This window comes from Pseudomonas sp. RW409, from assembly GCF_003184125.1.
Lineage (GTDB): Bacteria > Pseudomonadota > Gammaproteobacteria > Pseudomonadales > Pseudomonadaceae > Aquipseudomonas > Aquipseudomonas chlororaphis_I.
On record NZ_QHHP01000041.1, the window covers coordinates 998,680 to 1,056,032 of the forward strand.

Annotated in this window: 48 protein-coding genes; 20 read left to right on the plus strand and 28 right to left on the minus strand. The window is 64.0% G+C overall.

Annotation, left to right across the window (positions count from 1 at the left end):
• The coding region (locus tag DK261_RS33405) for a hypothetical protein (protein WP_218278187.1) at nucleotides 1-1,004 on the minus strand (1,004 nt) is incomplete at its 3' end.
• Between DK261_RS33405 and DK261_RS25080 the strand changes: the two genes are divergently transcribed.
• Entirely contained in the window at nucleotides 964-1,869 is a 906-nt protein-coding gene (locus DK261_RS25080; RefSeq protein ID WP_110176707.1) for a LysR family transcriptional regulator, read from the plus strand. The two genes, DK261_RS33405 and DK261_RS25080, sit on opposite strands and share 41 nt — an antisense overlap.
• A 64-nt stretch (nucleotides 1,870-1,933) precedes the next feature.
• Here the strand turns inward: DK261_RS25080 and DK261_RS25085 are convergent, their stop codons facing one another.
• From DK261_RS25085 to tssA, 17 genes are all read right to left on the minus strand, one after another.
• On the minus strand, nucleotides 1,934-3,193 hold the full coding sequence (locus DK261_RS25085; protein ID WP_110176709.1) for a TIGR02270 family protein: 1,260 nt from the start codon (nucleotides 3,191-3,193) through the stop codon (nucleotides 1,934-1,936).
• A 3-nt stretch (nucleotides 3,194-3,196) separates the two neighbouring features.
• Nucleotides 3,197-4,111, minus strand: coding sequence for a hypothetical protein (locus tag DK261_RS25090; RefSeq protein WP_110176711.1), 915 nt, complete (start codon nucleotides 4,109-4,111; stop codon nucleotides 3,197-3,199).
• Nucleotides 4,112-4,121: 10 nt separating this feature from the next.
• Nucleotides 4,122-5,069: a DUF4150 domain-containing protein gene (locus DK261_RS25095; RefSeq protein WP_009049577.1), complete on the minus strand. Its 948-nt coding sequence runs from the start codon at nucleotides 5,067-5,069 to the stop codon at nucleotides 4,122-4,124.
• The gene (locus DK261_RS25100) at nucleotides 5,070-6,104 is read right to left on the minus strand and encodes a 3-oxoacyl-ACP synthase (RefSeq protein WP_053269337.1); all 1,035 of its coding nucleotides are present in this window, start codon (nucleotides 6,102-6,104) and stop codon (nucleotides 5,070-5,072) included.
• Complete coding sequence (locus DK261_RS25105; protein ID WP_110176713.1) at nucleotides 6,104-7,216, minus strand: DUF2169 domain-containing protein; 1,113 nt, start codon at nucleotides 7,214-7,216, stop codon at nucleotides 6,104-6,106. The genes DK261_RS25100 and DK261_RS25105 overlap by 1 nt, the downstream gene beginning before the upstream one ends.
• A gap of 15 nt (nucleotides 7,217-7,231) precedes the next feature.
• Nucleotides 7,232-7,678, minus strand: coding sequence for a DUF6484 domain-containing protein (locus DK261_RS25110; RefSeq protein ID WP_110176715.1), 447 nt, complete (start codon nucleotides 7,676-7,678; stop codon nucleotides 7,232-7,234).
• Between the two features lie 94 nt (nucleotides 7,679-7,772).
• A complete protein-coding gene (locus tag DK261_RS25115) occupies nucleotides 7,773-9,998 on the minus strand; it encodes a type VI secretion system Vgr family protein (RefSeq protein ID WP_110176717.1) in 2,226 nt (741 codons plus the stop codon).
• Nucleotides 9,999-10,028: 30 nt separating this feature from the next.
• On the minus strand, nucleotides 10,029-12,737 hold the full coding sequence (gene tssH / locus DK261_RS25120) for a type VI secretion system ATPase TssH (protein ID WP_110176719.1): 2,709 nt from the start codon (nucleotides 12,735-12,737) through the stop codon (nucleotides 10,029-10,031).
• Nucleotides 12,730-13,764 (minus strand): type VI secretion system baseplate subunit TssG, encoded by a 1,035-nt coding sequence (tssG, locus tag DK261_RS25125; protein ID WP_110176721.1) that lies wholly within the window; start codon nucleotides 13,762-13,764, stop codon nucleotides 12,730-12,732. Before tssG ends, tssH begins: the two co-directional genes overlap by 8 nt.
• Complete coding sequence (gene tssF, locus DK261_RS25130) at nucleotides 13,746-15,605, minus strand: type VI secretion system baseplate subunit TssF (RefSeq protein WP_009049570.1); 1,860 nt, start codon at nucleotides 15,603-15,605, stop codon at nucleotides 13,746-13,748. Before tssF ends, tssG begins: the two co-directional genes overlap by 19 nt.
• Nucleotides 15,602-16,117, minus strand: a complete 516-nt coding sequence (tssE, locus tag DK261_RS25135) for a type VI secretion system baseplate subunit TssE (protein WP_009044342.1) — start codon at nucleotides 16,115-16,117, stop codon at nucleotides 15,602-15,604. The genes tssF and tssE overlap by 4 nt, the downstream gene beginning before the upstream one ends.
• A gap of 150 nt (nucleotides 16,118-16,267) precedes the next feature.
• Complete coding sequence (locus DK261_RS25140) at nucleotides 16,268-16,711, minus strand: hypothetical protein (protein WP_053269330.1); 444 nt, start codon at nucleotides 16,709-16,711, stop codon at nucleotides 16,268-16,270.
• A complete protein-coding gene (locus DK261_RS25145) occupies nucleotides 16,708-17,139 on the minus strand; it encodes a type VI secretion system amidase effector protein Tae4 (RefSeq protein ID WP_028682143.1) in 432 nt (143 codons plus the stop codon). The genes DK261_RS25140 and DK261_RS25145 overlap by 4 nt, the downstream gene beginning before the upstream one ends.
• A gap of 75 nt (nucleotides 17,140-17,214) precedes the next feature.
• The gene (locus tag DK261_RS25150; RefSeq protein WP_009044340.1) at nucleotides 17,215-17,703 is read right to left on the minus strand and encodes a type VI secretion system tube protein Hcp; all 489 of its coding nucleotides are present in this window, start codon (nucleotides 17,701-17,703) and stop codon (nucleotides 17,215-17,217) included.
• A 97-nt stretch (nucleotides 17,704-17,800) separates the two neighbouring features.
• A complete protein-coding gene (gene tssC / locus DK261_RS25155) occupies nucleotides 17,801-19,297 on the minus strand; it encodes a type VI secretion system contractile sheath large subunit (RefSeq protein WP_009049567.1) in 1,497 nt (498 codons plus the stop codon).
• Nucleotides 19,298-19,312: 15 nt separating this feature from the next.
• Complete coding sequence (gene tssB, locus DK261_RS25160; RefSeq protein WP_009049566.1) at nucleotides 19,313-19,828, minus strand: type VI secretion system contractile sheath small subunit; 516 nt, start codon at nucleotides 19,826-19,828, stop codon at nucleotides 19,313-19,315.
• Nucleotides 19,829-19,883: 55 nt separating this feature from the next.
• On the minus strand, nucleotides 19,884-20,912 hold the full coding sequence (gene tssA, locus DK261_RS25165; RefSeq protein WP_037005791.1) for a type VI secretion system protein TssA: 1,029 nt from the start codon (nucleotides 20,910-20,912) through the stop codon (nucleotides 19,884-19,886).
• 382 nt (nucleotides 20,913-21,294) lie between these two features.
• On the opposite strand from tssA, the gene tagH reads away from it, so the two are divergent.
• The 12 genes from tagH to tagQ all read left to right on the plus strand — a co-directional run bounded on the left by tagH (nucleotide 21,295) and on the right by tagQ (nucleotide 38,807).
• Nucleotides 21,295-22,692 carry a type VI secretion system-associated FHA domain protein TagH gene (gene tagH, locus DK261_RS25170; protein ID WP_110176723.1) on the plus strand — a complete coding sequence of 466 codons (1,398 nt, stop codon included), beginning with the start codon at nucleotides 21,295-21,297 and terminating at the stop codon, nucleotides 22,690-22,692.
• A gap of 110 nt (nucleotides 22,693-22,802) precedes the next feature.
• Nucleotides 22,803-23,273: a type VI secretion system lipoprotein TssJ gene (gene tssJ / locus DK261_RS25175; protein WP_110176725.1), complete on the plus strand. Its 471-nt coding sequence runs from the start codon at nucleotides 22,803-22,805 to the stop codon at nucleotides 23,271-23,273.
• Nucleotides 23,274-23,294: 21 nt separating this feature from the next.
• Entirely contained in the window at nucleotides 23,295-24,629 is a 1,335-nt protein-coding gene (tssK, locus tag DK261_RS25180) for a type VI secretion system baseplate subunit TssK (RefSeq protein ID WP_110176727.1), read from the plus strand.
• Nucleotides 24,630-24,635: 6 nt separating this feature from the next.
• Nucleotides 24,636-26,003 (plus strand): DotU family type VI secretion system protein, encoded by a 1,368-nt coding sequence (locus DK261_RS25185; protein WP_110176729.1) that lies wholly within the window; start codon nucleotides 24,636-24,638, stop codon nucleotides 26,001-26,003.
• On the plus strand, nucleotides 26,000-29,512 hold the full coding sequence (gene tssM / locus DK261_RS25190) for a type VI secretion system membrane subunit TssM (protein ID WP_110176731.1): 3,513 nt from the start codon (nucleotides 26,000-26,002) through the stop codon (nucleotides 29,510-29,512). Before DK261_RS25185 ends, tssM begins: the two co-directional genes overlap by 4 nt.
• Nucleotides 29,509-30,201, plus strand: coding sequence for a type VI secretion system-associated protein TagF (tagF, locus tag DK261_RS25195; RefSeq protein WP_110176733.1), 693 nt, complete (start codon nucleotides 29,509-29,511; stop codon nucleotides 30,199-30,201). Before tssM ends, tagF begins: the two co-directional genes overlap by 4 nt.
• A gap of 47 nt (nucleotides 30,202-30,248) precedes the next feature.
• Complete coding sequence (locus tag DK261_RS25200) at nucleotides 30,249-30,974, plus strand: PP2C family serine/threonine-protein phosphatase (protein WP_110176735.1); 726 nt, start codon at nucleotides 30,249-30,251, stop codon at nucleotides 30,972-30,974.
• A gap of 34 nt (nucleotides 30,975-31,008) precedes the next feature.
• Nucleotides 31,009-34,083, plus strand: a complete 3,075-nt coding sequence (locus tag DK261_RS25205) for a serine/threonine-protein kinase (RefSeq protein WP_177411735.1) — start codon at nucleotides 31,009-31,011, stop codon at nucleotides 34,081-34,083.
• Nucleotides 34,083-34,799 carry an ABC transporter ATP-binding protein gene (locus DK261_RS25210; RefSeq protein ID WP_009049556.1) on the plus strand — a complete coding sequence of 239 codons (717 nt, stop codon included), beginning with the start codon at nucleotides 34,083-34,085 and terminating at the stop codon, nucleotides 34,797-34,799. The genes DK261_RS25205 and DK261_RS25210 overlap by 1 nt, the downstream gene beginning before the upstream one ends.
• Entirely contained in the window at nucleotides 34,799-35,986 is a 1,188-nt protein-coding gene (locus DK261_RS25215; protein WP_110176736.1) for an ABC transporter permease, read from the plus strand. The genes DK261_RS25210 and DK261_RS25215 overlap by 1 nt, the downstream gene beginning before the upstream one ends.
• Nucleotides 35,979-37,724, plus strand: a complete 1,746-nt coding sequence (locus DK261_RS25220) for an SUMF1/EgtB/PvdO family nonheme iron enzyme (RefSeq protein WP_110176737.1) — start codon at nucleotides 35,979-35,981, stop codon at nucleotides 37,722-37,724. The genes DK261_RS25215 and DK261_RS25220 overlap by 8 nt, the downstream gene beginning before the upstream one ends.
• Nucleotides 37,725-37,868: 144 nt before the next feature.
• Nucleotides 37,869-38,807 (plus strand): type VI secretion system-associated lipoprotein TagQ, encoded by a 939-nt coding sequence (gene tagQ, locus DK261_RS25225; protein ID WP_110176987.1) that lies wholly within the window; start codon nucleotides 37,869-37,871, stop codon nucleotides 38,805-38,807.
• A 385-nt stretch (nucleotides 38,808-39,192) separates the two neighbouring features.
• Here tagQ and DK261_RS25230 read toward each other — a convergent pair whose 3' ends face one another.
• Entirely contained in the window at nucleotides 39,193-40,092 is a 900-nt protein-coding gene (locus DK261_RS25230) for a GntR family transcriptional regulator (protein ID WP_038633317.1), read from the minus strand.
• A 194-nt stretch (nucleotides 40,093-40,286) separates the two neighbouring features.
• Here DK261_RS25230 and DK261_RS25240 point away from each other — a divergent pair, with 194 nt between their 5' ends.
• A complete protein-coding gene (locus tag DK261_RS25240) occupies nucleotides 40,287-41,036 on the plus strand; it encodes a hydroxypyruvate isomerase family protein (protein ID WP_038633315.1) in 750 nt (249 codons plus the stop codon).
• Between the two features lie 112 nt (nucleotides 41,037-41,148).
• Here DK261_RS25240 and DK261_RS25245 read toward each other — a convergent pair whose 3' ends face one another.
• Nucleotides 41,149-41,619, minus strand: a complete 471-nt coding sequence (locus tag DK261_RS25245; RefSeq protein WP_016703041.1) for a tautomerase — start codon at nucleotides 41,617-41,619, stop codon at nucleotides 41,149-41,151.
• Between the two features lie 94 nt (nucleotides 41,620-41,713).
• Between DK261_RS25245 and DK261_RS25250 the strand changes: the two genes are divergently transcribed.
• A complete protein-coding gene (locus DK261_RS25250; RefSeq protein ID WP_016703040.1) occupies nucleotides 41,714-42,673 on the plus strand; it encodes a GlxA family transcriptional regulator in 960 nt (319 codons plus the stop codon).
• Between the two features lie 161 nt (nucleotides 42,674-42,834).
• On the opposite strand, the gene DK261_RS25255 is transcribed toward DK261_RS25250, so the two are convergent.
• Nucleotides 42,835-44,268: a PLP-dependent aminotransferase family protein gene (locus tag DK261_RS25255; protein ID WP_053269321.1), complete on the minus strand. Its 1,434-nt coding sequence runs from the start codon at nucleotides 44,266-44,268 to the stop codon at nucleotides 42,835-42,837.
• Between the two features lie 160 nt (nucleotides 44,269-44,428).
• Here DK261_RS25255 and DK261_RS25260 point away from each other — a divergent pair, with 160 nt between their 5' ends.
• A complete protein-coding gene (locus DK261_RS25260; protein WP_086009346.1) occupies nucleotides 44,429-45,322 on the plus strand; it encodes a DMT family transporter in 894 nt (297 codons plus the stop codon).
• A gap of 101 nt (nucleotides 45,323-45,423) precedes the next feature.
• Here DK261_RS25260 and DK261_RS25265 read toward each other — a convergent pair whose 3' ends face one another.
• The 7 genes from DK261_RS25265 to DK261_RS25295 form a co-directional block, all read right to left on the minus strand.
• Complete coding sequence (locus tag DK261_RS25265; protein ID WP_053269319.1) at nucleotides 45,424-45,615, minus strand: tautomerase family protein; 192 nt, start codon at nucleotides 45,613-45,615, stop codon at nucleotides 45,424-45,426.
• A gap of 74 nt (nucleotides 45,616-45,689) precedes the next feature.
• The gene (locus DK261_RS25270) at nucleotides 45,690-46,514 is read right to left on the minus strand and encodes a transporter substrate-binding domain-containing protein (RefSeq protein WP_009049545.1); all 825 of its coding nucleotides are present in this window, start codon (nucleotides 46,512-46,514) and stop codon (nucleotides 45,690-45,692) included.
• Nucleotides 46,515-46,600: 86 nt separating this feature from the next.
• On the minus strand, nucleotides 46,601-47,608 hold the full coding sequence (gene lhpH, locus DK261_RS25275) for a trans-3-hydroxy-L-proline dehydratase (RefSeq protein ID WP_110176738.1): 1,008 nt from the start codon (nucleotides 47,606-47,608) through the stop codon (nucleotides 46,601-46,603).
• Nucleotides 47,609-47,709: 101 nt separating this feature from the next.
• A complete protein-coding gene (lhpI, locus tag DK261_RS25280; protein ID WP_110176739.1) occupies nucleotides 47,710-48,663 on the minus strand; it encodes a bifunctional Delta(1)-pyrroline-2-carboxylate/Delta(1)-piperideine-2-carboxylate reductase in 954 nt (317 codons plus the stop codon).
• Between the two features lie 27 nt (nucleotides 48,664-48,690).
• Complete coding sequence (locus DK261_RS25285; RefSeq protein ID WP_110176740.1) at nucleotides 48,691-49,476, minus strand: amino acid ABC transporter ATP-binding protein; 786 nt, start codon at nucleotides 49,474-49,476, stop codon at nucleotides 48,691-48,693.
• A complete protein-coding gene (locus DK261_RS25290) occupies nucleotides 49,473-50,207 on the minus strand; it encodes an amino acid ABC transporter permease (RefSeq protein WP_110176741.1) in 735 nt (244 codons plus the stop codon). Before DK261_RS25290 ends, DK261_RS25285 begins: the two co-directional genes overlap by 4 nt.
• Before the next feature lie 2 nt (nucleotides 50,208-50,209).
• Nucleotides 50,210-50,884, minus strand: coding sequence for an amino acid ABC transporter permease (locus DK261_RS25295; RefSeq protein WP_009049540.1), 675 nt, complete (start codon nucleotides 50,882-50,884; stop codon nucleotides 50,210-50,212).
• Between the two features lie 396 nt (nucleotides 50,885-51,280).
• On the opposite strand from DK261_RS25295, the gene DK261_RS25300 reads away from it, so the two are divergent.
• The 4 genes from DK261_RS25300 (at nucleotide 51,281) to DK261_RS25315 (ending at nucleotide 57,048) form a co-directional block, all read left to right on the plus strand.
• Nucleotides 51,281-52,018 carry a FadR/GntR family transcriptional regulator gene (locus tag DK261_RS25300; RefSeq protein ID WP_231999314.1) on the plus strand — a complete coding sequence of 246 codons (738 nt, stop codon included), beginning with the start codon at nucleotides 51,281-51,283 and terminating at the stop codon, nucleotides 52,016-52,018.
• A gap of 548 nt (nucleotides 52,019-52,566) precedes the next feature.
• Nucleotides 52,567-54,342 (plus strand): type I secretion system permease/ATPase, encoded by a 1,776-nt coding sequence (locus DK261_RS25305; protein WP_009049538.1) that lies wholly within the window; start codon nucleotides 52,567-52,569, stop codon nucleotides 54,340-54,342.
• The gene (locus tag DK261_RS25310; protein WP_028682164.1) at nucleotides 54,335-55,648 is read left to right on the plus strand and encodes an HlyD family type I secretion periplasmic adaptor subunit; all 1,314 of its coding nucleotides are present in this window, start codon (nucleotides 54,335-54,337) and stop codon (nucleotides 55,646-55,648) included. Before DK261_RS25305 ends, DK261_RS25310 begins: the two co-directional genes overlap by 8 nt.
• A 38-nt stretch (nucleotides 55,649-55,686) precedes the next feature.
• Nucleotides 55,687-57,048 carry a TolC family outer membrane protein gene (locus tag DK261_RS25315; protein WP_016703028.1) on the plus strand — a complete coding sequence of 454 codons (1,362 nt, stop codon included), beginning with the start codon at nucleotides 55,687-55,689 and terminating at the stop codon, nucleotides 57,046-57,048.
• The last annotated feature ends 305 nt before the right edge of the window (nucleotides 57,049-57,353 follow it).

Sequence of the window (57,353 nt, forward strand, 5' to 3'; positions counted from 1 at the left end):
GGGTTTTGCGGCAACTGCGTTGCCGTTCGCAGCCTCGCAAGCTCGGCAGCGGCTACACAGGCATCGCGATCCCTGTAGCCGCTGGCGTAGCCTGCGATCGGCGGCGTAGCCGTCGTAAAACCAGGCGATGTGGTTTTCCAGGCAGATCGCGGACTCAGGTTTTGCGGCAACTGCGTTGCCGTTCGCAGCCTCGCAAGCTCGGCAGCGGCTACACAGGCATCGCGGTCCCTGTAGCCGCTGGCGTAGCCTGCGATCGGCGGCGTAGCCGTCGTAAAACCAGGCGATGTGGTTTTCCAGGCAGATCGCGGACTCAGGTTTTGCGGCAACTGCGTTGCCGTTCGCAGCCTCGCAAGCTCGGCAGCGGCTACACGGGCATCACGGTCCCTGTAGCCGCTGCCGCAGGCTGCGATCGGCGGCGTAGCCGTCGTAAAACCAGGCGATGTGGTTTTCCAGGCAGATCGCGGACTCAGGTTTTGCGGCAACTGCGTTGCCGTTCGCAGCCTCGCAAGCTCGGCAGCGGCTACACAGGCATCGCGGTCCTTGTAGCCGCTGCCGCAGGCTGCGATCGGCGGCGTAGCCGGCGTAAAACCAGGCGATGTGGTTTTCCAGGCAGATCGCGGACTCAGGTTTTGCGGCAACTGCGTTGCCGTTCGCAGCCTCGCAAGCTTGGCAGCGGCTACACAGGCATCGCGATCCCTGTAGCCGCAGCCGGCGTCAAACCAGGCGATGTGGTTTTCCAGGCAGATCGCAGACTCAGGTTTTGCGGCAACTGCGTTGCCGTTCGCAGCCTCGCAAGCTCTGCAGCGGCTACACAGGCATCGTGGTCCCTGTAGCCGCTGGCGTAGCCTGCGATCGGCGGCGCAGCCGGCGTAAAACCAGGCGATGTGGTTTTCCAGGTGGAATGAGGTGCCGGAACGCGAAAAAGCCGCTATAAAGCGTTCAGCTGTCAACCAGAGAGTGACAATGAACCCGTTCGAAGACATGCGTATTTTTTGCCAGGTCATGGACTCCGGCAGCTTCACCGCGGCGGCGGATCAGTTGGGCCTGTCCAAGCAGTTCGTCAGCCGGCGCCTGATGCAACTGGAGGAGCGCCTGGGCGTGCGCCTGCTCAATCGCTCGACCCGGCGCCTGGACGTGACGCCCCTGGGGCAGAGCTACTACGAGTCGGCGCTGCGCCTGCTCAGCGAAGTCGAGCAGGTGGAGCAGGGCATCGCCGGCCAGACCGTCGAACCCCGGGGCACCATTCGCCTGAGCGCGCCGCTGTCGTTCGCCATGGCCCACCTGGGGGAACTGTTGCCGCTGTTCCTGCAGCGCTATCGCGATGTCGCGGTCGAGGTCGATCTCAGTGACCGCCCGGTGGACCTGCTCGGCGAGGGCTATGACCTGGCCTTGCGCATCGGCGTGCTGGAAGACTCGACGCTGATCGCCCGCCGCATCGCCTCGATCCAGCGGGTGTATTGCGCCAGCCCGGAGTACCTCGCCGAGCGCGGCACGCCGCGCAGGCCCGAGGAGCTGCAGGGCCACGACTGCCTGCCTTACGGCCACGGCCGCCAGGTGCAGTGGCGTTTCGAAGGGCAGGGCAACAAGCCCCTGCTGGTCAACGTCACCGGCAGGATGCGGGTCAACAACGGCGAGTTGCTCAAGGACGCGGCCATCGCCGGCATGGGCATCACTTACCTGCCGACCTTCATCGTCGAGGCGGCGCTCAAGGACGGGCGACTGGTGTCGCTGCTGGACGACTTCGAACCCGCGCCCCTGGCCCTGTCGGCGGTCTACCCCCAGCACCGCCAGGGTTCGCGACCGGTGCAGGTGTTTATCGAGTTCTTGCGCGAACAGCTGAATCGCGGCGTGGCGTCGGTCGCGCGATAAGGCGTGGGGAGCATGCGCTGGCGTTAGCGGCGGGAGCCTGGTGCCATCCGGGGCGGTTGCCGGCTCAGCGCCCGAACCCCGCAGGCTCTCCCAATAATGCCTTTTGCCGCCAGGCGGGCGCGCTGGTGGGGAAAAGCACTTCGGTCGGCCGCAAGCGCGCCATGCCGCAGGCCGCGGCGATACGCTGGCGTTGCTGGCCCCGGACAAGCGCTTGCCGATAACTGCTTTCGCTCTGTCGCAGCCCCAGCACATAACCCACGCCCGCCTGGAAATCGCCTGCATGGGCTTGCCACCAGGCTGCGATCAACGGCGGGTCGGGCCAGGGCAAGTTCTCATCGGGGTCCAGGGCGACATTGGCATCCTCAGGGTCGTCGTTCGGGCCAGCATCGAAATCCGGCAGGTCCTGCAATTCCAGATCGAGCAGCGCCAGGTCGGCGCCAGTCATCAGGCTGAAGGCCTCGCCAGCGACGCGGGCATGCGGCAGGTCGCTCATCTGCTGGATCAGCCACGGCACACTGACCGGGTCGCCCAGCAGCCCAACCGCCTGGATGCCGATGCGCCGCTGCTCGGGGTTCTGCATCAACTGGCGGATCCAGGCGATGCTGCGCTCGCGCTGTTGCCAGGCCAGCAATACGCAGAGCGCGCGGTACTGGAATTCGCCCGCTTGCTCGGCGAACTGGCGCAGCGGCTCCAAAGCTTCCTCGTCACCCATCTGCGCGGTGGCCCAGTTGGCCCAGAAGCGTGGGGCTGCGTCCTTATGCTGGCGGTGGGCACGAATCGCCGGCATCAGGTCACGACGACGCAGTTCGCCCGCCATGCGCGCGGCCTGGGCGATAACGGCCGCATCGGCATGCGCCAATCCCGCAATCAACACTGCCCCCGGATCACGCCGGTGCATGCCGCAGGCGGCTAGGCCGATGCAGCGAAACAACGCTTCCGGCGAGCCGAGCAGCTTCTCCACCCAGGGTTCGACTCGGGGCCAATCCAGCCAGCCCAGCGCGGCACCCATATAACGGGCACCGTCGGGGTGGGCGCGCAGATGTTCGGCCAACTGGGTCATTGCGCAAGTATTGGCGGCTTCGAAGGCCAGCACCGTGGCCGCGAATATCTCGCCCTGGGCGTTGGGGTTGAGCTGCTGGAGCACCAGGTCCAGGCTCTTTAGCCCGCCTATCTGCAAAGCATCCAGATGAGCTTCGATGCGCTTGTCGAGATCGAGCAGGTGCGCCAGGTCGTAGTGGGGGGCGTGCACGGCAAGGTCGCGCAGGCCGGCCAGAAAGGTGGCCTCCTCAATATGCTGGTCGATGACGATACTGAGGCTCGTCATCGATCAGTTTTCTGGGCAAATATGGCGCCGCCACGTGCTGCCGTCGAAACTGAGCACGCACTCGTCGCCTGCTACCCACAGCACATCGGGCTTGGCATCGATGGCGTAGTAGGCCTTTTTGCCCTTCAGCGGCACCTTGGTCTCGCGCAGCTGCATGCCGTCGTACTCGAGCAACTGGTCGGTTGCGGTCACGTAAAGCTTGCCGGCGAACTCAACCATGTTTTCCAGCACTTCGGCGCACAGGTCGCGATCACCGATATCTGTCCATCCCGCCTGCGCGCTGCCTCGTAGCAGTATCCCGCCGGACCCGCCGATGTACACCACACCATCGGCGGAGCAGTGCACGCAGTAAAGCGGCAGGTTGGTGGGTGCCACCGATGCCTGCCAGCCTTTGCCGTCCCAGTGCCAGATGGCGCCGCCATCGCCGACGGCATAGACGTCGTCGCGCGAGAACCCGTCAATGCCGTTCAGGCAGGCCGTGACCTCGTCCACCAACGGAACATAGAGCCCCTGGTCGATGCGCTGCCAGACGCCCTTGCTTTGCCTCAATACCTGGTTCTGTGTGCCGCAGGCATACAGTTCGCCGTCCACCTCGCAGAGGTCCATCAGGTAGACATTGTCGATGTCCAGCGTGGTGTCGGTGCTGGACTGCCCGGAGGGGTGTTCACGGAGTAGCCCGGCCCGCCCGAGGAAACAGTAGTTACCTTTCTGCTGCCCGCGCAGCGGTGCTCTCTGCAGAGCGCTGTAGACCACCTCGGGAATGTCGTAGACATGGAACCAGTCGTCCTGGTCGATCATCATCACCCGGGTTACGCTGGGCTCCGCGCCCTCCAGATAGAGATGCCCGCCGAGCAGCGCCTGCTCCGGTCCGATCGCGATAATGTTGGTGAAGTAGAGGGCGGTTTCGCTCTTTGCCATGGTTCAGATCCTATGGGCGTCCTGCGGGGGCTGGTGCGGAACGTGCGGGTGGTATGACTTTGCCCGCCGCGCCCGAGGCACGGAGGTTCAAAGTGTTGGTGCAGCCAGGTCCTTTCTTCGGCTTGGCCTTGTAGTACTGGTCGAGCTGGAAGGCAACGCACTCCTGCTCTTTTTTCGTCAGGTCGCGCGGGGGGCTCAGTGCGCCTCCTGCCGAGGCGGCCGCAGTGTTGCGTGCGGTTTCGTATTTGAACGGCTTGCCCTTGTCGAAGTGGTCCAATTCGACCGGATCGAACTTCGCATGGCAGCGCTTGTGCGAACCCTGGTGCTGGTTGCCGCGCGACACGCAGATCACCGGGGCTTTCGAGTGACTGTAGCCGGCCTTGCCGCGCATGCAGCGGCCGGGTATCAGATGGTGGCCGGTTTGCGCCGCTCCGCTCGCTGTGTTCGGACAGGCCTTGCTATAGGGCTGCAGGCGCAGGTGTCCCATGCCGGCGCACTTGCCGCCCGGCTTGAAGGCTGCCTTCATCTTCGAGGTGTGCGGCCAGGTTGCCGTGTTGCCAGGAGACGGATTGTGGTTGTGGGTGGTCAGGTCGAGATGGCGAACGACGTTCAATCCTTCGAACTTCACGTCCATCGACCAGGAGATGAAATAGACCTTCCCGGTGTTGGTACTGGTGATAATGCCTTTCTTCGGCGCTCGACCTGCCTCGTCGCCATAGCTCTTCTTGAAATGGCTCTTATTCTTGAGCATCACTTCCTTGCCGGTGATCTTGATGGTCCGACTGCCCTGCGTCGTGTCCTTCGACATGCCGGTATTCGGATAGGGGATCGGTACGCCCATGGGGGTAGGCGGTGCCTGTGGCGGGGTGAAGCAGACGTCGGGAAACGAGGCTATCGATTTCCCCGAGGCCGACTTGCAGGAAAGTTCTCGACCATTGGCGTAGACCTCATTGGCCATCTAGTTCGCCCTCACACGCTGGTAGCCGAGCACCATCGCCGCCCGCTCGCCCCCATCATTGCTCGAATGGCAGAGTACCTGCGCGCTGTGGCCGTAGCCTTTGCGCGAGGCAGCCAGGGCAATGCACAGCAGCGCGGGCCCGGTCATTGCCCCGCACTCGCCGATGCAGTCCGCGGGGCTCCAGAGCTCGACGCGCTCCTTGCGTACCCGCAGGGTCCGGCTCAGGGCCAGCGCGGCTTCCTTGAAGTAATACTGCTCACCCGTCAGGTCGGCGAGACGATAGTCGACATGCTCGAAACCGAAGCCGCAGTCATCGAACGCCGCTTTCACCGCCTGCGTGAGCCCGTCCGCGCGAAATGGCAGCCCCTCGCTTTCGACAGTAGCTTTTTCCCTTCCGAAACCAAGCCCAAGGCATAGCAGTTGCGGCTCTTCGCTGGCCCGCACGGCCGTCACCAGTATCGCCGCAGCTCCTTCGCCAGGAATGAAGCCGTTGTCGCAATGACTGCTGAGTAGCCGGTCTCGCTCCTGATAGGCCGCGAGCGTCGCCCCGGTGAGATAGGAATCGACACCTGCGATCAGTACCTTCGAACATCCCTGCTCGATGAGTTTACGTGCGTTGATCAATGCCACCGCAGCGCTCACCCGGCCCCGCGGGATCACGCAGGAGCGCTCGTGAAAGCGCTGGCCGAGGCGCTCCTCGATGGCCCGCAGCAAGGACTCGTCCAGGCGCTCCAGGCGTCCTGGCCGGTCGCTCTCGGCCACGCCGAGCAGCAGCGGTATGCCGTGGACGTCCTCGTCGGACAGACCGGACAGGCACTCTGCGATGGCCATGCTGGCCATTCCCACCAGTTGTGCATATCCGGAGGACGGCTCAGGCAGGATCACGGGCGCGCCGACCAACCATTCCCCTGCCTGGTCAATGAAACGGGTTTCCTGGAAGTTGTCGATAGCGCAACGGATCGCCGCGCAGCTCGCGGGGGCGCTGAGGCCAACGGCGCTGACCATGCCGGAGCCGACGATGCAGAGCGCGGCCATCAGGGCGTCTCCTCGGGCGTGCGTTTGGCTTTCACCAGGGCCGACAGCGACGGGTAGTAATCCTTGCCCAGTTCGCGGGCGCGCCACCAGCCCGTGGACATGCTACCCACCAGCACCTGAGCGATTTCGAACAGGTTGCGCTTGAGCGGGCGGCTGGTGCGCCAGGTGATCTCGACGTGCTGCATATCCGTGTCGATCAGCAGGGTGTCGATCACCGCCTGCACGGTTTCATGGCCGCCTTTTTTCAGGAAGAAGGTCACCGGCACCTGCATTTCGGGAATGCGAAAGCCCGCGCGCTCCTGGGGCGTGAGGTTGAGCAACAGCACATCCTCGCCACCGCGCAGGTAGTGGGTCTGCTGATCCTCGGGGGCCGCCTGAAAGTAGCGCTGGTCGAAATCCGCCGGCAGAAAGGGAAAGCAGTCGGCCAGCCAGGCCTCGTCGTAGGTGCCGGCGAAGCGCGCGCGTTGTGGCCAGCCACGGCCGATGGGGCCGAGGGCCATGGGGCGGAAGTCGCCAGAGGGGCTGTCGATCGGTTTGCCCAACTCTTCGGTGCTCGGCATCGGCATGCCGACGATGTCGGCACTGTCGGCGCTGCGCGGGTACCAGCCGCAACCGATCGGATTGTCCAGGTAGCAGTGGCGCAATTGAGGGTCGTTGGCGATCGGATGGCTGCCGCCAAACGCTCGGGCGTAGGAGATGTCCTGCTCGGTAAACGGCTGCGGCAAGCCGGGAGAAACGCCCAACAGCCCCGATTGCCATTGCCGTGGACCGAGGACGGAAAAGGCCTTGCTCATCCGCCCGACGCGAATGCCCGCGGTCAGCTGCGTCACGGGGCGCCCGCCTGGGGCGTAGGCCTTGCCGCGGACCAGGACATCGCAGCATGGCTTGACCGGGGCGAAGTCCATTTCCTGCAGCGGGGCGCTGAGGCCGGGCTCGCCGAGGAAGGTGTCGGCCATCAGCAGCGGTTGCTGGGTGTCGGCGAGGGTGGCCGCGCGGCCGTCCAGCGGCAGGTTGAACGTGCCTTTGGCCACCACCACCAGGGATTCGCGGCCATCGGGCGCCAGGCCCTGGGTATAGGCCGCAAGCAGTTTGCTGGCGTTGAGCAGTTCCATAGGCCGGATATCCGTTTAGTTGATCTGCACCGAACCGCCCTTGATGCGGTTGACCCCGCTGGAGCGGCTGGACAGGTAGGCGCCCTGGATGATCACTTTGCCCGCGCGGGTCAGGGTGATGCTGGCCTTGCCGCAACGCAGCACGATCTCGCGTTCGGCGCTCAGTTCCAGGCAATGCTCGTCCAGCCGCACGCTGGCGACTGGCTCGGGCGGGGCGTCCGCGCCGAGCAAGCGGCCGATCACCAAGGGGCAAGCCGGATCGCCGCCTTCGAACATCAGCGCAACCTGGCCGCCGATATCCGCAGGCCCCAGCAGCGCGGTGCAGCGGGCAACGACGCCGCTGGCATCCGGGCAACCCGGGTAAACGACCCTGGGCGCACTGGCGTGCGGCAGCTCGAGCAGGGTGCCGATGACCACTGCGTCGATGCGGGCCTGTATGGGTAGCGGGTGCTGGACCGTCATATACACACCTCCACTGTGCTGGCTCTGTACGAAAAGTGGCTGCGCGCTGGGCGCCTTCGGCGCTACGCGGGCCATGCTGCGTTAAAAACAGGCCCTAGTTCTGCAGGATCTTCTGGCCTTTGACCACAACGTTCCTGTTGGCCTTGATGTTGATGGCGCCGGAGCCGTCGATGGTGATGTCCTTGCCGCGAATCATGATGGTGCCGTCCTTCTTCATGGTGATGCTGGCCGCGCCCGTGGTCAGGGTGATGGAGTCGCCGGCGGTGAGGGAGAAGTTCTTGCCGACGTCCAGGCTGTCGTTCTGCTGGATGTTGGTGGTGCGGTTCTGGTTAACGTCGCGGGATTCGTTCTGGCCGATCTGGGTACTCTGGTTGCCGTTGATCTCGATACCTTCGTTGCCCTTGACCGTTTCGTTGCGGTTGCCGGTGATGCCGATGGTTTCGTTGCCGCCCACGTCCTCGGTGCGGTTGCTGACGATGGTGATGGTTTCGTTGGCACCGACCTTTTCCCTGCGGTCCGCGCCTATGGTGATGGTCTCGTTGTTGCCCACGTCCTCGGTGCGATTGGCGCCGATGGTGATTTTCTCGTCGCTGCCGACATCCTCGGTACGGTTCACACCGATGGAGATGGTCTCGTTATTGCCGACCTTTTCCTTGCGGTCCACGCCGATGGTGATGGTTTCGTTGTTGTCGACGGTTTCGGTGCGGTCGTGTTTGACGTGCACGGTCTCGTCGTGGTCGATGGTCTTGCTGCGGTCGTGGCCGACCCAGTGGGTCTCGTCGTTCTCGACCTCGATGTCCTGGTTCTTCTCGGCGTGGATGAACAACTGCTCCGCGCCCTTTTTGTCCTCCATGCGGATTTCATTGAAGTTGGCTGGCGAGCCCTCCTTGCTCGAGCGGCTTTTCACCCCGCTCTGGGTGGCATTGGCCGGCAGCTCGTAGGGCACGGTCTGCTCGGCGTTGTAGACGCGGCCGGTGATGATCGGGCGATCCGGGTCGCCTTCGAGGAAACTGACGATCACTTCCTGGCCGATCCGCGGGATCTGCACCGACCCCCAGTTCTTGCCGGCCCAGGCCTGCGACACGCGCATCCAGCAGGAGCTGTTTTCGTTGGATTGGTCGTGGCGATCCCAATAGAAATGCACCTTGACCCGGCCATACTGGTCGGTCCAGATCTCCTCGCCGGCGGGGCCTACCACCCTGGCGGTCTGCGGCCCGCGGACAATGGGCAGGGGCGTCAGGGGCAGGGGGCGGAAGGCCTGGCCGGCATCCATGCAGTCCAGTTCGCTGATGAACTGCTCGGCCAGGTCCAACTGCCCGCTTTCATAAAGCTCCTGGCGGATCTGATAGCGGGCGACCACCACCAGGTATTCGCGATTCTGGTCGGCGCGGTCGTAGCCGGTCAGCTTGAACAGATGCCCGCAGCCCAGGCCGCGCGCCCGACCGCGCAACTGCACGCGCTCGAACTGGCTGTGAATCGCCTGGATGCGGGTGCGTGCGTAATGCTCGCCATCCTTGCTCTGTACGTATTCGCCCGGGTAGTCGTAGAGCGGATGGTCGCCGTTGCTGTGGCTGCGCGAGACGCTGGAGCGCACTTCGAGGCTGGCGCCGGGGCGCTGGAAGTCGTAGTCGTTCAACGCCAGCGAGCCCGGCTGGACTTCCCGCGCCAGTTGCCAGTCGTAGAAGTGGTCGCGCTCGCGCATCTGCTGATCGGGCGGGAAGAAGGGCACCGAAGCGTAGTCTGCCACCGTCGAGTGGGCGCCGTAGGCGTCGGCCAGCACCAGGACATGCCGCGCTTTCTCATGGCGGAAGTAGTAGTAGATGCCTTCCTGCTCCATCAGCCGGCTGATGAAGTCGAAGCTGGTTTCGCGGTATTGCACGCAGTATTCCCACTCGCGGTAACTGCCGCTCAGGTTGTCTTCGAAATCGGAGAAACCGAGGTCGCGGAACACCTGCTTGATGATGTCCGGCACCGTCTTGTTCTGGAAAATCCGGCAGTCCGAGGTGCGCGTGAGCAGCCAGAACCAGGGCCGCAGGCTGACCCGATAACCGGCGAACTGGCCGTGGCCGGTCAGTTGCCGGCAGCCGCAGGCAATCCCGTGGAAATAGCGTTTGCCGCCGCCGTGCAGCTCCAGGGTCAGGCCCATCGGCTTGCCCAGCAGCTGGTCGAACTTGATCGCCCGGTCTTCGGAGGTGAGGTCCAGTTCGTAATGGAACAATCGCCCCAGCTCCTCGCTGCCTTCCATGCTCTGCAACAGCAGGACCTCGCCGCCGAGGGGGCTGTCGACCTGCACCAGGCGATTGCTTTGCGTGATTGCCATAAACGGCTTCCTCTGGCTCGCGTTGGGGCGTCAGTCATGCGGGTCGAATGCGTAGTGCAGCGCATTGTCCCGCTGGCTGATGCGCACGCCCGCCAGCGGCTTGCCCTCTAGCATGCGGGTGAGAAACTCCCGGCTCATGTCCGGCAACAGGGTATTGGTCAGGATGGCGTCGATCATCCGTCCGCCGCTCTCGATCTCGGTACAGCGCGAGACGATCAGGTCGACCACGCTGTCGTCGTAGGCGAAGGGCACCTTGTGTCCGCTTTCCACGCGCTGCTTGATCCGCTCCAGTTGCAGGCGGGTGATGGCCTTGAGCATCTCGTCGCTCAGCGGGTAGTAGGGGACGGTCACCAGGCGCCCGAGCAGGGCCGGCGGGAAGACCTGGAGCAACGGCTCGCGCAGCGCCTTGGCGATGGCATCGGGATCGGGCAGCCGTCGCGGGTCGCGGCACAGGCTGGCGATCATCTCGGTGCCGGCGTTGGTGGTGAGCAGGATCAGGCAGTTCTTGAAATCGATCAGGCGGCCTTCGCCGTCCTCCATCACTCCCTTGTCGAACACCTGGAAGAAGATTTCGTGCACGTCCGGATGGGCTTTTTCCACCTCGTCCAGCAACACCACGCTGTAGGGTTTGCGCCGCACCGCCTCGGTCAGTACGCCGCCTTCGCCGTAACCGACATAGCCGGGCGGGGCGCCCTTGAGGGTGGAGACGGTGTGCGCCTCCTGGAACTCGCTCATGTTGATGGTGATGATGTTCTGCTCGCCGCCGTACAGGGCTTCGGCCAGGGCCAGGGCGGTCTCGGTCTTGCCCACGCCCGAGGTGCCGGCGAGGAGGAACACGCCAATCGGTTTGCTTGGGTTGTCCAGCCCGGCGCGCGAGGTCTGGATGCGCTTGGCGATCATCGCCAGGGCATGGTCCTGGCCGATGATGCGTTTTTTCATGTGCTCGTCGAGCCTGAGCACGGTGTCGATTTCGTTGCGCGCCATGCGCCCGACCGGGATGCCGGTCCAGTCGGCGACCACCGCGGCCACCGCCTGGTAATCCACGGTGGGCAGAATCAACGGGCTTTCGCCCTGCAAGGTGGCGAGGCGGCTCTGCAGCTCGCCGAGCTTGTCGCGCAATGCCGTGCGTTCGGCTTCATCCAGGCGCGGCGATGGAGCAGCGGCCTCGTCGCTGGTGTCGTCCAGCGGCTCGGCGGCGGCGCGCAGGGTGGCGCGGGTCGCCAGCAGTTCATCGACCAGGGCTTTCTCTTCGCTCCAGCGACTCTCCAGGGTCGCCAGGCGTTGGCGTTCCTCGTCGAGGGCCGCCTCGACCTCCTGCTGGCGAGTACCGATGGCGATGCCGATGGCCTGCTCGCGGCCAATGATCGCCTGCTCGGTGCTCAGCGCCTCGATGCGTCGGCGGCTGTCGTCCACTTCGGCCGGCACCGCATGCAGGCTGATGGCGACCCGCGCGCAGGCGGTGTCGAGCAGGCTCACCGACTTGTCCGGCAGCTGCCGGGCCGGAATATAACGGTGCGACAGCTTGACCGAGGCCTCCAGCGCCTCGTCGAGGATCTGCACCTTGTGGTGCTGCTCCATGGTCGAGGCGACGCCGCGCATCATCAGGATCGCCTTGGCCTCGGACGGTTCGTCGACCTGCACCACCTGGAAGCGCCGGGTCAGGGCCGGGTCCTTCTCGATGTGCTTTTTGTATTCGGCCCAGGTGGTTGCCGCCACGGTGCGCAGGGTGCCACGGGCCAAGGCCGGCTTGAGCAGGTTGGCGGCATCGCCGGTACCGGCCGCGCCGCCGGCGCCGACCAGGGTATGGGCCTCGTCGATAAACAGGATGATCGGCTTGGGCGAGGCCTGCACATCCTCGATGACCTGGCGCAGGCGTTGCTCGAACTCGCCCTTCATGCTCGCGCCGGCCTGCAACAGGCCGACGTCCAGGCTGCGCAGTTCGACGTCCTTGAGGCTCGGCGGCACGTCGCCGGCGACGATACGCAGGGCGAAGCCCTCGACCACCGCGGTCTTGCCGACCCCGGCTTCGCCGGTGAGGATGGGGTTGTTCTGCCGGCGGCGCATGAGGATGTCGACCAGTTGGCGAATCTCCTCGTCGCGCCCGACTATGGGGTCGAGCTTACCGCTGCGGGCCTGTTCGGTGAGGTCTACGGTAAAGCGCTTGAGCGCCTCCTGCTTGCCCAGCGCACTGGGCGCCATGGCGCCGCTGGCTTCGCCCGGCGTGGCGCCAGCGTTGAAACCGTCGCTGGCGGCCAGGCCGTTTTCCGGCGAGTCGCCGAGGTATTCGTCGAAACGCTCGATCAGGTGCTCCACCTTGATCTTGTCGAACTCGCGGGAGAGGGCCGCGAGTGCGTGGCGCAGGCTCGGTGTCTTGAGCATGCCGACGATCAGGTGGGCGCTGCGTACCTGGCTCTCGCCGAACAGCAGACTGCCATAGACCCAGCCGCGCTCCACGGCTTCCTCGACCTGCACGGACAGGTCGGTAATCGAGGTCGAGCCGCGCGGCAGGCGGTCCAGGGCGTCGGTGATATCCCTGGACAGGCGCGCCGGGTCGAGGCTGAACTGACGGACCAGGCGGTGCAGGTCGCTGTCCTGCAATTGCAGGAGCTGATGCAGCCAATGCACCAGTTCCACATAGGGGTTGCCGCGCAGTTTGCAGAACACGGTGGCGGCTTCGATGGCCTTGTAGGCCGGGCTGTTCAACTTGCCGAACAGCGCGACGCGGCTGATCTCACTCATGATCGCGGCTCCTTGAGGGGGTGGTATGGCTGGCGTATTCGCGGACCAGCAGCAGGTCGTCGGCATCCGTCGGCGGGCTGCCGAGCCAGGTGTCGAAGCCCAGGCGGGTCTGGCCGTCGAGATCGATGCGCGGCACTTGCGCGCGCTGTAGCAGCAGATTGACTTCCCAATCCAGCTCCTCGCCCTGGTACTCGGCGACCCAGGCGGCCAGTTCGCCGAAGCTGTCCTGGCCGGGCAGCAGGCGTTGGTATTGCGCAAGGCTCAAAGGCCCCAGGCGGATGCGGAATTTATGCTGGCGATCCCAGACGTGGGTGCCCAGGCTCAGGTCGCTGCCGAGCGAGCACAGCGCCACGCCCAGCTGGCTGCGCTGCGGCAACTCCAGCCACTGGCCGACGTATTCCTCGATGCTCACCGGCACGCCGAAATAGTCTTCCAGGATCGCGCGCAAGCCGTCCGGGTAGCGGGTCTGTGCCGCCAGGTGACCGGTGAAGTGGTAGCGCGCCGAGTCGGCGATCGGGCCCTGGCCGAGCAGGCTGGTCATGCCCCGTCCGGACAGTGCGGCCAGGCGCATCGACCAGTAGTCGTGGTCGGGGCGGTCGTGGCTGACGGTCGGCCGCGCCTCGGCCCAGGCGCGGTAGAACAGGCACAACAAGCGGTGATTGAACACGTCGAGAAAGCGCGTGAAGCTGGCGTCGCCGCTGTTGCGCTGGCGATCGCGGGCGTATTCGGTCAGGTGCAGCGGCAGCGGGCCGTTGGGCCCGGTCAGGCCGAAAAAGAACTGCTCGATGCGCGGCGCGGCGCCCTCGGGGTCGGCCTCGATACTGGCCAGGGTCGAGGGGGCAAAGCCGCAGTCGGGTCTCTGCCCCAGGCGCAGCGGGTCGTCGTGCAAGCGCAGGGAATGGCCGATGCGCGGCCGGTCGCTGGCCTCGCACTCGATGCGCCGCAGCGCCTGGAAGAAGTCGTAGGCCCAGGGCTCGACGGCCATCCGATCGATGCTGTGCAGCGGTTTCAGAGGTTCGGTCGACATCCGGGGTGCGCCTGCCATCGCATGATTTCGCCGCGCTCGGTGGTGCGCAGCACGGTTTCGGTGAAGCTGTTGATCGACACGTAACGGGCCAGGAAACGCTCGAACACCGCGCCCAGCAGGTACACGCCGGTGCCGCGGAAGGCGTTTTCGTCGAACTCCAGGCTGATCTCCAGGCCACGGCCAAACACGATCGGCCCCGGCATCGGCAACCGGCGGGTGCAGGGCGTGCTGCGCACCTGGCGCAGACCTTCGATCTGCAACTGCAGCGCCGAATCGCCGGGGTCGCCGTACAGGCGCAGCAATTCGCGCAGCGCCGCGGCACCCTGGCCCTGTTCGCTCAGCGACAGGTAGTTCAGCGATAGCTGGCTGATCAGCCGCCAGGCGCTGGCATCGTGCGCGCGGCTCGGCCGCGGCCGGCTTGGCCCGGCCAGGCAGCGCACGGCCAGCACCGGGGCGCTGTCTTCCAGGGTGAAATCGCTTTTGCCGGTCCCCACCGGCATCAGCAGCGGCAGGTCGCGGTTGGTGCACAGGGCGCTGAGGCCGAGCTGGCGCAAGTCGTGGCGATAGGGCGCCTGGTTGACATCCACCAGCGAGACGAAGGTCTCGCTGCCGATATAGGTCGAGCGGGGCCCGCGTCGCCGTTGCTGGCTGGACAGGCGACGCGGCTCGCGGCGGACGATGTAGTAGGCCTGCTCGCGGCCATAACGCAGCGGGTCGCGGATCGCATAGAACGGCTGGAACGGCTGCTCGGGGCCGCTGCCATGGCCGGTGACCTGGGTCAGGGAATGGATCTCGAAATCCAGCGGCCGGGTGCGGTCGGCGATCACCTGGTGCTCATGCACCCGCTCGCTCAGGTGAATGCGATCGGCGCGGCGTGGAAACAGGTTCACCGCCGGCGTGCAGAAGGGCACGAACTGGGCCGCCGATACCGTGCCTTCCAGGGTGCTGTCGAGGCGATCGAACAGCACCACCAACTCCAGTTCCTGGCTGCCACAGCGCTGCACACCGGCGCTCAGCCCGGTGAAGTCGACGAACAGAAAACGATTGGGCAGGGCGAAATATTCCTGCAGCAGGCGATACCCCTGGAAGGCCCGGGGCACCACTGGCAGCACCGCGTCCTGATCGTCGAAGCCGCGGGGTTTGAGGCTCTCCACAGGCAAGCGCTCGGCCCAGTCGCCGTCGACGCTCTTGATAAACACGGCACAGGCATTGCCGAGCAACTGCTCGTACAGACGAAAAGGTTGCTCGTCGGCGCCATTGAGGTAGAGCGGCAGGCTGTCCAGCGCCAGGGCGTTGAACGGCAACCCGGCACCGCAGCGCAAGCGCAGGCGCAGCCCGGCCTTGGCCCTGGGTTCGCTGGCGGCCAGGCGGCCGAGGGTCGCCGCCGGGTTGCCGAAGTATTCGGCATGGCCGACCTGCAATGGCCATAGCGTCACCGCATGGGCGCTGCGGTATTCGCAGGCGGTCTGCTCGCCATGGCCCAGCTGGCCACGCAGGGCGGCCTGGCGTTCGACCCTGAAGCCGCTGGTCAGTGAGCCCTCGTTGGGGTCGGCGACCAGCTGGACCACCACCACCGAAGGCGTTGGCGCCAGGTAATGGGGGTAGGCGATTTCCAGCAGATTGTGGGTGAAGGTCGGGTATTCGGCGTCCAGCTTCAGGTGGACCCGCGCGCTCAGGTAGGCGAAGCCCTCCAGCAGACGCTCGACATAGGGATCGGCGCATTCGATGCCGGACAGGGTCAGGCGGCTGGCGATCTTGGGGAACTCCTGGGCGAACTCGGCGGCGCTCTCGCGGATATGCTGCAGCTCCTGGTTGTAATACTCGAGCATGCGCGGGTTCATTGGCGTCTCCTGGCGGGCTCGGCCGGCGTCACCTTGACGTGCCCGGTTTCCAGGTCGAGGGCGGTGCTGAGCAGCAAGCGCAGGGGCACCGGCTCGGCCCACAGATCGCCCTCGATCTCGAAGCTCAGGGCGTTGTGACTCATGTCATTGCCGTCGAGTCGCGCGCGAACCTTCAACGAGCCTTTGAGGATGCGCGGCTCAAAGGTGGCGATGGTGTCGCTGAACAAGGCTTCGATGGCCTGTACATCGACACTCGAGGCGGTATGTCCGGCCAGGGGCGGCAGGCCGAAATTCAGCACCGAGTTGCCCGCCGGCATCTGCGCGGCCTGCTCCGGATCGAACAGCACGCAGGTGTTGAACAGCCAGGCCAGATCGCGCAGCACACACGCTTTGAGCTGGGTCAGCGACATGACGCGGCGCTCGGCGGCTTCTTTCGGGTTGTGCGGATCATCGTCGGTCAGGCGATCGAGCAACGAGGGTTGCAGGCGTTCTTGCAGGGTCAGCTCGGCCATTTTCAGTTATCCCTGTCGGCGCAGCCGAGGCTGCGCAGTTGATCCCGCAGGGCCCGCAAGGCGCCGCCCAACTGACCTGCACCCATCGGCTGTTCGGCGTTCATTGCCATCTCCTTGTTCGCAGGCTTCGAGCCGAGCCCTGGCGTGCGGTCAAGCGTCGGGGTCGAACAGGCCGATAAACATTTTCTCATCCCACTGGAAAGGCGGGCAGGCCGTCACCCGGCTCACCGCCGACGAGGCTTCCAGAGTCTGATCGGAGCCGCTGCGTAGCGCCTGGATCTCGGTGCGGCAATCCCGACTGGGCGAGGGCAGTTGCTCGCTGCTTTCCACCAAGATCACCTGGCGTGTCCCCACCTGCTTGGTGCGCAGCGTGCCGCTGGGGTCACGGTGGAACTGGCAAGGCCATTTCAGGCTCAGGTCGATGCCGGGTTGCTGCGGGACCAGCACGCGACAGTTGCCATTGCGCTCTTCCAGCAGCAGGTCCCGGGCCAGGAAGCGCGCCTGGGTGGCGCTGTCGGCCGGATTCTGCGCGCAGGCGGGCAAAATCAGACCCGCCAAGCCCGCGACCATAAGGCGAAACCGGCGCTGACTCATGACAGCTCCCAGAACCACACCTGGGCGGAGTGGTTGGCCGGGTCGTCATAGGTCTTGGTGAAACCGCGGCTCCACAGGTCGATATGGTCGCCGGCCGCGCGACTCTCGCCACTGCGGGTAAAGCAATCCTTGAAAAAAATGATCCCGTTCTTCTCGTTGAGCTGCAGCTTGGCCTTGGCCGCGTCGGTAAAGATGCTCGGCCGGCCCAGATGCTGGCGCCACAGCCAGTTCGCCAGCGACTCGGCGCCGCGGGCGTGGCCGTGGCTGCAGCGCGGTTCCGAATAGGTGTGGCCATCCACGAGGATGCTTCGCTCGGCGTTGAGCGTAATGCTCATGCGGATCGCGCATTGATTTTCCCAACCGCCATCGCAAGGCTGGCTTTCAGTCGGGTAGTTGTTCCACAGATTGATGAACGCGGGTCTGGCCATCATCGAACCTCCTGTTGCGCCGTGGCCCCTGGTACAAGCCGAGCACCCTGCGGCAGGGCTGCAGGGTGGCTGGCGTCACACCTTGACGTTTTGGCGGATATTCCAGCCGTACTTGACCGGGCCGCCGTCCTTGGAACCGTCCTGCTTCTGCGGTTGGTAGTCGACCAGCACCTGGCCGAAATTCAGCGCGATGTTTTCGGTCAGGCGATCCGCGCCGCCACTGCCGCCGGTGCCGATCGAGGACACCAGGACCTCCTTGAGGGTGATGGTCAGGTACTCGACCGGATCGTCGCCGCCGGCCTTGCGCACCGTCAGCTTGGCCTCGTCGTAATGCTTGCCGCTGGAGCAGGCCATCATCAGGTTGGGGGAGGATTTATCCACCCACTTGGTCAACGTCAGGTCGTGGATATTGACCTTGCCGGCACCGCCGCCACCGCCCACATGCATGTTGCCGGACTGGGCCATGGCCCAGCTCCAGGAAAGCACGTCGATCTCCTCCTTGTGGTTCTTGTCCTGGGACTCGCCCTTGACGTCGCCGATCTTGATAAACATATCAACAGCCATCATGCCTCCTTGAGTGGTCTACACCACTGTGCTCCAGCGATTGGCCACGCTGTGTTGCAGTGCACCCGCCACCACGGCGAGTGCCACCGGGGATGGATCAAACCGCCTTAGCGGATGGAAGCTTGGATACCAGCCGCAGCGATACCGTGAGCCCTTCGAGCTGGTAATGCGGGCGCAGGTAGAACTTCGAGCTGTAGTAACCGGGATTGCCCTCGACCTCTTCGACCACCACCTCCGCCGCGGCCAAGGGGTGCTGGGCCTTGGTGGTTTCGGTGGAGTGGGCCGGGTCGCCGTCCACGTAATTGAGAATCCAGTTCTGCAGCCAGCGCTGCATGTCGTCCTTTTCCTTGAACGAGCCGATCTTGTCGCGAACGATGCACTTCAGGTAATGGGCGAAGCGGCAGGTGGCGAACAGGTAGGGCAGGCGTGCCGCCAGGTTGGCGTTGGCGGTGGCGTCGGGGTCGTCATACTCGGCCGGCTTCTGCAGCGATTGCGCGCCGATGAAGGCGGCGAGGTCGGTGTTCTTCTTGTGCAGCAGCGGCATGAAACCGTTCTTCGCCAGCTCCGCCTCGCGCCGGTCGGCGATGGCGATTTCGGTCGGGCACTTCATGTCCACGCCACCGTCGTCGGTCGGGAAGGTGTGCGTCGGCAGGTTCGGCACCTCGCCGCCGGACTCCACGCCGCGAATCCGCGAGCACCAGCCATAGAGCTTGAACGAGCGGTTGATGTTCACCGCCATCGCATAGGCCGAGTTGGCCCAGGTGTACTTGGAACTGTCGGCGCCGTTGGTTTCTTCCTCGAAGGCGAAGGCATCCACCGGGTCGGTCTTGGCGCCGTAGGGCAGGCGGGCGAGGAAACGCGGCATGGTCAGGCCGATGTAGCGCGAATCCTCGGAATCGCGCAGCGAGCGCCAGGCCGCGTATTCCGGCGTGGTGAAGATCTTGGTCAGGTCGCGCGGGTTGGACAGCTCCTGCCAGGAGCCCATGCCCATCACCGTCGGCGAGGCCGCGCTGATGAACGGCGCATGCATCGCCGCGCAGACCTTGGCCAGCTCGCCGAGCAGCTCGACGTCCGGCGACGACTGGTCGAAGTAGTAATCGCCCACCAGGCAGCCGAACGGCTCGCCGCCGAACTGGCCGTATTCCTCTTCGTACATTTTCTTGAAGATCGGGCTCTGGTCCCAGGCGGTACCCTTGAACTTCTTCAGGGTCTTGTGCAGGTCGCCCTTGGCGATGCTCATCACGCGGATCTTCAGCTGCTCGTCGGTTTCCGTGTTGTTGACCAGGTAGTGCAGGCCGCGCCAGGCGCTTTCCAGTTGCTGGAAGTCGGCGTGATGCATGATCAGGTTGACCTGCGCGGTGAGCTTGGCGTCGATTGCGGCGATGATCGATTCGATGGATTTGATCGCGTCGTTGGAGATCAGCTCGGTCTTGCTCAGGGCCTGTTCGGCCAGGGTGCGCACGGCGCTTTCCACCGCCTCGCGGGCGTGCTCGGTCTTGGGTTTGAACTCTTGCAGGAGCAGGGCGGCGAAGTCGCTCGGTTGTTCGATCGCGGCGTCTGCCTGGGCCTGCGGGTCTTTCATCAATTCGGCCATGGTCTGCGTCCTCTGTCAGGCTTGCGGCTCGGGTTCGGTCGGTTTCGGCGCGCTGGCCAATGCCTGCAACAGCGCCGGGTCCTTGATCGCCTTCATGATCATGTCCTCGGCGCCGGTCTTGCCGTCCATGTAGGTCAGCAGATTGGCCAGCTGGGTGCGGGCTTCGAGCAGTTGGTTGAGGGCATCGACCTTGCGCGCCACCGCGGCCGGGCTGAAGTCGTCCATGCTCTCGAATGTGATGTCCAGGCTCAGGTTGCCTTCGCCGGTCAGGGCATTGGGCACGTTGAACGCCACCCGCGGTTTCATCGCCTTGAGCCGCGAGTCGAAGTTGTCGACGTCGATCTCCAGGAACTTGCGGTCGGCCACTGCCGGCAGCGGTTCGGCGGGCTTGCCGACAAGGTCGGCCATCACCCCCATGACGAAGGGCAATTGCACCTTCTTCTCCGCACCGTAAAGCTCTACGTCGTACTCGATCTGCACCCGGGGAGCACGGTTACGGGCGATGAATTTCTGGCTGCTGGTGTTAGCCATTTTTCCTCCTGCGCTGCCTAGGCGGCTGTGTTGGATGGGCGTCGGTTAAGCGTTTTCACTCGGACTGTTCACCTTCAGGCCCGCGCAATTTTTCGAACTGGGAAAAACCGTCCGGAATCAGGTTGCTCACGATGGTGGCGAAATCCGCGCTGACCAGGCTCTTGGCGCGGCTCAAGAGCACGGGCACCGGGCTTGAGGGCTCGTGCCTGACGTAGTAACCGAGGATGCGGTCGAGGCTGCGCAGCACATCGTCACGGTTGCCGATCTCGCCCGCGATGCGCGGCGCGGCGGCGCTGGGGGCCGTGGACGTGGCTGCATCGACAGGCTCGCCGGCCTGCGCGACAGCGCTGGAAACGCCCGGCTGCGGGGCGTGCTCGGCGATGATTTGCACCGCATGCCGAAGCAGTTGCTTGATCGTGCCCAGGTCCGCGCCGTGGTTGGAGCCGACCCGTTCGTTGACCTCGCGCTCTATGGTCAACAGCGTGCCATGGGCATCGTTCAGGGCGGCGCGGCAGGCCTCGAGCTGTTCGCCCGCGCAGTCCTGAAAGGCCGCGCCGAGCTGGTCCGGGCTGAGGCTTTCACTGGCGAAGCGCTGCAAGCCGGCGGCATTCAGCGCGGCCCGCAGGCCGACGTTGCCAAAGGCCCGCGAGCTGATCAGCGGCATGCCCCAGAGCAGGCGAATGACCGGCTCGGCGTTGAGGCCGGCGAGGGCGTTGATCCGGAAAGTGGGGTCATTGCCATCTTCTGCATCCAGCTTGGGATGCAGGTCGTCCCAATACTGCGCGAGCAACTGCTGGATCAGCTGTAACCCTTGCACCAGGCCGGGCAGGCCTTGCAGGGCAATGGCGCTTTGCAGGAAGTAGTTGGCGATGCGCAGGTCTTTGCTGCGCGTGAACAGCTCGACGCAGAGGTCGCGGACCTGGCGCCATTCCGGCGGTGTGGCGGGTAGCACGGCATCGCCCATCTGCCGTTCGGGCTGGCCTTGCGCCGCGCGTTCAAGCTCGAGAAAGGCGGCGTCGTACTCGAGGTCGCCGCCACAGGGGGAGTCAGGGGAAATGGTTTCCAACAAACGCTGTACATCCATCACGGACGTGATCTCCATATCGGCCCGGCAATCGGCGCCCGGTCAGGGCGAGCGCACGACAAAATCCCTTTCCTGCAGATGCGTGTTCTATCCAGACCCACTTTTTGGTCATTTCTGGATTCAATAATTGAACTGAAGTTTTAGCCCAGTTCACTTGTTGTCAAGAAACTCTCCGACCAATGGGGGGAACCTTGTGATGTTTGAAGATAGGTGGTGGGTGGTGGTTCTTTTAGTTTCTTTTGTTATAGGGCTTATTTGAAAAAAGCGAATATAAGCGCAGGAACTTTGAGGGCACGGAAATCTTTTAGGGGGCTATACTCGCTTTGCACTCGCTGGCATGCCCGAGCTGTTGTTATTGAGCAATACCGTACAAGGAGTTCTAATGCCGCTGCGTTTGACAATCACCAGTTATCACAAGCTGACTCCCGGCCAACGCGCGGAGTTCGAGCTTGATCGCGGTGAGCTGAAAATCGGTCGCAACCCCGAGAACGACTGGGTACTTCCAGACCCAGAGCGCCTGGTGTCCGGCCAGCATTGCGTCATTCAACTGCGTGACGGCACCTACTACCTGACCGACACCAGCACCAATGGCGTACAGCTGATGAATGCCGGCGTGCGCATGCACCGCGGCAACAGCGAACCCTTGCGCGACGGCGAACTGCTGCGCGTCGGCGAGTACGACATCCTGGTGCAGATCAACGGCGCGCCACAGATCGTCAGCGGCGCACCCGGGATGAGCGATCCCTTTACCGGCTTCGATGCGCTGATCAAGCGCCAGGCGCCGGGCGAGATTCCTGCCGCGGCGGCGCCCCCCAGCAGAGTGCAGATCCACGCGGGCGGTTCGCCCCTGGACACCAAGCCCGACCTGTTCGATTTTCTCGCGTCCCCGGCCGTCCCCCCTCCGGCCCTGGCCGACCACGTGCCGCCCGAACGCCATGATTTCCGCCCGCCTGAGCCACAACGCGCCAGCGCCCCCCCGGCCAGCGAAACCGGCGCGGCACCGGCGATTCCGGCGGATTGGGACCCCTTCACCGAGCTGGGTGCGGGCCCGGCGCCGGTGGCGCCGCCCCCTGTGCAAGCCCAGCCGCAACCATTGCCAGCGGCATCGGAGAATATTGCCAGCAGCGCACCCGAACCGGTCGTGCAACGGGCCGCGGTTGCGCCTGCGGCGCCGGCAATCGGGGGCGACAATGAACAGGTGCTGGAAGCCTTTCTCAGGGGCGCGGGGCTCGAGCAATTGCGTATCGACAGAGGCGAAACCCGCGCGCAAATGGAGGCCATCGGCCGCAGCTACCGGCATATGGTCGAGGGGTTGATCGAGGTGCTGCGCGCCCGTGCCAGCCTCAAGGGTGAGTTCCGCATGGCCCAGACCATGATCCGCCCGGTGGAGAACAACCCCCTCAAATTCGCCCCCAATGTCGATGAGGCGCTGCTGTTATTGCTGCGTTCCGGCAACCAGGCCTTCATGCCGGCCGACCAGGCGATCAAGGAAAGCTTCGACGACCTGAAAGCGCATCAACTGGCCGTCATGGCGGGCGTACAAGCCTCGATCAAACACCTGCTCCAGCGTTTTCAGCCCGCGGTACTGGAAGCGCGTTTAAGTCAACCTTCGGCTATTGGCGCTTTGCTGCCCGGTAGGCGTCAAGCGCAATACTGGGAGTTGTTCACGGAACTCTATGCGAGCATTTCCAGGGAGGCCGAAGATGATTTCGAGGATTTGTTCGGGCGTGAATTCAGTCGAGCCTATGAAGAACAAAATACCAAGTTGCGAAAAGGCTGAGTGCCATCGGTTAGTTGCATAAAGGCTAATGGCTATTAAATAGTGAGTTGATCTTGTTTGGCTATCGGTAGTTTCGATTTGGAATAATAAATGTCAGTGAGGACGACGACATGCCAAAGTTCTTGTTGTTCGCAACAGTACTGCTGCTGACTGCCTGTGCTTCGAGTCCGCCGCCGCCCCCTACGCCTACTGTCGTTGTCATGCATATCCAGGCTGCTGCCGATCTGAATCTTTCGGCGGGCGGCCAGGCGACGCCGGTGCGGGTGCGTTTGTACGAGTTGAAGAGCGGCGGAGCTTTCAGTCGCGCCGACTATTTCTCCCTGGTGAATGCCACCGGCGCGACCTTGTCCGCGGACCTGGTGGCGCAGGACGAATTGCTCATCCAGCCGGGTCAACGGCTGACCCTGGAGCGCACGCTCGACGAGCAGAGCCGTTTGCTCGGCCTGGTGGTGTCCTACCGTGAACTGGACAGCGCCGTGTGGCGCCAGATGGTTAGTATCCCGAGCAATGAAACCACGCCATTGACGGTTTCCCTGAAGGCCAGGGCGATCAGCGCGGCAGCCACGAAACCTGCGAATTAGTCCTGTCGAGGAAGCCAGCCCATGTCCTGGAATAACCGTGTGGTGTGGTCCGAAGGAATGTTTCTGCGGCCGCAGCATCTCCAGCAGCATGATCGCTACATGGAAGCCCTGATCGATGGCCGTTGCCGCCCGTTGAGCGCTGGGGGCTGGGGGTTTTCCGAGCTGCGCATCGACGAGTCCCTGCTCAGCCAGGGCAAGGTGGCGATTGTCAGCGCGCGCGGGGTGCTACCCGATGGCACGCCTTTCGACATTCCCGGCGACGATCTGCCGCCGCCGCCACTGAACGTGAACGACAACCTGCGCGATGCGCAGGTCTTCCTGGGCTTGCCGCTCAAGCGTGCCGGCAGCCGCGACACCGTGGGGGAGGGCGAGGCACCGGGCGGTGCGCGCTATATCAGCCAGGTGCGGGAAGTGCGCGATGACAACGCCGCCTTCGAGAGCCGCGCGTCACTGGCGATCGGCGGCAAAGCCCTGCGCCTGCTGACCGAGCGCGACGGCCTCGGCGAATATGCCTGCCTCGGTTTGATCCGGGTCCTGGAAAAACGCGCGGACAATGCCGTGCAACTGGACGACGACTATATTGCGCCGCTGCTCGATGTGGCCGCCTCCAGCGTGCTGGCGGCCTTTCGCAGCGAGCTGCAAGGGTTGTTGCACCAGCGCGGCGAGGCCCTGGCAGGCAGGGTGGTGGCCTCGGGGGCCGGCGGTGCCTCGGAGATCGCCGACTTTCTGCTGCTGCAACTGGTCAATCGCGCCGAGCCCCTGCTCAGCCACCTGGCCCGGTTGAGCCCCTTGCACCCGCAGGACTTCTATCGTGAGGCGGTCTGCCTGGCGGGGGAGTTCGCCACCTTTTCCGCCGCCGGGCGTCGCCCCAGCGACTACCCGGCCTATGCCCACGACGACCTGGCGAGCAGTTTCGCCCCGGTGATGCACGATCTACGGCAAGCCTTGTCGATGGTCATCGATACCCGCGCCACGCCGATTCCCATCGTCGAGAAATCCTACGGCGTGCATGTGGCGATGCTGGCCGACAAGAGCTTGCTGGAGATGGCCAGCTTCGTCCTGGTGGTGCGGGCCGAGGTACCGGCCGAAACCCTGCGCACGCATTTCCCCCAGCAGGCCAAGATCGGCTCGGTGGAGCACATCCGCGACCTGGTCAACCTGCAGTTGCCCGGCATCGCCTTGCTGTCCATGCCCGTGGCGCCACGGCAGATTCCCTATCACGCCGGCTCAAGCTATTTCGAACTGGACCGTGGCAGCGAGCACTGGAAACAGTTGGCCAACTCAGGGGGATTCGCCTTTCACATTGCCGGCCAGTTCCCGGGCCTGAACCTGGCCTTCTGGGCCATCCGAGGATAATTCGTCATGCACCCGATCGATGATCCCTTCGGCAGCTCTGGCGTAGGCGGCACTTCAGGCGGCGCCTCGCCGGGCGGCAACGACCATACCCTGATCATGCCGCGGCCCGGCGGGCGCTCCGTCGATGCCTCTGCCCCAAGGAAGGATGGCGCCAGCGCCGCCGATCCGCACATTGCGATGCCGGGCGCGCCAGTGGCGAGCAGCCTGGCCCAGGGCCTCAACCCGCTGGAGCGGGCGGCCGGCCCGATACTGGCGCTGCTGACCCGCTTGCGCAGCACCCTCGCTCACCCGCAACCGGCCAGCCTGCGCGCCCAGTTGCTGGCCTACCTGCGCCAGTTCGAGGAGCAGGCACGCGCCGCCGGCGTCGCCCAGGATGAGGTGATGCTCAGCCGTTATGTGCTCTGCACCGCGCTGGACGAAGCGGTACTCAGCACGCCCTGGGGCAGTACCAGCGACTGGGGCAAGCAGAGCCTGCTGATCACCCTGCACAACGAAGCCTGGGGCGGCGAAAAAGTCTTCCAGCTGCTCGAGCACTGTCTGCAGAACCCCCAGCAGCGCCTGCACATTCTCGAGCTGCTGTACCTCTGTATCTGCCTGGGCTTCGAGGGCCGCTACCGGGTCATGAATGACGGCCGCAGCCAGCTGGAGGCCTTGCGCGAACGCACCAGCGCGACCATTCGCAGCGTGCGCGGCGAATTCGAGCGCGAGCTGTCGCCGCATTGGCGGGGGCTCAGCGTGGTGCGCGATCGCTTGTCGCAATTCCTGCCGCCCTGGGTTGGCGTGGCCATTTGCCTGGCCGTGCTGTTGCTGCTGCTGTTCGGCTTGCGCCTGAAGCTGGCAGCCGACGCCGAGCCGGTGTTTCGCAATATCCACGCCCTGGGCGAGATCCCGGTGCAAACCATCGACCGTCCAGCGCAGCAGCCCAGGTTGATCGAACGCCCACGCCTGGCGCGCTTCCTCGCCGACGACATCAAGGCCCAGCGCGTCGCCGTGGAGGATGCGCTGGATCGCTCGGTGGTGACCATTCGTGGCGACGAGTTGTTCGCCTCGGGCAGCGCGAGCATTTCCGAACAGTTGCAGCCCTTGCTGCTGCGGGTCGCCGATGCCCTGCGCCAGGTCAAGGGCTCGGTGCAGGTCACCGGGCACAGCGATAACCGACCGATCGCCACCTTGCGCTACCCCTCGAACTGGAAGCTGTCGCAGGATCGGGCGCAGCAAGTGATGGAGATCCTCGCCGCCCGCAGCGGGCAACCCCAGCGCTTCACCGCCGAAGGGCGCAGCGACGCGGAACCTGTTGCTTCCAATGACAGCGCCGCCGGACGCGCCAGGAACAGGCGCGTAGAGATTACCGTGCTAGCGGAGGGCAACCAGTGAAGGCCTTTATCAATTTCCTGGTGCGCTGGGTGGTGCCGCTGCTCGGCCTGCTCGCCCTGAGCCTGGTGATCTGGTTCCTCGGTCCGCTGATCATCGTCGCCGCCTATGAACCCTTGGCCCCGGCGGCCGTACGCTGGGCGCTGATCGGCCTGTTGTTCCTGGCCTGGATCGGTGTGCGCGTATTGCGCATCGTCCAGGCCCGGCGCAACGCCGCCAAGGTCATGCAGGGCCTGGCGGCGGTGGCGCCGGATGCGGCCAGCGTCGCCACCGCCGAAGAGCTGGCGGCCCTCAAGCAACGCATGGACGAAGCGCTGCTATTGCTCAAGCGCAGCAAGCTCGGCGGTAACGAGCGGCGCAACCTTTACGAGCTGCCCTGGTACGTGATCATCGGCCCGCCGGGCTCGGGCAAGACCACCGCGCTGGTCAATTCCGGGATGCACTTTCCGCTGGCCGAACAGATGGGGAGCGGGGCGATCCGCGGCGTCGGCGGTACGCGCAACTGCGACTGGTGGTTCACCGACGAAGCGGTGCTGCTGGACACCGCCGGGCGCTACACCACCCAGGACAGCCATGCGGCGGTGGACAAGGCGGCCTGGCTGGGCTTTCTCGACCTGTTGAAGAACCAGCGCAAGCGCCGGCCGATCGATGGCGTCTTCGTCGCCATCAGCCTGTCCGACCTGTTATTGGGCAGCGAGGCCGAGCGCAGCGCCCATGCCCGGGCCATCCGCACGCGGGTGCAGGAGCTGTATAGCCAGCTCGGTGTGCGCTTCCCGATCTACGTGATGCTCACCAAGTTCGACCTGGTGCCGGGGTTCATGGAGTTCTTCGACGCGCTGAGCAAGGAAGAGCGCGCCCAGGTCTGGGGCGTCACCTTTGCCCTGGACGATGGCAAGAGCCCCCAAGGCCCGCTGGCCCGTTTCGACGAGGAGTTCACCGCCCTCGAGGCGCGTCTTACCGAGCGCCTGGTGGAGCGCCTGCAACAGGAGCGCGACCCCAACCGACGCGATCTGATCTACGGCTTCATCCAGCAGTTCGCGGCGTTGCGGCACAACCTGTCGTCCTTCCTCGAGGGGGTATTCAAGCCCAATCCCTACGAAGAACGTGCGCTGTTGCGCGGGCTTTACTTCACCAGCGGCACCCAGGAAGGCAGCCCCATCGACCGTCTGATCGGCAGCATGGCGCAAAGCATGAACCTGGATCGCCAGCACCTGGCGCGCCAGACCGGCACCGGTCGCAGTTACTTCATCACCCGCTTGTTCCGCGATGTCGCCTTTGGCGAGCGCGGCCTGGTCGGCAGCAACCCCAAGGTCGAGCGCCGGCATCGCTGGATCAATCGTGGCGTACTCGCCGCCAGTGCCGTGGTCTTGCTTGCGGTGACGGCCATCTGGGTCGCCAGCTACCGCGCCAATCAGGCCTATATCGCCGAGGTGGACGCGCGCCTGGCGCCGCTCAAGGGGCAGGTCGAATCGCTCAGCCCGGCGCAGCGCGAGGTATTGGCCGTGCTGCCGCTGCTCAACGCCGTTCGCCATGTCGCCGACAATTCGCTGTCCTGGGCCGAAGGCTACGGCCTGTTCCAGGGCGACATGCTCGGCGCCGAAGCCACCAGCGTGTACCGCAAGCTGCTGATCGCGGTGCTCGCGCCACGACTGCTGACGCGCATCGAGGAACAGTTGCGCAGCGGCGGCAACACCGAGTTTCTCTACGAAGGCCTCAAGGTCTACCTGATGCTGGCCAGCGCCGAGCACTATGACGCCGATGCCATCAAGACCTGGATCAACCTCGACTGGGACCGCAGCCTGCCGCGCGACCTGGCCCCGGAACAGCGGCTGGCCCTGGCCGAGCATCTCAATGCGCTGTTCGCCCACAAGCCACCACCGGCGAGGCTGGATGAAGAGCTGCTGGCCGACCTGCGTCGGCAGTTGCAACAGATGTCCGTGGCGCAGCGGGTCTACAGCCGGGTGAAGCGCCAGAAGCTGCCCGAAGGCGTAGCGGATTTCCGCCTCAGCGAAGCGGCCGGGCGCGACGCCGCCCTGGTGTTCACGCGCAAGAGCGGCAAGCCGCTGAGCGATCCGTTATCCGGTTTCTATACCTACCGCGGCTATCGCCAGGCGTTCATGGTCGCCAGTCTCAGCCAGTCCGGCGCCCTGGCCGAGGAACAATGGGTACTCGGCCGGCCGCTGAACGACAACCAGGATGTCGCCAGCCTGGCCCTGGAGGTGCGAGCCCTGTACTTCCAGGATTTCCTCAATCAATGGGAAACCCTGCTCGGCGATCTCGACTTCGTCTCGGTCAACAGCATCGCCCAGGCCGCCGATGTGCTGCGGGTACTCTCCGGGCCAAACTCGCCACTGAAGAAACTGCTCGCCGCAGTGGCCAAGGAAACCAACCTGCAACAAGAGGATCGCCTGCTGGCCGAGAAGCTCAAGGCCGCCGACGGCACCGTGGACAAACTCAAGCAGCAGCTCGGCTCGCTGGTCGGCCAATCGGCCCAGGACGATTTGTCGGCAGCCTCGCAGGTCGATCCCATCACCGCGCGCTTCGCCGAGCTCAATAGCCTGCTGGCCACCAGCGGGGAGGGGCCCGCGCCGATCGACGATCTGCTGGCCCAGCTCAACGAGCTCTATGTGCAGGTCAGCGCCATGAGCGGCGCCAGCGGCGAGGCCCTGCTGGGCGAGGCGAAGAACCAGGCGGTGGCCACGGCATCGCGGGTCAAGCTCGGCGCCGAACGTCAGCCGCCACTGGTGCAGAAGCTGGTCAACTCGGTGGTCAACGCCACCACCAGCAGCATGATGGGCGGCATCCGCACCCAGCTGAACGCGGCCTGGGTCAGTGAGGTGGTGAATGTCTACCGCCAGTCCCTGGCTGGCCGTTACCCCATGGTCAACTCCAGTTCGCGGGAGGCGACCCTGGAGGACTTCGGCAACTTCTTCGGCGTGGGCGGGGTGATGGACAACTACTTTCGCAAGTACCTGCAACCCTACGTCAACACCTCGACCAGCAGCTGGCGCTGGCAGCCGGGCGCAGCGGAAAAGCTCGGCATAGGCCCGGGCGTGCTGCAAACCTTCCAACGCGCCGCGGCCATTCGCGATGCCTACTTCCGCTCCGGAGGCACCCGGCCGACGGTTCGCTTCGAGCTCAAGCCCGTGGCGATGGACGCCTCCATCAGCCAGTTCCTGCTCGACCTGGACGGCCAGCAGCTCAGCTACGACCATGGCCCCAGCCGGCCGATGGCGATGCAATGGCCCAGCCCCAACAGCCTGGGGGTGGTGCGCCTGTCCGTCACGCCGCCCACCAGCGCCGGTCGTTCGGGGCTGACCCTGGAAGGCCCCTGGGCCTGGTTTCGCCTGCTGGAACAGTCCGACCTGACCCAGGGCAACGCCCCGGACCGCTTCACCCTGCGCATGCGCGTCGACAGCTCCAGCATCTCCTGCGAGCTGCGCGCCAGCAGCGCGTTCAACCCGTTCAAGGGCCGGCTGTTGTCCGGCTTCAGCCTGCCGGAGCGCTTGTGAGCAGCCCCGGTTTCTACGGCAAGCTGGCCGGCCGCGGGGACTTCATCCACCGCGGCCTGTCGCCGAGCTTTATCGAGCGCTGGGATGCCTGGCTCTCCGCCGGCATGGCCACCAGCCAGGCGGCGCTGGGGGCGGCCTGGCTGGATGCCTACCTGGTCAGCCCGCTGTGGCGCTTTGCCGTGGCGCCGGGCCTGCTCGGCAGCGAGGCGGTGGTGGGGGTAATGATGCCCAGCGTCGACCGGGTCGGGCGCTACTTCCCGCTGACCATCGCGTTGCAGCTGGAGGCCGAGACCGACCTGGGCGCGCTGGTGGCCGGCCCGGATGACTGGTTCGAGGCGGCCGAGGCCCTGTTGCTCTCGACCCTGGAGCCCGAGGCCGATGTCGAGGCCTTCGAGGCCGCGGTGCCGGCCCTCGGTAGCCCGGTCTGTAGCGTGCAGGTGCTGTGCATGCCGGCGCTGGAGGGGCAGATGCGTTTCGCCGCCACGACTGCGGCGGCGCGCGGGGCGGTGCTGCTGCAGCACGCCTGCGAGGGCGCGAGCCTCTGGTGGGGCAAGGGCTCCGGACGGGTCGCCGCTGGGCTGCTGCGTTGCCAGGGGTTGCCGGCGGCGCAGGATTTCAGCGGTTTTCTGCTGGGCGAGGGCGGCTGCGCGTCGCTTGCGCAAACCGTGCAGTTCGATTTCGGGAGCTGATTTTAAGAGCTGATTTTGGGAATTAGGGACATTTCGGGAGCCAGGGCATGTCGTCAGCCGTAACGCGTTACGAATCCGCCAGCCACAGCCATGTCGGCATGGTGCGTCAGGTCAACGAGGATGCCTGTCTGGATGCCGTGCAAGCCGGCCTCTGGGCGGTGGCCGACGGCATGGGCGGGTATGCGGCGGGCGATTTCGTCAGCAGCCTGATCGTCGACACGCTGCGCGCCATCCCGCCCGAGCCCGCCTTGCCGGCCTATGTCCAGGCGTTGCGGGCGGGGCTGGAGCAGGCCAACGCGGCGGTTCGCCAGGAAACCGCGCAGCGCGGCGTCGGCATCATGGGCAGCACCCTGGTGCTGCTGGCCGCCCGAGCAGACAAGGCCACCTGCCTGTGGGCCGGCGACAGCCGCCTGTATCGCCTGCGCGAGGGCCATCTGGAGGTCATCAGCCACGACCACAGTTATGTCCAGGAGTTGCTGGACAGCAGGCTGCTCAGCGAGGACGAGGCGCGCGAGCACCCCATGTCCAACATCGTCACCCGCGCCGTGGGCACCCAGGACCGGCTGGAACTCTCGGCGGTGGACCTGGATGTGCGTCCCGGCGACAGCTTCCTGCTGTGCAGCGACGGGCTGACCAAGACCGTCGAGGACCATGAACTGCGCGACGTGCTGGGCAACGCGAGCCCCTATGAGGTGGTCCGCAGCCTGGTGCACCTGGGGCTGACCCGGGGCGCTCCCGACAACATCACGGCGGTAGTCGTCAATGCCCACTGAAAACGCATCAGCTGAAGAACGCTCGAGTCTGGACATGGACATTCCCGGCTATGCGATCGAGCGCGAGCTGGGCGAGGGCGCCATGGCCACGGTCTACCTGGCGACCCAGCGCTCGCTGGAGCGCAAGGTGGCGCTCAAGGTCATGGCCGCCGCGCTGGCCGCCGACCGCAGCTTCTGTGAACGCTTCCTGCGCGAGGGCAAGACCCTGGCGCGGCTCTCCCACCCGCACACAGTGACCATCTACGACATCGGCAATGTCGGCCACTTCTACTACATGGCCATGGAGTACCTGCCGAACGGGACGCTCAAGGAGCGGATTGCCGAGGGGCTCAGCCCGCAGCAGGGCCTGGTCTACCTGCGCCAGATCGCCCTGGCCCTGGGGTATGCCCATGCCCAGGGCCTGGTGCACCGGGACGTCAAGCCGGCCAATATCCTGTTTCGCGCCAACGGTTCGGCGGTGCTCTCGGACTTCGGCATCGCCAAGTCCCTGGAGGACCACACCCAGTTCACCCAGGCCGGTTTCGCCGTGGGCACACCCAGCTACATGAGCCCTGAACAGGCTCGCGGCCAGCAGATCGACGGGCGCACCGACCTCTACGCCCTGGGGGTGGTGCTCTACGAGATACTCACCGGCAAGCTGCCCTATATCGGCAGCGACTCGCTGTCCACGGCCCTGGCCCACTTGACCGAGCCGCTGCCCGAACTGCCCATCGCCCACGGCCGTTACCAGGGGATTCTGCGCAAGCTGCTGGCCAAGGACCCGGCCGAGCGCTTTGCCGATGCCGATGCCCTGATCGCCGCGCTGGACCATCTGCCGCCCGCCGGGCCGGCCGAGGCCGAGGCGACGCAGTTGCGCCCATTGCCGTTGCCGCCCACCGCGGCGGCCGCCGGGCAATCCGCGACGACCGACCTGGGCGGGCTGGCGCCGGTTTCCCTCGACATGCCGCCGCTCGCTGCGCCAAAGCCCGCGCCTGAGCACGCACCCGAGCCAGCCGCCACAGCCACCCGGGCCGCAAGCCTCGGCGCAGAGCCGCCGGCCGGGTCGCGTAGACCGTTATGGGCACTGTTCGGTGTGGTCGTGGCCGGGGTACTGGCCCTGGCTGGCGGGGGCTACTGGTGGCTGCGTCCGGCGCCGCCAGTGGAACCGCAAAACGACCAGGTCGAGGCGCAAAAAACGCCGGCTGGCGATGCGCAGGACTCGCCCGCCAAGACGGCCAGCGCAGCGCAACCGCCGCTGGCGACGAACGCCGATGGCGGCGACCGTCCGCTGCTGATGCCGGGCAAGAAAACCCTGTTCCAGCGGGTGCTGAGCAAGCCCGGCGCACAGGTGTCCGGCCAGCCCGGGGCGGCGCCCGGCGGTGCCGCGCTGCCAGCGTTCTCGGTGCTGTACGTCTATCAGCGCAAGGCGGTGGCGGGTGGCAGCTGGCTGGAGGTCGGCGCCGCCAGCGATGGCCAGCGCGATGGCTGGTTGCCGGCCGAGCAGGTCAGTGACTGGAAACAGAGCCTGGTGCTGAAATTCACCGAGCGCTCCGGTCGTTCGCCGGTCATGTTCCTGCGCGAGGAGAGCAGCCTCGAACGGTTCCTGGCTGACACGGCGCAGGCCCGCGCGGCCCTGCACAAGGCGCAGAACGAAGGCAGCGTGGACCCGCAGATCGTCGCGCTGGAGCCTGTGGCCAGCGCCATCCCCCAGGACCAGTTCTACCTGCTGCCGATTTTCCAGGCCCGAGAGAGCTTCGATGCCAACGGCCAGCCGGTGCAACTGCTCAACGTGGCCTCCATCGACCCCGGCAATACGCCCCAGGGCAAGGCCGAGGGGGCGGCCAGGGCCGGCAGCGATGCCTTCCGCACGGCGATAGTGCTGGTGGTCGACACCTCGGTGTCGATGCAGCCCTACATCGACCGGGTGCGTAAGGTCGTGCAGGCACTGCACCAGCAGATCGCCAGCCGTGGCGACCTGGACAGCGTCAGCTTCGGCCTGGTGGGGTTTCGCAGCAATGTCGAGAAGACCCCGGGCCTGGAATATGTGGCGCAAACCCTGGTGAGCCTGGAGGAGGGTCGCGATCCACAGCGCTTCCTCGAGCTGGCTGGCCAGGTCAAGGCCGCCCAGGTGTCCAGCCACGCCTTCAATGAGGATGCCTTCGCCGGTGTGATGGCGGCGGTCGAGGGTACGGACTGGAGCCCCTATGCCGGGCGGCTGATCCTGCTGGTCACCGACGCAGGCGCCCTGCGCAAGAACGATCCGCTGGGGCGCACCCAGATGAACGAAGCCGAGGTGCGCGAAGCCGCCCTCAGCAAACAGGTCAAGATCTATGCGCTGCACTTGCGCACCGAGGCCGGCCGGAAAAACCACGGCTTCGCCGAGCAGCAGTACCGCAGCCTGACGGCCGACGCCAACCCGCAGATCGGCGACCTGTACATTCCGGTGGCGGGCGGCGATGTCGGTCGCTTCGGCGATACGGTCGCCGAGATCGGCTCGGTATTCGCCGAACAGGTGCATCAGGCGCGCAACAACCAGCTGCCGAGCCTGCCGCCGCTACAGGGGGCCGCGAGCGTCGCGAGCAAGGCCACGGCCATCGGCTACGCCATGCAAATGGACTTTCTCGGCCGCCAGTCGGCGGTCCGTGCGCCGCAGCTGATCACCGCCTGGACCTCCGACCATGACCTGACCAACCCCTCGCTGCCGGCCTTCCAGGTCTGCGTGCTGCTGACCAAGCTGCAGCTCAACGACCTGCAGCAGTCGCTGAAACTGATCGTCGATGCGGCCCGCCGTACCCAGACCTCGCCCAAGGATTTCTTCCAGGAAATCGCCAGCGCCAGCGCCCACATGAGCCGCGACCCGACGCGGTTGAAGCAGGGCGGCAACCTGGTCGAAGGCGGCATCCTCGGCGAGTACCTGGACGGCCTGCCGTATCGCAGCAAATCGCTGAGCATGACCCAGGACCTCTGGCTGTCCCTGAGCGTGGCCGAGCAGCAGGACTTCATCGACGAACTGGAGTCGAAGATCCGCCTGTACGAGACCTTCCACAACGACATTGCCAACTGGGTCCGCTTCGGCGAGGCCCAGCCGGGCGATGCGCTGTACCGCGTGCCCCTGGCGACGCTGCCCTGATGTTCAAGCTCAGGGATGTCCGCAAGACCCGCGGCGAGGGGCCACAGCGCTACAGCCTGGTGGTGCCCCAGCTCGACCTGCGCCCGGGCCAGCGCCTGGCCCTGGTGGGCCCCAGCGGCAGCGGCAAGAGCACCCTGCTGGACCTGCTGGCCCTGGTGCTGTCGCCGGACCCGGGCGGCGTCTTCGAATGCCGCGCCGACGACCGTACGCTGGATGTCGCCGGGCTCTGGCGCAGCGGCCGCCAGGATGTGCTGGCCGGGCTGCGCAGCCGGGTCATGGGCTATGTGCTGCAGACGGGCGGGTTGCTGGGGTTTCTCGACGTGCAGCGCAACATCGGGTTGTCGCGGGCGCTGCTCGGCCTGCCGGCCGATGCCACGATCTGGCGCCTGGCCGAGCAGCTGGAAATCGCCGACCAGCTGCACAAGCTGCCGGCGGCACTCTCCGTGGGCCAGCGCCAGCGGGTCAGCATCGCCCGGGCCCTGGCCCATGGACCGAGCATCGTGCTGGCGGACGAGCCCACCGCCTCGCTGGACCCGCTGAACGCCGAACGGGTCATGCAGCTGCTGGTGGCCCAGGCCGAGGAGCGCGGCGTGTGCATCCTGGTCGCCACCCATGACGAGGCGCTGGCCCGGCGCGCCGGGCTGCAGTTGCATCCCTTGCAGGTGCAGCGCGGCGCGGATGGCGGGGTCACCGCGACGCTGGCGGGAGGTGGTTGATGCGGCTTGCCCTGATGGCCCTGCTGGCCTGGCACGACTACCGCGCCGAGGTGCGCTTGTCGGCTTGCGCGGTCCTGGCCCTGGTCGCCGTGCTCGCGCCCTTGCTGGTGCTGTTCGGCCTCAAGTTCGGCCTGGTCACCACCCTGACCGAACGCCTGGAGCGCGACCCCGCCGTGCGCGAAGTGGTGCCCATGGGCGGCGGGCGCTTCAGCGCCCAGGCCATCGCCGAACTGGCCGCGCGTCCCGAAGTCGCCTTCGTCGTGCCGCGTACCCGACAGATCGCCGCGACTGCCGACCTCTACCCGGACTCGGCCGGCCAGGCCTTGACGGTCGAGATGATCCCCACCGCCGCGGGCGACCCGCTGGTGGCGCCCGCGCTGCTGCTCCAGGCGCCGGACCAGGTACTGCTCAGCCAGCGGGCGGCGGAGAAACTCGGGGTCCAGGGCGGCGACGTGCTGAGCGCCGCGTTCGGCCGTCAGGTAGCCGGGCGCCAGGAATACCAGCGCACCCGCCTGCGGGTGCAGGGGGTCTTGCCACTCGCGGCCTTTCCGCGCGATGCGCTGTTCGCGCCCCTGGCCCTGCTGGAGGCCGCCGAAGACTACCGCGACGGCCAGGCCTGGCCTGGGTATGAGCCACAGGTGAACACGGCGCGGGTGTATCCGGGGTTCCGTCTCTACGCCGCGGACCTGGACGGCGTGGAGCGCCTGCGCCGGTATTTCGCCGAGCGCGGGCTTGAGGTCGCGACCCAGGCCGGCATCATCGCCCAGGTGCGCTCGCTCAGCGACAACCTGACCCTGGTGTTCTGGATCATCGCCAGCCTGGCCCTGGCCGGGGCCTTCGCGGCGATGACCGCCAGCACCCTGGCCGCCGTCGAGCGCAAGCGCAGGGCCTTGTCGGTGTTGCGCCTGCTGGGTTTTTCGACCGGCGCCCTGATCGCTTTCGTCGTACTGCAGGCGCTGTACACCGGGGTGTTCGGCCTGCTGCTGGCCTGGGGCTTGTACGGCATGGCCGAAACCGGGCTGAACCGGCTGTTCGCACCGGCGGCGGGGGAGTACGCCTGCCGGCTGCTGCCGGTCCACTACCTGCTGGCCCTGCTGCTGACGCTGCTCTGCTGCCTGCTGGCAGCGGCCTGCGGTGGCTGGCGCGCGGCGCGGATCGAAGCATCGGAAGGACTGCGCGATGTGTAACTGGCCGAGGGTTCTGGTCTGGCTGAGGGGCCTGGTTTGGCTGAGGGCTCTGGTCTGGCTGAAGGCTCTGGTCATGCTGGCGCTGGCCGGCACAGTACAGGCGGAGAGCGCCCCGGCGGATAATCCGAAACCGCTGCCCGATGACCTCAGCCTGCCGCTGCCCTGCGACGGTGAACTGGTGTTCCGCTACGTCTATGTCCTCGCCAAGGGCACCCTGGACGACCGCGAGGTCAATCTCGGCTACCCCTTCAGCGATGAGGATCCGGGCTACCGGCAATCCTTCATCTCCGGTTACCGGCGCGACTACATCAACGGTCAGTTCGTCCTCGACGACCTGCCGGCCGACTGGCAAGCCAGGATCGCCCCGGCCCTGCCCAAGAGCGGGGCCGACAGTCTGCTCAAGCCGATGTTCTATTTCGTCGGCAAATACGAGGTCACCGAGCGCCAATACGCCCTGGTCATGGCCCAGGAGGCGGCCTTGGCGGGGCAGGGCGAGGCACCGGCCTGCGCCCCCATGAACGACATGTCTGCGCGTTTGCCCAAGGTCAAGCTGTCGCGCCTCGAGGCCGAGCGCTTTGCCGCGGTGTACAGCGCCTGGTTGCTCAAGTACCACCGTGACCGGTTGCCGGTCAGCGGCCGTGGCAAAGCGGTCGAGGACGGCGGCATGGGCTTCGTCCGCCTGCCGACCGAAGTGGAGTGGGAATTCGCCGCCCGCGGTGGCCAGGCGGTCAGCCGCCAGGCGTTGGAGGCGCGGTTGTTTCCGCGCAAGGTGCAAGGCAGCGACAGCGATGGCCCGCTAGGGGACTGGGCGGTGTTCAGCCAGGTCGCCGGGGGCACGGGGCAGGGCGCGCGGCTGTTGCCGATCGGGCTGAAAAACCCCAATCCATTGGGACTGTTCGACGTGATCGGCAATGCCGCGGAGATGGTCCAGGAGTCCTTCCAACTGGTCCACGCCGGCCGCCGCCAGGGCAGTTACGGCGGCTTCGTGGTCAAGGGCGGCAACTACCTGGAAGGCGAGCTGACGCTGTTCACCGGCATGCGCCGGGAATACCCGCTGTTCGCCGCCGACGGCAGCGAACAGCGCAACGCCACCACCGGTTTCCGGGTGGCGCTGGGGGCGTTGTCGGCACCGCGCTCCCGCTACGAGGAACTGTTCGAGCAGTGGCAGCAGGAGGGCCGCCTGGCAGGCCTGACCGATGAAATCGAGGCTGCCGAAGACCCGACCCAATTACTGGACAGTCTCATCGCCAGCAGCACCGACCCGAACCTGCAGGCCCGCCTGGCGCGGGTGAACGAAGAACTCAAGCGCAACGTGTCGCTGATCGCCCGGCAGCGCGAGGAGGCCGCCGGCAACCTGATCCAGTCGGCGGCCCTGGTGGCCGAGACCGTCAACAACTACAACATTCGCCTGACCAACCTGAAGAAGGATCGCGATCAGGCGCGGGCCGCCCAGGACGAAGCCACCGCCAAGCTCTATGAAACGGCTATCGCCAATGGGCGCAGTGCGCTCGAGGGTGCCCTGGCGATCTACATCGACAACCTGGCGAACGGGACGCGCTACACCGACGCGGTGATCCAGGCGCAGTTCCAGCGGACCCGGGAAGAGCTCAATCACAAGCCGGTGCTGGGAAAAAGCCTGGTCGCCCGGGCCACGCTTTTCGTCAGGCACGTGGGCCAGTTTCGCCAGCAGCGCCGAGCCGATCCGGAGACGATCCTGAAGGAGCTGCTTGGACCCTGAGCAGGGTGTCGGAACGGCCGTCGGTGGCGGCGAAGACCAGCTAGGCTGGATGTAGCGTCGGCAGGCTTCGCTCACGTCGGACAGCGCTCACGCTGCGCAGAAGCCGAAACGGAATTGATACGCACAAAAAGGAGAGACATGACCATGGATACTTCACTCAAGAACTGCGCTTCGATCCTTGCTCGTACCCTGCCGTTGCCTACCGCGGTCTGCTGCGCCCTACTGCTGGGCGGATGCGCGGGCTTCGGGGCTCCAAGCTCGAAGGTCGCGGCCCAGACCAAGGTCGAGTACTACCCGCAATGCTATGAGCCGGTCAGCCAATTACGCAGTTCCGACAAGTCGATGACCAAGTCGGTGGCCACCGGCGCCATTGCCGGTGGCCTGCTCGGCGGCCTGACCGGGGCCCTGGTCGGCAATAGCGGCGATGCCGGCCGCAATGCCCTGATAGGCGCCGCCGCCGGGGCCCTGGTCGGCGGCGCGACCGGCTACTACAGCGAACGCCAGAAGCAGATCAGCGACGACCGTGCGCGCATTGCTTCCTACGCCAGCGACATCGACCACAGTACCGGCGAAATCGACCGCAGCATCAGCTACACCCGTACCGCGCAGAACTGCTACCAGCGTGAATTCACCTCACTGCTCAATGCGCGCAAGACGAAGAAGATCAGCGACAGCGAAGGGCGCCTGCGTCTGGCCGAGATCGTCAGCGGCCTGAAGGAAACCAACGAGCTGATGGCCGCCGTGGACGGGCGTGCGGGCGAGAGCATCGAAGTCTACACCCAGGCCTATGAGAAAGACCTGCAGACGGTCGGTGTGCAACGCCAGGACGTCGCCCAGGTGGCCGCCGTGAAGCCTCCGGCCGCCACCGATAAGAAGGCGACCAACAAGAAGGCCAGCGTCAAGCCGACGACGAAGAAGAATGTGCCCAAAGAAGCCGTCACCACCGAGCGCACCTTGCAGCAAGCCACGGCCAAGCGTGAGGAAGGCCAGAAAATCGCTGCCCGTGGCCAGACCATGGTCAACGACGTGTGCAGCAACCCCGACATGGGTGACTGGGCACCGCCTGCTTGCTCGAAAGCCTGATGCGAGAAAAAGGGCAGCGGGATCCTGTCTATGGCCATCATCGACAGGTATCTGGCTCGTCACCTTGATCGCCTGGTCGAGGACTCTGGCAAGGAGGGGGTGGGCCTCTTTCCAGGGTTTGGGTGAGCCGATTGGAAGCTCAATCTGTTTGACGACGACGTCCTTGATGTCCGGCGCGGCCAGCCCAGCAATGAATTTCTGGAGGTCGACGGGTTTGGGGGGAGAGGTGCCGTCTTCTGGATTGAGCGGCGGGCCACATCACGTCGTCGGGTGGCGGTATTTTTGTATTTTGTGTTAATTAGAAACAATCGTGGTAAGCTGGCCGGCGGATGATTGGAGCGCTCCGACAAAGCCTCGATCAGTCAACGGGTGTCAGGGGCGCGCTCTATATCCCCTCATCTGGCATGACGTCCTGTTGAGTCTTGAGACGACCTACTTCGTCCAGATGCTTCCAGAGAAATTGCGCGGCTTCTTCGCGCCGATCAGATTCGATGAGGTCGAGCAAATGGATGTGCTCCTGGCATTGCGCCATAAGACGGGTGCGGTCGACGTTGGCCTTGTAGCCGATGAAGCGCCTGAGCTGATTCTGCTGGCGTATGGCATCGATGAAAAACACATTGCCGGAGCACTGCACGATCAGTTCGTGAAACTGGGCGCCCACCTGGAACAGCTGGGCACGGGACAAGGTCTGGATATCCCCGTCGAGCAGGGCCTGCTGTTGCTGCCTGGCCTGGGCGAACGCGGCGTGATTGACCTGATAACCCGGCTCGAGCAGGGCCGCCGGTTCGATGGCCATGCGGAAGCGGTAGCTCTGGATGTGTGCCTGGGCGTTATGCACGAAGTCCTTCAGACCCCATCCTTGCCCCGGCTTGCGTTCCACCATGGCTTCGCTGGCCAGCCTGTTCAAGACCTTGAGCAACTGCCCGCGCGGCACTTCGTAACGGCGCAGCAGCTGGGCTTCGAAAAAGTGCTCAGGTATCTCGCCCCCCAGAATGTCGTCGACCACCCGAAGGTAAAAGTCTTCGAAAGGATCGCTGGCGAGCGCGAAGGTCGTTTCTTGAATCTGCCCGGCGTCTTGTTTCAGAAAGTAGCCACGATTGGGTTCCTGGATGGCGAGGTCCCATTCCGCGAGCAAGGCAAACACTCGCCGGACCGGCGAGCGCGAAACACCCAGCGCCTGGGCAAACGTCTGCTCGCGCAACGGCTCGCCGGCTTTCATCGAGCGCGCGCGAATCATCTCGATAACGCGGGGGGCCAACTGCAAGGCGAGGTCTTTCTTGATCACAGGCTCTCTCTCGGATGATTGACGTCAGTCCGTTTCCGCTGGGGCGGGAGCCCCCACCGGACTGGAGTTGGAAAATACCATACGAAGGTGTGGGGATCCGCGCAAATTGACCACGCCCGACAGTGCAGTGCTGGAGATGCGCAGGATGCTCCAGGCTGATGATTTCATTTCTTCCCAGGACGGATGTTTACCCCATGCTCAAGTTCAATGCTCATCTCGGTTTCCAGTTCAATGAATGGCCTTTTCTGCAGCGCATCGAGGCTGCCGCCGCCGCTGGTTTTCGGGCGGTGGAGTTCCCGTCGCCCTATGAGTTCGACGCCAGTCTCCTGGCCGACCACCTGGCTCAGCACAGCCTGTCGTTGATTCAGTTCGCGGCACCGGCCGGGGTTACCAAAGGCATTGCTGCCTTGCAGGGCAAGGAAGAAGAGTTTCGCGACGGCTTGCGCCAGGCTGTGAGCTACGCCAAGGCGCTGGCGTGTTCGGATGTCCACATCATGTCAGGAGTGACGACACAGGATGAGGCGGCACTTACCTTTGGGAGCAACCTGGAGTACGCAGTCAAATACTTCGAAGACCAGGGGCTGCGGCCGCTTATCGAAGTGATCAGTGCGCAGGCGATGCCGGACTACTACATGTCTGACTTCGACAAGGCGCATCAGGTGCTGGAGCGCTTTGCGAGTGTCGGGCTGATTCTCGATCTTTACCATGCCCAGCTTCTGACCGGAGATGCAGCCGGGGTTCTGGCCCGGTTTTATGACAGGACCGTCCATGTGCAAATTGCCGACTGCCCGGGCCGTCACGAGCCGGGAACGGGGAGCATGGACTTTGCTGCCTTGTTCGCGGCGCTGGAGCAGCGTGGCTACCCAGGATGGATCGGCTGTGAATACCGCCCCTCCGGCGCTACTGTTGCGAGCCTTGACTGGATCAAGCAGCTAAGTGCCTAGGTTCTGTGCGAGACCCTTTGAAAAGCTGAATAGGTAGAGATGGCGGCGATTCTACCCATTCAGCTTTTCAATCGCCGCCATCAAAGGCAGAAGCCCCAGGTAGCTACAGTGGTTATATCTGCTGGGGTGAAGTGTCTGTCACAACATCCTGACGTGCGTAACCGGCAACCCTGACGAAATCCGACAGATGCCAGATATCGCCGTTAGCGGCCCAGGTCCCATCCACCACGTCGTTTATCACGATGGAGGTCATCAGCACACGAGGATCTTCCGCGCTCAGGCAACCGGCAATTGCCTTATGCAGTACTGCGGCGTAGTGAGCCCGGCGCCCGGCATTCAATTCTCCGGCAGGAGCCAGTACCTGTATGTGGCAGGGTATGAATTGGTCGAAGTCGCTACGCCCACCACACATCCAGCGTGAATCAGCAACCTCATCGAGCATGACCCAACACAGAAGCCGCTGACGAGGATCATTGCCGAGCCCGGTGGCTTCTACTGCTGCGCAGTCAACAGCTGCCAGAAGTTGTTGAATGGTGCCTTCGCTCAGCACATTGGCGGGCAGTTTAATCGTGATGTTTGGCATGAATGGATGTTCCTGATGAGAGGGACACCATTGAAGCGTTATCCGCTTTGAGGCGGAATTGGCTGATCAGACATCTTTCGTGCAGAATCGGCCAATGAACGATTTCATTGTTGTTGTCCCCCCTGGGGCGTTTGCCTCCAGTGTCACGTTGTCCTTGGACATACTTTCAACTGCATCAAAGTTGGCGCCACGGCTAGGTTTGCCAGAGCCACGCTGGATTGTCTGCTCAACAGTAGAGGGGCCCATTTCATTAGGTGGAGGTCTGAGTCTGCTCACGCAGAGGTTGACACTCCCGTCTGATGGACGAGCCTGCTGGATTCTTCCTGGGTTGGATGTTGATGATTCGACTGAGTTGGAGTCGAGTTTGCTGCAGCCTGAGATTGAGTCAGTGCTGGCCGCTTTACGTCAGCATGTGGCCGCTGGCGGGACTGTTGCGGCGTCATGTTCAGCCGTATTTCTCTTGCACGCAGCTGGACTGACTGAAGGGAAAACGGTTACGACGACTTGGTGGCTGGCCGCCACATTGCGGCAGCTAGCGGCAGGTTGCTGTAACGTCGACCCGGACCGTATGGTGATTGAGGATGCTCCCCTGGTTACTGCGGGCGCAGCCTTGGGACACACCGATTTATTGATGCACTTGATCGGCCAACGTTTTGGTCCGGAACTGGTCGCCGCAGTGGCCAAAGCTTTGCTTCTAAATCAGCGGCAGTTGCAATCACCCTTTATGGTGCCGGCGTTGATGGCACATGGTGAGCTGATTGCGCAGCTGATCGCTCATGTCGAGGTGTCGCTTCCAATGCCGGTGAGTGTTGATTCTCTGGCGGAAAAGATGCGAATGAGTACACGAACGCTATCCAGGCGGGTATCCAAGGCTACAGGGCATGGGCCTTTGCACTTAATTCGAACTGTCCAGTTGAATAAGGCGCGAGCGCTACTGGAAAGTAGTCGATGCTCGGTGGAGTCTGTCGCCGAGCAAGTGGGTTTCAGCGATCCAACGGCTTTGCGCCGCCTCTTGAAGAAGCACTTGAATGCGACCCCGAGACAACTGAGGTAGTGCAGCAGGAACAAAAAGACATCCTCTGAGGGCTTCTCTTGTGTGACTGAGCCCGTCTTTCATGAACTGGCCTTAACCTTGGACACCGGTTGTGGTGCTTGCCTCGCTGCGGTACCGACTGCAGGCGGCGGAAAGTGTTTGGCGCAACACTTGAATGGATTCTATAGAAGCATCGAGGACTCTTGATTGATTCCGTGGCGCAGCACCTGGGCGAGCATCGCGAACCCATCATGCAGGGCCTGATCACCGCCAGAGGCATTACTGACGCTCGCGCGGACGAATTGTGGAACCGTGCCTTTACCGATGCTGAAGGCATCGGCGATCGAGATCAGGTGATTGCGCTGGCGTAGCGAGTACTCGATTTCCGATGCGCGCCAGGGAGCCGGTACCTCGATCCAGAAGTGAGGGCTGTATTGATGCGTTCTGTAGGTCAGCCCTTGCAGCAGTTTTTCGACCGCCTGCTTACGGCGCTCTATTTCCGCTATCTGCTGATGCAGCAGTGAGCGTGCAGTGCCATCTTCAATCCAGAGGTAGGCGATCTCATGGGGCAGTGGCGAAGCCATCCAGCAGCTGTTGCGAATCGCTGCGGCGTGGCGTCCTACCAGCGCCTGCGGTACATGGACATATCCAGCCCGAAGTCCCGCGGCGACTCCTTTGCTCAAGCTGCTGATGATGATCCCGCGCTCAGGTGCGTACATGCCGATTGGCATTGGCCTGTCCTGCATCAGCACGCCATGGGTCTCGTCCTCGATGATCAGCACATTGTGTTCGCGGCATATCTGCGCAATTTCCTTACGGCGCTCGGGGCTGAGAATCGCTGTGGTCGGATTTTGTATCGTCGGCGTGCAGTACAAAGCAGAGACTCGATTGATGCCGCAAATCTCAGCAAGCGATGCAGGGATCAACCCCTCCTCATCCATTTCTATACCCAGGACCTTGATACCCAGAAATCGAGCGACGCTGATGAGGCCTGGATAGGTGAGGTGTTCCGTGACCAGCGTGTCTCCAGCACGCAGCATTGCAATGAGGACCGTCAGCAGGCCGTGCTGGCTGCCATTGACGCAGAGGATCTGCTCGGCCGATGACCTGAAGTCACCATGCGCCAGCCATTGGGCACCGGCTTGTCGGTGGCGCTGAATACCCATGTCTGGCGTGTAGAGCATCAATTCCTGCAGTCGCTCCACATCTCCCGACAGCTGCGCCATCGTGCGCGCCAGCAACGTGGCTTCCATACCGGGGATGTGCATGTTGCGACTCATATCGTGGCATTCATCCGCTGCCTCGATGAAGTTGCGAAAGCCGGCATCGCGAGGGCGTTCCTGCTCGCGTGCACGAACGAAGGTGCCATCGCCCACCCGCGCCATGACCAGCCCCATGCGCTCCAGTTCCGAATAGGCCCGACTGACGGTTCCGGCAGTAACGCCAATCTTGTCGGCCAGGATGCGATGTGGCGGAAGTTTGAGACCTTGTCCGATAGCGCCGTTGTTGATGGCCTGCTCTATGCCCTGAGCAAGCCGCATGTACTTGGGCCCAGGACCCTCTTGCAGGGCATTCTTGAAGATTGAAATGGTGTCAATAACGGGTTTGACGGGCATATTTTCCTCAAATTAACCTGATATCGAATCAAAAATATTGAGCGAATAAGATAATTCATTAGGAATGAATCCTATCAATATTAAAAAATCACCTTAGGAGCCAAATAAAAACATGTCAATCAGCATGGAAGTGCAGGATCAGCCTGCAGCAGGGAGATGGATGGCGGGCTTGGTCACCACATTGCTCTTTCTGGTGGTCTGTCTCAGTTGGGGGACCACATGGCTCGGCATCAAGATAGCGGTGGAGAGCGTGCCACCACTGACAGCTGCAGGTTTGCGTTTCTTGATCGCCTTTCCGCTGTTCCTGGGGTTTGCGTGGGTACGGCGCGAATCGATATTTTTCCCCCGCAAGAACTTTGGTTTTTTCATCTTTGTCACCCTGTGTTACTTCAGCGTGCCGTATTACCTGCTGAACTACGGCGAGCAGTCTGTTGCTTCCGGGCTGACGGCACTTTTGTTCAGCAGCATGCCGGTTTTCATCCTGATCTTTTCGTCCATCTTCCTGAGAGAAAAGATATTTTTTTCGCAAGTTGTCGGCATAGCCATTGGCTTCGGCAGCTTGTTCATGATTATCAAGACACAGGGACTGCATCTCGATTACTCGGAGCTTTTCGGAGTGATCGCTATCCTGATCGCGGCTGTGATGCACGCCCTTTGCTATGTCATTACCAAGCAGAGAGGCGCCGAGATAGGGGTTATCACATTCAATACCCTGCCGATCGGCATTGCCGGGCTGGGGCTGTTCATGACGGGCTTGGTGCTGGAACATCCCGACCTTGCCAGCGTGACGCCGCGTTCCTGGCTGGCATTGACCTATCTGGGGCTGGTGGCTTCCGTGGGTGGCTTCATTGTCTATTTTTTCCTGCTCAAGCGCTTGAGCCCGGTCATTCTGTCGTTCGTATTCATCATCTTTCCAGTATTCGCCGTCCTTCTCGGCGCCTGGTACGAAGGCACGGCCATCTCTCGACAGTTGATCCTCTATTCGCTGTTGCTGCTGGCAGGCTTTGCCATCACCAAATTGCCGGTAGAACGGCTTCTCGGATGGGGCAGATAAGCAATGGGCATTTTGAATGCTGGCAATCTCTCGGTGGTCAGGGGCGGATTGCCAGTTCCTCATGCCCAGAAACTCCCCTGACAACGGCTAGAGAGGCTGGGCTAGTCGGGTGCAGGTGAGTACAGGCGTCCAGCTCGGGCCCAGTCCTGGGGGGCGGTTTCGGTAAAGATCACGTCGACGGATTCAGTCGCACACTTCAGGATTTCGGCGGCCAGCCGAGTCGCTTCGGCGGCGTACAAGGCTTTCTGCTGCTGCGTTCGGCCTGGCAGGAGTTCGACCCGGATAATGGGCATGACGACATCCTCAACGAAACGATGGGGGGAGGAGAGCGCCGGCCCACCAGCGAAGGTCCGGCGCTGTTCTCCGTTCACTTGATGGGTTCGACCTTGAACGAGCGATTCATCTTGTACAGGGTTTGCGCGCCGAGCCACTTGTCGAAAATCGCCTGGCTTTCGCCGGACGCTTCCATGTCCTGCAAGGCGCCATTGACGGCCTGGAGCATGGCCTTCTGGCCTTTTCGCACCCCCAGCCCCCACACCTCGCGGCCGATGGCAGGCTGAACGATGGCGTAGCTGGATGCATTGGCGCCGAGACGGCTGGCAAGTTTATGGAAGGTCTCTTCGGAGGTGCTGAAACCCTCGACCTTGCCTTGCATCAGGGCGGTGAAAGCCGTCGATACATCCTCGAAGCCGATGGCCGTGGCGGTGGGTATCTGCTCCTTGATGTAGTTCTCGCTGATGGAGCCCTTCACGAAGCTGATTCGCTTGCCCGCCAGATCGCCGATAGAGGTGAAGCCACGGCTGCTCCGTGCCGCGACAATGTTCTGGCTGACGTAGTAGGCATCCGAGTAGTCGATTTGCCCGGCGCGTTGTGCCGAGTACGCCAGGCCGGCTGCCAGCAGGTCCATATGGCCCTGTTGCAGTTGGGGGATTCTCGCCTCGATGGATACCGGCTTGATATCCGCCTTGACGCCGAGTCTCTTGGCGACCGCATTGCAGATATCCACGTCATAACCGACGACGGCTCGACTGCCGGTGTCCGTGTAGCCAAAGGGTTCGAAAATATCCAGGACCCCGCAAAGCAGTGTCCCCTTGGTTTTGACATCAGCCAGCTGGTCCGCACGCACCTGGGCCGTGGCCAGAAAAAAGCAACCTGCAACCACCGGAATCAGGACCACTGTTCGAAGTTTCATTGCGACATCCTCAGATTTCTTGTACTGAAATTTGCATGGCCTGTTGAGCCAACACGAACCCGTTCGCGTTGTTTCCAGGGGGGCGATTAGCGGACCAGGAAGCCGTTTTTCAGGGGATCCCGATCATCGAGAATCCAGTTGCAGAAACCGCAGATATAAGCGGAGCCGGACACTTCTGGAATGACGGCGGAGAACTCGCCGACACGGGTTTCATCGATGACTTTGGCGCTGAAGACGGACCCGATGACGGACTCGTTGACGAGCACATCCTCGCGGGTGATTTCACCTCGCAGATACAGTTGGGCAACTCGACCGCCCGTACCGGAGCCGGTCGGCGAGCGATCGACTTCCCTGTCCGCGAAGATGCAGCAGTTGGCCTGGGTCGATCCCGGATGGCGCGGTGCGCCGTCGATGATGGTTCCATAGATATGGTTGATGCCCGCAATGTCGGGATGAACGACCGGGCAGGCCAGGTTGGCGGCCTTTTTGACTTCTGCGCCGAACTGCTTCAGCGCTTCAATCGACGGCTCGCGAATCTCCAGGCCATAGGGCGCTGCGTTGGTATAGAAGTAGAAGGCGCCGCCGTAGGCGATATCGCCGGTGACGGCGCCATAGGTAGGCGTCTCTACCGTCACATCGCGCTTGTAGATAAAGGACGGGACGTTGATGAAGCGCACGCCGTTGGCATGGCAACCATCCCACTGCACAAAGGCCTCGATGAAGCCGCAGGGCGCGTCGATACCCACGCGGGTTTCCGGAGTCTGCCGCGTTACCCAGCCCAGCTCCACCGCGGCAGTGGCGAGTGCAATGACGCCGTGACCGCAGTGATCGCTGTACCCCTCGTTATGCACGAAGATGATGCCGAAATCGGCATTCGGGGAGACGGGCTCCGTCAGGTAGCCGCCATACATGTCGGCGTGACCGCGCGGCTCGAACATCAGCGCCTGGCGGATCTCATCGGCGTTTTCCAGCAGCCAGGTCCGGCGCTCGATGATGGTTTTTCCCTGCATGCTCGGGAGACCCGAGGTGACGATGCGAAACGGTTCGCCGCCGGTATGGACTTCGACGGTGCTAATGGTGCGAGAAATTTGCATGGATAGAGTCCTTTTGAAGATGTAGCGATCCGCAAGAGCGCTGGCCGGTTCAGCGGCCCGCGCTTGCGAGGGGGGGATCGGCTATCAGCGACCGGGTTCGTTCACTCGCCCGCGGCGAGCGCCTGAAGCGCCACACGAGCGGCGGCCAGGTCCCAGGCTGCGGTGCCCACGCTCTTGAAAACGGCGGGGCGAGACGTGTCGACGTCCTTGCGGAGCGCGTCGGCCAGCGAGCTCACGCGGGACCAGTCAATGCCGGCCTGCAGCAGGTCGCCTGCCTCGTGCCGGGCGCCGGCCGGGTCGTCGGTGTAGAGGTCGCTTGCGTCCAGGGTCACTTTCCCCAGCTCGGCCATTTCCGGTTTGAAGGCGCCTACGCCTATGACAACTCGCCCCGCCCGGGCGGGCTCGTTGTAGACCGGCTCGGTGCTGGTGGTCAGCGTGACGACGACGTCCACTTCAGCCGGAATGTCAGGGCCACAGGGCTCCAGGTGCCCATGCAGCTGGCGATTGCCGGCGCAGAACTGCGAGGCTGCCTGTGCATCCACCCCACGTACCCACACCGTGCTTTGCGGATAGATCGCATGGATTGCCTGCACGTGGTAGCGCGCCTGGACGCCGGTACCGAAAAGCAGGATCTGCCGCGGCTCCCGTTTGAGCAGGGTACGGATCGCCAGGAGCGTCACCGCGGCGGTACGGCGCCCGGTGAGCTCCGGCCCATCCAGCAGGCAAATGACCTGGCCGGTGGCTGCGTCGCAAAGGGTCACGGCGCCATGGATGGTGGGAAGCTGGCGCTGGGTATTGCCGGGATGGACGTTGACCAGTTTGTGAAAGCCGATGTCCTGGGCGGTGGCGGGCATGCTCAGCATGACTCCAGCCTCGCCCAAGGGGACGACCATTCGCTCCGGGCTGTGGATTTGGCCGGCAGCCACCTCCAGCGCTGCCTGTGCGATGGCCTCGACCAGCCTGTTGAAATCCAGAAGCGCCGCAGTCCTGGCCCGGTCACAGATGATGATCGGGGCGTCGTTGTGTGCGGTTGCAGCAGGGAACCGAGTACTCATGCAGATGCTCCAGGTGGAAAGTGACATTCAGTGGCGGTGGATATCGGAGAGGAATTTTTTGGCACGGGGGTGTTTCGGCGCGCTGAAGAACGCCTCCGGAGGGGCAACCTCCAGGAGTTCTCCCTGGTCGATGAACCACACGACGTCCGCGACCTCGCGCGCGAACTTCATCTCGTGGGTAACGCACACCATGGTCATGCCTTCACTGGCGAGCGCCTTCATGACGGCAAGCACCTCGCCCACCATCTCGGGGTCGAGGGCACTGGTCGGCTCGTCAAACAGCATCACCGGAGGTTTCATCGCCAGCGCCCGGGCAATCGCCACGCGCTGCTGCTGGCCGCCGGACAGTTGGTTGGGGTAGGCATCCGCCTTGTGCCCGAGCCCGACCTTGGCCAGGAGCTCCAGGGCCATCTCCAGGCTCGCCTGGCGATCGGCCTTGTTGACCCAGAGCGGCCCGCAAGTGACGTTCTCCAGCACCGAGAGGTGGGGGAAGAGGTTGAACTGCTGGAAGACGAAGCCGATGTGGCTGCGCAGGCTGTTGATGTCGACGCGCTTGCCCTGCACGTCTTGTCCGTTGACACGGATGGTGCCGGCGTTGATTTCCTCCAGGCGATTCAAGGTGCGAATCAGCGTGGACTTGCCGGACCCGGAGGGGCCACACAGGACCACGACTTCGCCTCGTTTGACCGCGGCGGTGAAGTTCGTCAGTACGCGATGCTCGCCGTACCACTTTTCGACGCCGCTCAATTGAATGATGAGGTTTTCCTGGGGCTCGGTGCCGGTGCGCCGGGCGATGGATTTCATGGTCGTCATTGCGCTACAGGCTCACTGGAAGTACGGACGCGGGGAAGGGGGAACGTGTGGGAGTTGCGGCGCTCGATACGTGCCTCCAGCACCCGAACGGACTGTGTCAGGGTGAAGCAGATGGCGAAGTAAACGAGCGACAGCACCAGGAAGACGCCGAAGGGTTGCGTCAGGACGCTGCTGTTCACCTGGTTGGCGGCGTAGGTCAGCTCATTCACCCCGATGACGTACCCCAGCGAGGTGTCCTTGATGGTGGTGACGAACTGGCCAACCATGCTGGGCAGCATGTTCTTCAGCGCCTGGGGCAGGACGATCCTGCAGGTCCGTGTCCAGTAGCCCATGCCCAGGGCCGCAGCCGCTTCCACCTGGCCGCGCGGCAACGCCTCGATGCCGGCTCGAACGATTTCGGCCAGGTAGGTGGCCTGGAAGATCACCAGGGTCACCGCCATGGTCGTGAACCCGGCAACGGGGCGTCCCAGGATCATCGGTACGATGAAGTAGGTGGCAAAAATCAGCATGACCAGCGGGATGCTGCGAAGTACGTATCGCACCGCGCAAGCCGGGTAGCGAAGCACCCTGTACCCGCTGAGCTGGGCCAGCGCGAGCAGCACGCTCAGGGGGAGGGCCAGGCCGATACCTGTGATCGACAGGAGCAGCGTGGCAACCACGCCACCCAGCGGACCATTCGGGTAAGCCCCGATCAGGAACAGAAGCCAGTACTCGTGGATGATGTCGAGCATGATCAGCGTCCCTTTATCCGCAGGCACTGGCCCAACCAGTTGCCGAGGAACAGCAGGCCGAGCGCGACCACTACGTACATCACGGTGCTGATCGCGTAGGTTTCGAAGATGCGAAAGGTGGCGCTGGAGATCTCCTTGGTCACGTACGTGAGTTCCATGACGCCGATCACCATGGCCAGGCTGGTGGTTTTCACCAGCATCACGGTGCCGCTGACAAGCGGGGCGATGGCGACGCGCAGGGCTTGCGGCAGGACTACCCGGCGCATGGCTGCGGCGTAGCTCAGGCCCAAGGCTCGTGCGGCCTCTTGCTGGCCTTTCGCAATGCTGCGCAGGCCGCTGCGGATGTCCTCGGCGAAGTAGGCGCCGTAGTAGAGGGCAATGGCCACCGCGGCGAAAATGAACTCGCCATGGTTGGCGTTGACCCAGTCCTGGAGGGCCTCAGGCAGTACGCTGCCGACCCCGAAGTACCAAAGGAAGATATGGACCAGTGGAGGGACATTGCGCTGGTACTCGATGAAGGCCAGCACCAGAAGTTCCAGGGCCCGCACTTTTGTCATGCGCAACAGCGTGAGTGCCAGGGCGATCAGAAAGGCGGCCAGCCAACTGGTCACGGAGAGCAGCAGCGTGAGCGCCAGGCCGAGAAGGAGCGTCGCCCCGTATTCGTTCAATAACGACATGTCCTGCCCTCATTGATGAGTGAATGGGCAATGAGCCCCTGGCTGGGAATGTGAAATCCCGAACGTAGAACCGACCACTCTCAGCTTCATGTTTTTGTTATTCATTGGAGCCTTCTGCACAACAAGGTTGTGGGGAATTGGTTTTATGGAAACCGCATTAAGCGTTGGCTGGTTATTCCACTGGGCAGGACTGGCGGATATTGCGAATACCGGTCTGTTTTTTGCTCCAGTTGTCGGCTAACCTACGTCCAGTTTTGGCAGGTTGCAACGATGGAAGGGCCCGGAAAGTTCTGATTCGGTTTGGAAAACGACCTGTTTGATAAGGGAAATCAGAAAATTGGTCGTGATACGCCCGATTTAGAGCGGTTTGTAAGGTAAGTCTGAAAAATTGGTAAGGTGGTCTTGAAAAGCAACCCAAGCGATATGCAAAGCGATTTCCGCCCCAAGCAAATTTACGAACAAGTGGCCGATGAAATTCGCGCGGGAATCATCAATGGCGTCTACCTGCCCGGATCGCGCCTGCCTTCGGAGCGGGACCTGGCACAGCGTTTCATGGTGAGCCGGCCCGCTGTTCGTGAAGCGATAGGCGCCTTGCAGAATGAGGGAATGGTGGTGACCCGCCTTGGCTCCGGCACCTACGTTGCCGAGCGGGTGATGGAGCAGCCCTCGATGCAGGGTGACTCCAGGTCAGAAGCGGACTTCAGTCCCAACAGCGTTCTTGAGGTACGCCTTCTGATCGAACCGGCTATTGCGCGACTGGCGGCCAGGCGCGGCAAGCGCAATGCGCAGGCTGAGCACTATCTGGCCCAGATGGCCGGTGTGAAGGACGTCAATGACATAAGCCAGCAAGCCTTGTGGAGCGAATCCGACCGCCTTTTTCACCGTCAGCTCGCGGTCATGACCGAGGATGCGCTGATGGTGAAAATCGCAGATGAGGTTTCAGCGAGCATGGCGCAGCCGTTGTGGAATCGCTTGCGCGACGACGGCATATACGATGCCAATCGCATCCAGCTCTATGTGGCGGAGCATCGTTTGATTTACGAAGCGATAGTCACCGGCGACGAAGAGGCAGCGGCCTTCTACGTTGAAAACCACCTCAAGCGGGTGCAGCGCGATATCAACACCCGCGAGTGACAGGCGGGCGCCAGGCCCGGCAAGCCGGTCCAGGAAGCGGTCGTTCCCGGACCGCTTGCTGACCTGAGTGACTCTCTGACCCGCAACCCTGCGATCGAAGTCAGTCGCTTGCGCACAAAAACTACCCCTCCCGCATACCTGTTATCCGCTGCGAGCGCACCGCTGGTCATCGCAAGATCGGCCAGTCAATCCAGTAACTAGACTAATCGGGATACCCCCGGCGCTGCGTGTACTGCACCTGTCGCTACCGACAATCGGATTCTTCTGGGCGAAGCAGGTGTGCGGCGCCCCTGTCGTGCGCCTGGAAGGCCTGTTCCGGCATCCCGCGGCGCCCTTGCAGCGGCCACTTCCCAGCGACCCACGATGGCGCCAAACGCCCGTGCCAGAGCCCTCTGCTCTCAAGGCCGCGGGGCGCTTGCGCATGCTTGCGCGCCGGGCCGTTGCCGGGACCATTCCGGGTGCCCGAGGCGAACCGGCCAATGGCTGCACGCAGCTGTCCGGCATGATCTAAGCTCCACAAAGGCTGGCCTTTCGAGCAGAGGTTTTCAATGCAAAGCACACCTGAAAACAGTCTGAAAAATGCGTTGAAGGTCTGTCGAGACAGCTTTGTTTTCGTCGGTTTTTTCAGTTTCTTCATCAATGCGCTGATGCTCGTCCCGACCTTCTACATGCTCCAGGTGTATGGGCGGGTGATGACCAGCGGCAGCCTGACCACCCTGGCCATGCTGACGCTGATCATGACCGGGCTGGTGATCACCCTCGGCTCCCTGGAATGGGTGCGTTCGCGCATCATGGTGCGGGTCAGTACCCGGCTGGATGTGCTGCTCGGTCGCCAGGTCTACAAGGCCAGTTTCAAGCGGGCCCTGGACAGTGGCGGCATGGATGCCTCGGCCCAGTCGCTCAACGACCTGACGGGCTTGCGGCAGTTTCTTTCCAGCAGCGGCCTGTTCGCCTTTTTCGACGCCCCCTGGTTGCCGATCTATATCGCGGTGATGTTCCTGTTCCACCCCTGGTTCGGCTGGGTCGCGACGGGCAGCGCGCTGTTGTTGATAGTGCTCGCCTTCGTCAACGAGAAGCTCACGGGGCCGGTGCTGGCCCAGGCCAACAAGGAGTACATCGGCGCGACCCTCCATACCACCAAGAACCTGCGCAACGCCGAAGTCATCGAGTCCATGGGCATGCTGGAAACCCTGATGGATCGCTGGGGGCGCCGGCAAAGAAGCGTTCTGCTGCTGCAATCGCTGGCGAGCGACCGGGGCGGCATGGTCACGACGCTTTCGCGGACTTTCCGCCTGCTGGTGCAATCGCTGGTGCTCGGCCTGGGGGCTTACCTGGCGGTGGACCATCAGGTGGGGGCCGGCCTGGTGTTCGCCGGGGCCGTGCTGCTGGGGCGGGCACTGGCGCCCATCGACCTGATGATCGGCAGCTGGAAGGGCTTTATCGCCGCCCGTTCGCAGTACAACCGCCTGAACGACATCCTCGGCAAACAGCAGGCGCAACCCGAGCGCCTGTCCTTGCCCGCGCCCGAGGGCAACGTGCAGGTCGAGAACCTGATTGTCGCGGCACCTGGTTCGAAAACCCCGATCCTCAAGAACATCAGCTTCAGCGTACCGGCCGGTTGCGTGGTTGGCATCATCGGCCCGAGCGCCTCGGGCAAGTCGACCCTGGCCCGGGCGCTGATCGGCGTCTGGCCGCCGCAGCATGGGGTGGTCCGGCTGGATGGCGCGGACATCAGCACCTGGGACAAGCATGAGCTTGGCCCGTATATCGGTTACCTGCCCCAGGACATCGAGCTGTTCGAGGGCAGCATCGGCGAGAACATTGCCCGCTTCGCCGAGATCGATTCGGCGAAGGTTATCCAGGCCGCCAGGACCGCTGGCGTCCACGAAATGATCCTGCTGTTGCCCGATGGCTACGACACCGTCATCGGCAGCGAGGGCGTCATGCTCTCGGCAGGGCAGCGCCAGCGCATCGGGCTGGCCCGCGCGCTGTACGGCAACCCGCGGCTGATCATTCTCGACGAACCCAACTCCAATCTCGACGAGGTCGGCGATCGCGCGCTGGCGGCCGCCATCCAGCAGATCAAGCACACCGGCGCGACCCTGTTCGTGATTACCCACCGCACCAACATCGTGTCGCAACTCGACCGGCTGCTGGTGATGAAAGCCGGGATGGTCGGCCTCTACGGGCCGCGCGAGGAAGTGCTGGCCGAACTCAGCGGGCAGCAACCGCCGGTCCCGAAACATGCCGGGCCAGTACCGGTGGTGACCAACGTGGCGTCGATCGATGCCCGTAAGGACGATGGCGGTGAATCCTATGCCTGATCGTCAAATCGAAAGCTCCTCCGACCTGCCGGTATCCGATCGCAAGGCCCACCGCCTGGGCATGGGGATTGTCGGCGTGACCTTCGGCCTGTTCGGCACCTGGGCGGCGCTCGCGCCCCTGGATGGCGCCGCTTACGCGCCGGGGGTGGTCACCGTGCAGACTTACCGCAAGACGGTCCAGCACCTGGAAGGCGGCATCGTCAAATCGGTGTTGGCCCACGATGGCGACATCGTCAAGCAGGATGATCCGCTGATCATCCTCGACGATGCCCAGCTGCGCTCCGAATACGAGGCGACCCAAGGCCTGCTGGTCGCGGCCAGGGCCATGGAGTCGAGGCTGATTGCCGAGCGCGACGGGTTGCCGGCGATCGACTTTGGGGCGATGCCCGAATCCGCCAGTGTGCGAGGAGAGGAAGCGCGCCAGGGCGAGACCCAGGTATTCAACGCGCGGCGCGGCTCGCGGCTGGGCCAGATCTCGGTGCTGCGCGAGCGCATCGGCCAATTGCACCAGCAGATCAAGGGCCTGGAGTCGATGATCGCGGTCAAGGTGCGCCTGGAGAAATCCTACAGCGGTGAAATCGGTGAGTTGACCGAGTTGCTCAAGGAAGGGTTCGTCGACAAGCAACGCCTGCTCGAGCAGGACCGCAAGCTGGGGATGCTCAGGTCGGAGGTGGCCGATCACCGTTCCACCATCGACAAGACCCGCCTGCAGATCAACGAAACGCAGTTGCAGATCCTCCAGGTCGACAAGGATTTCAATTCCGACGTGGCCAAGCAGCTGGCCGAGGTGCAGACCAAGATCTACGACCTGCAAGAGAAGAACTCGGCCCTGGAAGACCGCCTCAGCCGCATCGTCATCCGTGCCCCCGACGCGGGCATGGTGATCGGCATGACGGTGCACACCATCGGCGGTGTCGTGCGTTCGGCGACGCCCTTGCTGGACATCGTGCCATCGGTCTCGGAGCTGATCATAGAGGCCCAGGTGGCGCCGGTGGACATCGACCGCATCGGCATCGGCAAGCGCGCCGATATCCGTTTCGGCGCGTTCAACAGCTCGACCACGCCAGTGATCGAAGGCGAGGTCAGCAGCGTCTCGGCCGACCGGCTGACCAACGAAAAGACCGGGACCGCCTATTACCTGGCGCGGGTCCGGGTCACCGAGCACGGGGTGCGCACCTTGGGTGAGCGCAAGTTGTTGCCGGGGATGCCGGCGGACGTGTTGATCATCACCGGGCAACGCACGCTGTTGCAGTACCTGATGCAGCCGGCCCGGGATGTAATGTCTCAATCAATGATCGAGGAGTGACCGTGGGAGCGCCGTCAGTTCTGCTAGGGAGTGCATTCATGCTGGCAGCGGGGGCCGCCTTGGCGCAAACCGCTGCGGTAACGTCGACCGGGGTCAGCGCCTCGACCTATTCCACCGACCTCATGCAGTTGTATCGCGAGGCGCGGCTGGAAGATCCACAGGTCCTGGCGTCTTTTGCGCAAGCGCAGGCCGGCAAGGAGCATCAACGCGAGGCGCTGGGGGCGCTGTTGCCGCAACTGTCGCTGAATGCCGGGACGAACCGGATCCACCAGGAAAACGACCTGATACAGGAGCGCAGTTTCGATAGCGAAAGCTACAGCCTGGTGCTGCGCCAGTACCTCTACAACAAGGCCGCGTGGGAGAACTACCAGAAGTTCAAGAGCCTGGCCAAGCAGTCCGAATCCGAAGCGCTGGATACCCAGGCCGAGGCCGCGGTGGAACTGGCGCGGCGCTACTTCACCGCGCTGGCGGCCGAGGATGAGCTGGAGCTGGTGCGGGCGGAGCGGCGAACCACGCAAAAGAGCCTGGACCGGGTCAATGCGCTGTACGAAAAGCAGATGGCAATGGTTACCGACCAGCTCGACCTCAAGGCCCGGGTGGACCTGCTCGCGGCCCAGGAGCTGGATGCCCGCAACCAGGCCCGCATCAGTCGCGAGGCGCTGGCGGAAATCGTCGGCCGGCCGGTCAAGGAGAAGCTCAACCGGATTCGCAACGACGCGCAACTGCGGGTTTCGGCGCAGAGCCTGGAGTCCTGGGTACGCGATGGCATGGAGCTGAACCCGACGCTCAAGGCCAGCGAGAGCGGCGCCGAAGCCGCCAACGCAGCGTTGCGCAGTGGCAAGGGCGGGCACTATCCGACGGTGAGCCTGAACCTCAGTGCGCAACAGACCAACGAGGGTTACAACAACACCCTGGCGCCACGCACCGACAGCTATGTCGCCGGCATCGGCGTCCAGGTGCCGCTGTACAGCGGCGGCTCGACCTCGGCGCGGGTCCGTGGGCTTTACCAGGACCAACTGGTCGCCGAGCAGCAGCTGGAAGCGATCCGGCGCCGGGTGGTCAAGGAGATCACCAGCGCCTACCTGACCGCCAATTCGAACGGCGAGAAGATCGACGCCAGCCGTTCGGCCCTGGCCTCGGCCCAGCTGTCCCGGGTGGCGGCGGAGAAGGGGCTGAGCTACGGCATGGTCAACGCCGTCGATGTACTGGCCAGCGTGCGCAACGAGTTCCGCGCCCGGCGCGACCTGCTCAAGACGCAATACGAGTTCCTCAGCAACGTCTTCAGCCTCAATCGCTGGGCGGGCAAACCGCCGGTGGAAAGTGTCGAGAATGTGAATGCCTGGCTCAGTCCCGGTAGCGCCGGCCAGGCCATGGGCGTTGGCATCGAGGACCAGGAGTAGACACCGGGACAGTGGTGTCCCGGCTGGCCAATCACTTCTGTGGGGGATCGGCGTCGAGCCGCTGGTTTCATGGCACTGCCGGCTTCGTCGATAAATTGACGCCCTTAATAAACACTGACTTATCCGCGCGCCACTCGTCTGTTAATTGACGAGCCTGGTTGGATCCGAGTCTGCCCGCAGGTCCCCCGCAGCGCGCCTAAGACCTTGATTTGCAGGGGGCAGGGCGCCTCGGGGGAGCATCGACCACGTGACCCGCACCCGGCCTGAGTCGAAGACCGACGGATGGGTTGGCAGGCAGCACAGTG

Bases quoted from the DNA above. Each gene is read 5' to 3' on its own strand.
- DK261_RS25080 (WP_110176707.1), top strand. From the start codon at position 964: ATGAACCCGTTCGAAGACATGCGTATTTTTTGCCAGGTCATGGACTCC.
- DK261_RS25085 (WP_110176709.1), bottom strand. From the start codon at position 3,193: ATGACGAGCCTCAGTATCGTCATCGACCAGCATATTGAGGAGGCCACC.
- DK261_RS25090 (WP_110176711.1), bottom strand. From the start codon at position 4,111: ATGGCAAAGAGCGAAACCGCCCTCTACTTCACCAACATTATCGCGATC.
- DK261_RS25095 (WP_009049577.1), bottom strand. From the start codon at position 5,069: ATGGCCAATGAGGTCTACGCCAATGGTCGAGAACTTTCCTGCAAGTCG.
- DK261_RS25100 (WP_053269337.1), bottom strand. From the start codon at position 6,104: ATGGCCGCGCTCTGCATCGTCGGCTCCGGCATGGTCAGCGCCGTTGGC.
- DK261_RS25105 (WP_110176713.1), bottom strand. From the start codon at position 7,216: ATGGAACTGCTCAACGCCAGCAAACTGCTTGCGGCCTATACCCAGGGC.
- DK261_RS25110 (WP_110176715.1), bottom strand. From the start codon at position 7,678: ATGACGGTCCAGCACCCGCTACCCATACAGGCCCGCATCGACGCAGTG.
- DK261_RS25115 (WP_110176717.1), bottom strand. From the start codon at position 9,998: ATGGCAATCACGCAAAGCAATCGCCTGGTGCAGGTCGACAGCCCCCTC.
- tssH (WP_110176719.1), bottom strand. From the start codon at position 12,737: ATGAGTGAGATCAGCCGCGTCGCGCTGTTCGGCAAGTTGAACAGCCCG.
- tssG (WP_110176721.1), bottom strand. From the start codon at position 13,764: ATGTCGACCGAACCTCTGAAACCGCTGCACAGCATCGATCGGATGGCC.
- tssF (WP_009049570.1), bottom strand. From the start codon at position 15,605: ATGAACCCGCGCATGCTCGAGTATTACAACCAGGAGCTGCAGCATATC.
- tssE (WP_009044342.1), bottom strand. From the start codon at position 16,117: ATGGCCGAGCTGACCCTGCAAGAACGCCTGCAACCCTCGTTGCTCGAT.
- DK261_RS25140 (WP_053269330.1), bottom strand. From the start codon at position 16,711: ATGAGTCAGCGCCGGTTTCGCCTTATGGTCGCGGGCTTGGCGGGTCTG.
- DK261_RS25145 (WP_028682143.1), bottom strand. From the start codon at position 17,139: ATGGCCAGACCCGCGTTCATCAATCTGTGGAACAACTACCCGACTGAA.
- DK261_RS25150 (WP_009044340.1), bottom strand. From the start codon at position 17,703: ATGGCTGTTGATATGTTTATCAAGATCGGCGACGTCAAGGGCGAGTCC.
- tssC (WP_009049567.1), bottom strand. From the start codon at position 19,297: ATGGCCGAATTGATGAAAGACCCGCAGGCCCAGGCAGACGCCGCGATC.
- tssB (WP_009049566.1), bottom strand. From the start codon at position 19,828: ATGGCTAACACCAGCAGCCAGAAATTCATCGCCCGTAACCGTGCTCCC.
- tssA (WP_037005791.1), bottom strand. From the start codon at position 20,912: ATGGATGTACAGCGTTTGTTGGAAACCATTTCCCCTGACTCCCCCTGT.
- tagH (WP_110176723.1), top strand. From the start codon at position 21,295: ATGCCGCTGCGTTTGACAATCACCAGTTATCACAAGCTGACTCCCGGC.
- tssJ (WP_110176725.1), top strand. From the start codon at position 22,803: ATGCCAAAGTTCTTGTTGTTCGCAACAGTACTGCTGCTGACTGCCTGT.
- tssK (WP_110176727.1), top strand. From the start codon at position 23,295: ATGTCCTGGAATAACCGTGTGGTGTGGTCCGAAGGAATGTTTCTGCGG.
- DK261_RS25185 (WP_110176729.1), top strand. From the start codon at position 24,636: ATGCACCCGATCGATGATCCCTTCGGCAGCTCTGGCGTAGGCGGCACT.
- DK261_RS25200 (WP_110176735.1), top strand. From the start codon at position 30,249: ATGTCGTCAGCCGTAACGCGTTACGAATCCGCCAGCCACAGCCATGTC.
- DK261_RS25205 (WP_177411735.1), top strand. From the start codon at position 31,009: ATGGACATTCCCGGCTATGCGATCGAGCGCGAGCTGGGCGAGGGCGCC.
- DK261_RS25210 (WP_009049556.1), top strand. From the start codon at position 34,083: ATGTTCAAGCTCAGGGATGTCCGCAAGACCCGCGGCGAGGGGCCACAG.
- DK261_RS25215 (WP_110176736.1), top strand. From the start codon at position 34,799: ATGCGGCTTGCCCTGATGGCCCTGCTGGCCTGGCACGACTACCGCGCC.
- DK261_RS25220 (WP_110176737.1), top strand. From the start codon at position 35,979: ATGTGTAACTGGCCGAGGGTTCTGGTCTGGCTGAGGGGCCTGGTTTGG.
- tagQ (WP_110176987.1), top strand. From the start codon at position 37,869: ATGGATACTTCACTCAAGAACTGCGCTTCGATCCTTGCTCGTACCCTG.
- DK261_RS25240 (WP_038633315.1), top strand. From the start codon at position 40,287: ATGCTCAAGTTCAATGCTCATCTCGGTTTCCAGTTCAATGAATGGCCT.
- DK261_RS25245 (WP_016703041.1), bottom strand. From the start codon at position 41,619: ATGCCAAACATCACGATTAAACTGCCCGCCAATGTGCTGAGCGAAGGC.
- DK261_RS25250 (WP_016703040.1), top strand. From the start codon at position 41,714: ATGAACGATTTCATTGTTGTTGTCCCCCCTGGGGCGTTTGCCTCCAGT.
- DK261_RS25255 (WP_053269321.1), bottom strand. From the start codon at position 44,268: ATGCCCGTCAAACCCGTTATTGACACCATTTCAATCTTCAAGAATGCC.
- DK261_RS25260 (WP_086009346.1), top strand. From the start codon at position 44,429: ATGGCGGGCTTGGTCACCACATTGCTCTTTCTGGTGGTCTGTCTCAGT.
- DK261_RS25265 (WP_053269319.1), bottom strand. From the start codon at position 45,615: ATGCCCATTATCCGGGTCGAACTCCTGCCAGGCCGAACGCAGCAGCAG.
- DK261_RS25270 (WP_009049545.1), bottom strand. From the start codon at position 46,514: ATGAAACTTCGAACAGTGGTCCTGATTCCGGTGGTTGCAGGTTGCTTT.
- lhpH (WP_110176738.1), bottom strand. From the start codon at position 47,608: ATGCAAATTTCTCGCACCATTAGCACCGTCGAAGTCCATACCGGCGGC.
- lhpI (WP_110176739.1), bottom strand. From the start codon at position 48,663: ATGAGTACTCGGTTCCCTGCTGCAACCGCACACAACGACGCCCCGATC.
- DK261_RS25285 (WP_110176740.1), bottom strand. From the start codon at position 49,476: ATGACGACCATGAAATCCATCGCCCGGCGCACCGGCACCGAGCCCCAG.
- DK261_RS25290 (WP_110176741.1), bottom strand. From the start codon at position 50,207: ATGCTCGACATCATCCACGAGTACTGGCTTCTGTTCCTGATCGGGGCT.
- DK261_RS25295 (WP_009049540.1), bottom strand. From the start codon at position 50,884: ATGTCGTTATTGAACGAATACGGGGCGACGCTCCTTCTCGGCCTGGCG.
- DK261_RS25305 (WP_009049538.1), top strand. From the start codon at position 52,567: ATGCAAAGCACACCTGAAAACAGTCTGAAAAATGCGTTGAAGGTCTGT.
- DK261_RS25310 (WP_028682164.1), top strand. From the start codon at position 54,335: ATGCCTGATCGTCAAATCGAAAGCTCCTCCGACCTGCCGGTATCCGAT.
- DK261_RS25315 (WP_016703028.1), top strand. From the start codon at position 55,687: ATGCTGGCAGCGGGGGCCGCCTTGGCGCAAACCGCTGCGGTAACGTCG.